Source organism: Streptomyces hokutonensis, assembly GCF_042751305.1.
GTDB lineage: Bacteria > Actinomycetota > Actinomycetes > Streptomycetales > Streptomycetaceae > Streptomyces > Streptomyces hokutonensis_A.
Genome location: NZ_JBHYWD010000001.1, coordinates 874685 through 930509 on the forward strand (window position 1 = coordinate 874685; position 55825 = coordinate 930509).

Below are 55825 nucleotides of genomic sequence, written 5' to 3' on the forward strand. Positions count from 1 at the left end.
CCCCGCCGCGGGTGCCACGCCGCTCTCCCCCCCCCCCGCGCGCCGGGGGGGGGGGGCCGGGGGGGGCGCGCCCCCCCCCCCCCCCCCCCCCCCCCCCCCCCCCCCCCCCCCGACGGGCAGCTCGCCGGTGTGACCCACCGTGCCCTGGCCCGCCGGGTGAAGACTCTGGTCGCGGCCCACCGTTCCCCGGACTCGGCCCTGCACGGCAGCGGGTACGCCGTGGCCGCCGCGCTGGCCCACCTCGGCGCCCTCCGGACCGCGCAGACCGCCACCGGTCTCTTCGCGGGCGGCGACAACGTGCAGTCACCGCCGGACTCCGCGTTCACGGTCAACGACGTGTGCGACGCGCACGTCCTCGCCGCGGGCGGAGGCCCGGAACTGCGCGACGTCACGGCCGCGCTCGCCGAGATCGCCGGCGCGGCGTCCGAGAGCCTCGTGGCGGGCGGGGTGCACACCCCCAACCACCGCTGGGAGCTGAGCGCGGCGCTCGCCCGTCTGCACCGGTCGTTCCCCGACGACCGGCTGCTGGACCGTGCAGAGGAGTGGCTCGCCGAGGGCGTCGACATCGACGCGGAGGGCCTGTACTCGGAGCGCAGCGCCGTCTACGCCTCCCACGTCTCCAACCCCTCGCTCCTGCTTCTCGCCGGCGTCCTCGACCGCCCCGAGCTGCGGGCCGCCGTCGAGCGCAACCTCACCGCGACCCTGGACCTCATCAGACCCGACGGCACGGTGGAGACCGTCCACTCGCGGCGTCAGGACCAGCATGGACGCTTCCCGCTGGCCCCCTACCTCCCGCACTACCGACTGCTCGCGATCCGTACCGGCCGGGGCGACTTCAGCCGAGCGGCGCACTCGGCGGCGGCAGGCGGCATCGACGACCCCGACCTGCTCGCCGCGACCTTCCTCACCCCCGAGCTGTGCCGCGAGCTGCCGACACCGGAGCCGGAACTACTGCCCCGCCACCGGTACTTGGCCACGGCCCGCCTCGCCTCCCGGGTCTCCACCACCGCGCACAGCGTCCTGTACGGCGGCTCGGACGTGCCCGAGCAGCGCCGGATCCGCTCGGGCCTCGCCTGCAACCCCACCTTCCTACGGCTGTTCGCGGGCGGCGCGATCCTCGACGCGGTCCGCCTCTCCCGGGGCTTCTTCGACCTGGGCCCGTTCCGCGCCGCCGACATGGAACAGCTCGCCGACAATCGGTACCGGCTCACCCAAACCCTCACCACCGCCTACTACCAGCCGCTCCCGAAGGACCTGAGGTGCGACGACGGCGCCTACCGCCTGGTGGACGAGGGCCGCTTCTCCGCGGCGATGGCCTTCCCCGACCGCCCTCAGGACGAGGTCTCCCACACCACCCGCGTCGAAGCGGACCTGCGGGAGGACGGCGCCGATCTGCGGATCGACATCAGTGGACCACGAGTGCCCTGGTCCCTCGAACTGACCTTTCGTCCAGGGGGAGTTACGAAGGGTGCCGCCCCGATCGGCGACGGACGCTGGTGCCTGACGGCCGGGCCGTTGACCTATCGGGTCGGCGACGACGAGATCCGTGTCGAGGTCGACGTCGAGGCGGGCGAACCCCTCGCCGGTCCGGACCGCGCCGACGTACTACGGTACGACCCGGGCCAGGACTACACAGTGGTGGGCGGCACCGACGCGACGACCGGCAACCGCGTCTACATCGGCGGAAACGGCCCCCAGAGACTGAGCGTCGCACTGCGCACCAGCCGTCCCGCCTCCGCCTCCTGACCCCGACGACCCACGCCACGGCCACCTCCGGCATGAAGGGCTGATCCACCCGTGCACCTCCTCCACCAGCGCGGTCCGCTGCACAACCTCCCCGACACCCCGGAGGCATACGACGCGGTCCTCGCCGACGTCGTCGAGCAGGCCCTGCGGCGCATCACACCGGAGGGCAACCTCGAACACCCCGACTGCTACGACGACATCGGGGACACGTCGCTCGGGATCACGTCGTTGTTGGCATTCGCCTGGCAGCGCGGCAAGGACCCTCGGCTGCCGGAGGCCGTGCGGCGCAGCCTCGCGTTCCACCTCCGCGAGCGCGTCTACACCGAGGACAACCCCGGCTACCCGAACCTGAGGGTGCGCAACTCCGGCCTCCCGTACGCCCGTTACGTCCTGGAGGCGGGCGCGCACCCCATCGGCGACTGGCCGAGCACGGTGTGGGCGCTGCTCCAGGCGGTCAACATCCTCGACGCGACGGACGGACTCGTCGACGACGAACAGCGCACCGCTGTCGTCGAGTTGGCGCACGGCTACTGGCGCTGGCTCACCGAGGCGACGTTCTTCAACCCGCAGGAGGCCGGCAACCAGGCGATCGGCTGTGTGGTCGGCGGCTTGATGCTGGCCCGCCATCTCCCTTCAGTAGAGGGGGAGTTGGTGCGCGAACGCGCGCTCACCGTGTACGCGGACGAGATCCGCGCCCACCGCGTGAGCGACCGCGGCGCCCTCCTCCCGCCCGAGCACGGCGGCGCGTACGACAACAACTACGGTCCGATCTCCCTCTCCTTCCTCGCGCAGGCCCACATCGTCAGCGGCGAGGACGTCTTCGCCGAGGACGGGGAGGCGCTGGCCCGCTACATCGACGCCCGCCTCACCAACGGCGGCTTCGACAACGGCGGTCCGCGCTACAGCGAGCAGCACTCCGCCTTCGAGTCGGTCCTCGGCCTGCGCTACTTCGGCGCCCGTATCGGCTCGGACATCGGCCGCTACCGTGGCGACAGCCGCTGGGCCCGGCACGCGGTCAAGCCCGACGGGGGAGTCGACGGGCACTTCGCGTGGATGCTGGTCTGGCAGATCCAGGACGCCACGCCCTGGCACCGCACCCCGTCCACGGAGCCGGTCCGCCATCAACTCCGCGCCGGCACCGTGTCCGTGGCCTTCGACAAGAAGATGACTCCGTCAGTGGTCGAGGCCGACAGCACGTACTACCTGCCCGCGGCCGTCAACCGCCAGCACGGCTTCGGCCCGGTGCTGGACGGTTTCCTGTTCTGCCGCCCGATGGGCGAGGTACGGGTTCGCGACCTCCGCGCCGACGGCCTCACCGCCAAGCTGGTCACCAAGCCGGTCGTCGGCCGCGACCACGTGCTGCGGCACATCCGTTCCCTGTACGTCACCGACGGCACGAGCCTGTGGACGACGGTCGCCGTCGAACGGCTCGACGGAGCACCGTACTTGCTCGCCGGACTGCCCTACGCGGCGGACGACGGCGACCGGGTGCGCAGGACGGCGGAGGGCGACGTCACCTCCGTGGGAACCCTGCGCCTCACCCACCCGACCGGCGACGGCGCCGACCACTTCGACGCCCGCTCCGAACTCTCCCAGCAGGAGGCGGCGTTCGCCCTCGCCGCCGACCCGCGCGGCTACGGCAACCCCGACGAGGGCTGGAGCCACCTGGTCACCTCCACGGCCCTGGAGGCCGACCCGGCACCGGGCGCGCCGGAGGACCTGAATGTGTTCCTCGTCCGGTACGGCCCCGGAACCGGGCCGCTCACGGCCGAGTTCGCCAGCGGCGAGAACGGCGAACTGACCGTCCGCACCGAGGCGTTCACGGCGGTGATCGGGGACGCCGCGGGCGACGCCCACGGGGAGCCGGAGCTGACGCTCCACGCGTGAGCCCTCAGCTGTGGGGCACGCCGTACGGCGAGGGCAGCGCGGCCGGGGGGATCACCAGATCCGCCCGGCCGCGTGTAGCGGCGACGAGGTCGGCGTTGCGCTGGTCAGTCCCCAACACCCAGGCCACGGCGGTCTCGTGGTCCTTGCCGAACTCCTCGTGCCGGGCGACGAGCCGGCGGACGCGTTCTCCTTCGTCGGCCTCGCAGAACCACACCTCGTCCAGACACGGCCGCACTCGCGCCCATGACCCCGCCTCCAGCAGCAGGTAGTTGCCCTCCGTCACCACCAGCCGGGCCGCGGGCGGTACGGGGATCGCGCCGGCGATCGGCTGCTCCAACACCCGCTCGAAACCCGGCGCGTAGACGATCTCGTCGGTCTCCTCGCGCACCCTCCGCAGCAGTGCCGCGTACCCTGCCGCGTCGAAGGTGTCGGGCGCGCCCTTGCGCTCGCGGCGGCCGAGCCGGTCCAGTTCGACGTCGGCGAGGTGGAAGCCGTCCATGGGGACGTGCGCGACCCATGGCTCCCCGGTGCCGTTGAGGTCCCGCACCAGATGCTCGGCGAGGGTCGTCTTGCCCGCGCCCGGGCTGCCGACGATGCCGAGGACGGCACGCCGGCCGGGGCGGGCGAGAGCGGTGGCACGGGTGAGGAGGTCGTCGAAGGTCAGCGGCACACGGAGAGTGTGCCATCCGTCTCGGTCGCCGGGCAGGGGCGATGATGCGCCGAAGATCGGGGATTCGGTCAACAGAGAGACCATGGAGTGGGGGACAGGAACAGGAGCCGCCCATGCCCGACGACGCGACACAGATCCGAGCCCTCATCACCGACTGGGCCGAGGCCGTCCACCGCGGCGACCTCGACGGCGTACTGGCGGACCACACGGACGACCTCGTCATGTACGACGTCCCGCCACCCCACGCCGGCATCCACGGTCTCGCCGCCTACAGCGCCAGCTGGCCGCCGATCTTCGAGTGGCAGGCACAGGGCGCCCGCTTCGACATCGACACCCTGGACATCACGGCCGGTACGGACGTCGCCTACGCCCACGCCCTGCTCCGCTGCGGCACCCCTGAGGACCTCGCCGAAGACCCCACGCTGCGGCTGCGGCTCACCTTCGGCCTGCGCAAGGAGCACGGCCGCTGGCGGGTCGCGCACGAACACCACTCGTTTCCGCACGACTGATGGGGCGGGAGTCTCAGGCGGTGCCGCGGATCAGCTCGTCGGCGACCCAACGGGCGACACCGGCGGGGTAGGGCGCCGACAGTCCGAGGACGACGTGGTGGAAGCCCGCGTCGATCGCCTCGCGGATCGCTTCCCCGGTGGCCTCCGGCTTGTCGTACGACACGGAGAGGTGGATCGAGCGCGTGACGGAGGCGGGGTCGCGGCCGATCTCGGCGCAGTAGCGGTCGAGGAGCGCGCTGCGGGCGACGGCGTCCGCGATGTCGCCGCCGGGGATGTTCCAGAGGTCGGCGTGCTCGGCGGCCACGCGGAGTGTCGCGGCCGAGCGTCCGCCGATGAGGATCGGCGGGTGGGGGCGCTGGACGGGCTTGGGGTTGCCGAACGCGCCGGTGAGGTGGTGGTGGGTGCCGTGGAAGTCGAAGGGGCGCTCCTCGGTCCACAGCCGCCGGATCACCGTGCAGGCCTCGGCGAGGCTCGTCACGGCGTGCGCGGAGTCGTGGAAGGGGAGGCCGTGGGCCGCGTACTCGCGCCGGGCCAGCGGATGGTCCGGGCGGGAGCCGACACCGATGCCGAAGTCGAGCCGGCCGCCGGAGACGAGGTCGACGGTCGTGGCGATCTTGGCCAGCAGCGCGGGCGGCCGGAAACGGTTGCTCGTCACCATCACACCGAGCCGCAGCCGGCGGGTCTGCGCGGCGAGGGCCGAGAGGAGCGTCCAGCCCTCGTAGGCCGGTCCGTCCGGGTCGCCGCCGATCGGCATGAGGTGGTCGAACAGCCAGGCGTGCTCGATCTCCGGGACGGTGTCGGCTTCCTGCCAGACGCGGAGGATGTCGTGGTAGTCGACCTGCATGGGGGCGGTCATGATTCCGAAGCGGGTTCGGGGTGTGCGGGGCATGGCGCCTTCCGTCCTTCGGCAACACGTGGTGGCAGGCATGGCTTGGTCGTCCGGCTTGTGCTCTGGCATCATAAGCAAGCGGAACGATGTTCCGGAAAACGATACGGAACCTTGTTCCGCTTAGCAAGCTCTAGTGGTGGAGGAACTGCGCGGTGAGTGACAACGAGGAAGGCGTGGGCGGCGCGGCCCAGTCCAAGCGGGCGGACGCCCGGCGGAACAAGGAGACGCTGCTCGATGCGGCGGCCAAGGTCTTCGTCGCGTCCGGTGTGGACGCGCCGGTGCGTGACATCGCCCGCGAGGCCGGCGTCGGACTCGGCACGATCTACCGCCACTTCCCGACCCGCGCGGATCTCGTCATCGCCGTCTACCGGCACCAGGTCGAGGCCTGTGCCGAAGCCGGCCCGGCGCTATTGGCGAGCAGCACCAGTCCGTACGCGGCACTACGGGAGTGGATCAATCTCTTCGTCGACTTTCTGGTCACCAAGCACGGACTCGCCTCGGTGCTGCGGTCCGACAGTGCCGGTTTCGAGTCGCTGCACTCCTACTTCCTCGACCGCCTCCTGCCCGTGTGCGCCGAACTGTTCGACGCGGCGGCCGCGGCCGGTGAGGTCCGGTCCGACCTGACCACCTACGAACTGATGCGCGGCGTCGGCAACTTGTGCGTCGGCGCGGAGGGAGACGACCGCTACGACGCCCTCCGGCTGGTCGACGTCCTCATCTCGGGACTGCGCCCGCCGGGCTGATGCCGTGCCGGTTCATCTGCGGGTGGCCGGCATGTCACCTCTCGCTCATCCGGCGCTGAGACCTTCGCTCTGTCCCAAAAGTTGGCTGTACAACTTGGTGAGAGAGTGATGGCGATGTCACAGTCCGTAGAAGACCTGCCGCTCGCGTGGCTGCGGGACAACTGTCCCTGCCCCCGATGCCGCGACCCGCGCAACGGTCAGAAGCTGTTCCAGATCACCGAGCTGCCCCCCGACCTCGCGCTGGACGCCGTTCGCCGGACCGATGACGGCGTCGAGGTCGACTGGGCGCCTGACGGCCACCGGTCCACGTACTCCGCGAGGTGGCTGACCGCCAACGCGCCCGGCGCAGGGGGCGGCCCCGGCGACCGGCGTAGCGAGAACGGCAAGACGCTGTGGACCGCCGCCGAACTGAACGGCCGTCTCCCCGAGGCGAGTTGGACGGAGTATCTGAGCGACCCGGTGGTCAAGGCGCGGGTGCTGGAGTCGGTTCTCGGGCTCGGCTTCGCCCTGCTGCGCGAGGTGCCGTGCCGCGAGGGCCAGGTGTTTGAGGTGGCCGAGACGTTTGGCTACGTCCGCGAGACCAACTACGGCCGGCTCTTCGACGTACGGGTCGAACCGGACCCCAACAACCTCGCCTTCACCGGCGCCCGGATCACTCCGCACACCGACAACCCGTACCGCGACCCGGTGCCGACCCTCCAACTGCTGCACTGCCTGACCAACGGGGCGGCCGGCGGCGACTCCGGCCTGGTGGACGGGTTCAAGGCCGCCGCACTGCTGCGTGCCGAGGATCCGGAGGCGTTCGCGTTGCTGACCCGTACGCAGGTGCCGTTCCGCTTCGGCGACGCACACACCGAACTGGCCGCCGACCGCCCGCTGATCGACGTGGACGGCCTCGGCCGGATCCGCGAGGTGCGCTTCAATAACCGTTCCATCGGCACCCTTTTGCTCCCCGCCGACGAACTCGATTCCTTCTACCGTGCCTACCGCACCTTCGCCGAAATCACCCTCCGCCCCGAACTCCAGCTGGAATTCCGGCTGTTGCCCGGAGACTGCCTCATCTTCGACAACGTACGACTGCTGCACGCACGCACCGCCTTCGAGGAGAGCGGCGCCCGACACCTCCAGGGCGCCTACGCCGACCTCGACGCACTGACCGGCACGTTGGCCGTACTGCGCCGCCAACGGGCCGTAGCGGGCGATGAGTTCGTCGACGGGCTGGCCGAACTCTTCGAGGGGGAGGGCGCGGATGCCTACCTCGGTGAGCAAGTGACCATGGCGCAGCACATGTTGCAGGCTGCCGCCCATGCCGAGGAGGCGGGCGCGCCCGACGCGCTGGTCGTCGCCGCGCTGCTGCACGACCTCGGCCACTTCCACGGACCGGTCAGCGGCGCGGAGTTGATGGAGGAGGGCATCGACAACCGGCACAGCCACACCGGGGCGGACCGGCTGGCCGAGTGGTTCGGCCCCGAGGTCACCGAGCCGGTCCGGCTGCACGTGGCGGCGAAGCGGTACCTGTGCGCGGTCGAACCGGACTACTTCGGCCGGCTCTCCCCGGCCTCGGTACACACCCTGGAGGCGCAGGGCGGTCCGATGTCACCGGCCGAGGTCGCCGAGTACGAGGCGAATCCCTACGCGGCCGACGGGGTCGCGGTGCGCCGCTGGGACGACGAGGCCAAGGACCCCGAGGCACCGGCCCCGGAGTTCGCACACTTCCGGCCGCTGCTCACGGGCCTGTTGCGAACCGGCCAATGACGTAAGGGAGTTGCTCGGCAGTTGATCGTCGGCCTTAGGGTTGCCTTCTGCGTCGAGAGGCTGGGGGACCGGTGGGGTGGGGACGGGTATGGCGTATGTCGACCTGTGCGGGGTTGGCGGGAGTTCTCGCGGCGACGGGATGCACGAGCCGTTCGCAGGGTTCGACGGACGACGACATGGCGCCCGCGGCGCGGACGTATCTGTCGAAGGCCCTGGACATCATGGAGGAGCACTCGCTTCTTCGGCACGAGGTCGACTGGACGGACCTGCGGAACAAGGCGTACACGCAGGCACACGGTGCACGGAAGCCGGCGGACACCTACGGGGCGATCAGTTCGGCACTGCGGCGTCTGGGTGACGCACACAGCAGCTTCATGGAGCCCGAGCAGGCCAAGGAGAGCGCGGAATCCGCGGCCTATCTCGATGAACTGGAGGGCCGTTCACTGAAGAACGGCGTCGGTTACCTGTCCCTTCCCGGGGTGCAGGGATCCCAGGAGGCCTACGACAAGTACGTACGGCTGGGCCGAGCGGCCGTGACGAAGGCGGGCGGGACCGGCGCCTGTGGCTGGGTGGTGGATCTGCGCTCGGACTCGGGCGGCAACATGTGGCCGATGCTGGCCGTCATAGGACCCATCCTGGGGGACGGCAACGTCGGCATGTTCGTGGATGCCGACGGCAAGAAGTACACCTGGTCGGTCAAGAACGGTGCCCCCTACGAAGATGGAAAGTCGCAGGGCTGGAGCGACGCCCCGCCCGTCGCGAGGAGCAGCCCGCCGGTTGCCGTTCTGACCGGTGGACGAACAGCCAGCGCGGGCGAGGCGATGGTGGTGGCCTTCCGCGGGCGTCCCCACACCCGCTTCTTCGGTAAACCGACCTACGGCGTCCCCACGGGCAACAATGCGTACCGTCTGTCCGACACCGCCCTGATAAACCTCACGGAAGCCAAGGACGCGGACCGAACAGGCCGTACCTACGACGAGGCGATCCCACCGGACGAGGAGATAGCCAAGGACCCGCGGGATCGTGCCCGGGACACCGTCCTGCAAGCAGCGCAGGACTGGCTCCTCAAGCAGTCCCCCTGCGCACGACCGTGATCCGCTCCGGCGTTCGCCATGTCGCCGGGGCGCCAGTCACGCCTCGCCCGCCGACCGCCGGGCCAGTGACCCGGACGTGGCCGAGCTGTGGACGGTGAAGGCCACCGTCTCCGGCAGATAGCGGTCCTCGGACCATTCGATGGGGGTGCCCGCCGGGTCGGTGCTGCAGCGCCGCTCGCGCAGCAGCGGGTCGCCGGGCCGGCAGCCGAGCAGCCGGGCGTCCTCGGTGTCGGCCGGGCACAGGTCGATGGTGTGCTGGGCGTCCGCGAACAGCACCCCCGACTCCTCCAGGGCCACGGTGTGCGACACGGTGTCCGGGGGGAGCGAGGCGATCAACTCGCCCACGGCGGACGGGTAGACGGTGCGTTCCACCATCACCGGTCGCCCCGAGAGCGTCCGCAGCCGCCGTACCGCGTGGATCTCGGCCCCGGCCGGCAGCCGCAGTCGTTCGCGCTCGGTGGCGTCGGCGGGGCGGGTCTCCGCGGTGACGATCCGGCCGCCCGGTTCCTCGCCCGTCGAGCGTGCCCAGCGGGTGAAGCTGAGGAGTTCGCCGAAGCTCTGTGGCCTCGGCGTTCCGATCACGACCCGTCGGGTGCCGCGCCGTGAGGCGATCAGGCCCTCGGTGCGCAGCAGGGCCATCGCCTGGCGGACCGTGCCGCGGGAGACGCCGTAGCGTTCGGCGAGTTCGCCCTCGGCGGGCAGCCGTCCGCCGGAGCCGTAGCGGCCCTCGCCGATCTCCCGGCCCAGGTCGGCAGCCACCTTCCGGTACAACGCGAGGGGCTTCCCCGTCCCGGCCGGGCCGTCCGTCACCGTGCGCGTCTCCGTCCTGAGCGCCTTCGCCCCGCGGCCGTCAGTCGTCGTCGGCGTTCTTCTTGTTCTTGATCCGCTCGGCTTCCTTGCGGACCTCGGCCTGCGTGGCGCGCTCCTTCTCCAGCCACTCGGGGCCGTCCTTCTTCAGCGCCTCGATCTGCTCGGTGGTGAGCGGCTCGGTGACCCCGCCACGGGCGAGACCGGCGATGGACACGCCGAGCCTGGCCGCGACGACCGGGCGCGGGTGCGGGCCGTTGGCACGCAGCTCGCGCAGCCACTCGGGCGGGTTCGCCTGCAGCTCGTTCAGTTCGGCGCGGGAGACGTCACCCTCCTGGAACTCGGCGGGTGTGGCCTCTAGGTACACACCCAGCTTCTTCGCCGCCGTGGCGGGCTTCATCGTCTGGGTGGTCTGGTGCGACTTCATACCGTCAAGAGTATCGACCGCGTCAGAGGCCCCCGACCACGGCGGTTAACCTTGCGGGGTGACTGGCTCGGAAGCATCCCCCACGTTCCGGCTCGCGTACGTCCCCGGGGTGACGCCCGCCAAGTGGGTGCGGATCTGGAACGAGCGCCGGCCCGACGTCCCCCTGACCCTCGTACCGGTTCCGGCCGCCGAGGCGTCCGACGTACTGCGGCGCGGCGAGGCAGACGCCGGACTCGTACGGCTGCCGGTCGACCGTACGGTCCTCAGCGCGATCCCCCTCTACACCGAGGCGACCGTGGTCGTGGCCCCCAAGGACCACGTCGTGACGGCGGCTGAAGAGGTGTCCCTCGACGAACTCGCCGACGAGGTGGTCCTGCACCCCCTCGACGACGTCCTCGGCTGGCAACAGCCGCCCGGGGAGCCCGCGTTCGAGCGTCCCGCGACCACCGAGGACGCCGTGGAACACGTGGCGTCGGGCATCGGCATCCTCTACGTCCCCCAGTCCCTGGCCCGGCTGCACCACCGCAAGGACCTCACCTACCGGACCGTCCTGGACGCCCCCCAGTCGGACGTCGCCCTGTCCTGGCCCGAGGAGGCGACCACCGACCTCGTCGAGGACTTCATCGGCATCGTGCGCGGCCGCACGGTCAACAGCACCCGGGGCCGCACCCCGCCACCGGCCCAGCCGAAGACGAAGGGGAAGCGCGCCGAAGCCCCGGCGCGCCGCAAGCCCGCCGCCGGAAAGACGACCGGAAAAGCGACCGGCAAGACCGGCACTACCGGGAAGAACCCGCGCGGCTCCTCCGGCGGCGCCAAAGGAACCAGGCGCGGCAAGCCCCGAGGCCGCTGAGGCCACCTCCCCCTCGCCGACTAGACGAGTACCCCCGCCAGTATCCGGAACAGATCGTCCGTCGCGTCGGCCGCGCCGAGCGCGGGCAGCGCGCCCAGTGCGAGGACAGCTGCCGCGAGGGGCCAGAGGCGTGGGGGTGGGGTCGTCTGCAGCGCCGCGATCCGCCGGGTGACCGCACGGTCCGTGAAGCCCAACGCGCAGGCGGGACGCGGGCGTTCGGCGCTCAGGGCGGCGCGGGCCAGGGCGCGGGCGGTGGTGGCACGGTCGCCGACCGCGTCCGCCGCCCGCTCGTCCGCCCACCGCTCCACCAGGAACGCGACCGTGCCCCGCACGGGCCGCAGCAGCGGGTTGGCCGCGGCGGCGAGCGTCGTCGCGGTCACCAACAGGGCATGCCGGTGGGCGAGATGGGCGCGCTCATGGGCGAGCAGGACCCGCCGCTCCGCCGGTTCGAGGGCGCTCAGCATGCCGGCGGTGACCAGGATCCGGCCGGGTGTGCCGGGAATGGCGAACGCCTGCGGCTCGGGGGAGGCGGCGACGATCAGCTCGGTGTCCGCCGGGTGCCCCTCGCACAGCCGCCGCAGCGCCCGCCGCGTACGGCGATCGGCCCGCAGCGCACCCTGGACGGACACGAGGAGCACGGCGAGGGCGACACCGGCCGCGATCCCGATCACCTCGGGCACCGGTTCCGCCAGCCGGTGCCCGTCCTGCCGGGCCTCGGCGACGACCGGCGGCGCGTCCCCGACGAGCGTCGCCGCCAGCAGGAACAGCGACCAGCAGGTGGCCGCCGCGGTCACCACGCCGGCGGCTGTGAGCACCCGTGCGGCCAGCGCCGGAGCCACCCGGCCGGCGATCGCGGGGCTGATCACGGCGAGCAGCAGCGACAGCGGCAAGGGCGTGTAGACGTCGAACCTCATCCCGCGCCCCCGGCCAGCAGGTCGCGCAGCGCCTTCTCCTCCTCCGGCCGCAGTCCGCTCACGAACTGCTGGAGCGCGGCGATCGGATCCGGGCCCCGGTCCAGCGCCTCGTGCATCGCCTCGGCGGTCAACTCGGCCGCGTTCTTCGCCGGCCGGTACGCTCCGCGCCGCCCGTCCGCGTCCCGCAGCACGAGGCCCTTGTCGTAGAGCCGTTTGAGGATGGTGTGCACGGTGTTGTAGGCGAGCGGGCCGTCGATCTCGGCCTGGATCTCCCCAGGTGTCAGCGGACGGTCGGTAGCCCAGAGCGCGGCGAGGACCTCGCTCTCCAGCTCACCGGCGCTGCGCCGTTCCGCCCGGGCCCGCGGGTCTGTGGCAGCCATGGGCGTCACCTTACAGCTTGTAGGGTGCGCCAGGCATCGCCTACCGGCGAAGGCGTTTTCCGGATCCGGCCGGCGCGACCGCGCCGGGAGAACGCGCGGGAGCGGGACAGGCGGGCCAGGGTCGTGGGGGAGGGGCGTCGGATCCCTCGGATCCCTCGGATCCCGCGGACTCCGCCGACTCCTCCGACCCCTCCGACTCCGAACCCGGCACCTCGATCAGGAACATCGCCGTCACCACCAGCGCCCCGCCGACCAGCGTGGAGACCGTGAGGCGTTCGCCGCCGACGAGTACGGCGAACAGGCCCGCGAAGACCGGCTCCATGGTCAGGACCACCGCGGCCTGTGTCGCGGTGACATGCTTCTGCGCCCACGTCTGCACCATGTAGGCGAACGCCGAAGCCAGCACCGCCGTGACGAGGACCGCGGTCCAGGTGCTGCCGTTCTGGGGCGGTCGTACGCCGTGCGGGACCGCGCCGATCAGGCACATCAGCGACGCCGTCGTCAGCTGGACCAAGGTGAGGGCGTAGGCGTCCCGGCCCGGGGACCAGCGGCCCAGCGCCAGCAGGTGCAGCGCGAAGCAGACCGAGCACAGCAGGGTGAGCGCCTCCCCCGAGCCGAACGAGACCCCGCTGAGCGTGATCAGCGCCAGGCCCGCGGTCGCCGTGGCGGCCGCTGTCCAGGCCGTCGGGGACAGGTGCTGGCGGAACAACGCCCAGGCCAGCAGTGGCGTGATCACCACGAACAGACCGGTCAGGAATCCGCTGACGGCCGCCGATGTGTGCTGTAGGCCGAGGGTCTGGAGGATGTACGACATCCCCAGCAGGGAACCCGCCCCGGCACCGCGAGCAAGCGTGCCCCGGTCGATTCGCCGTACGACCGACGGGCGGATCGCCGCCATCACCACGGCGGCGAGCGCGAACCGCCAGGTCAGGAAGTCGAAGACGGGCATACCCACGGTGGCGTCCTTGACGACCAGGAACGTGGCGCCCCAGATGGCTGTGACGAGCAACAGCCCGACCACGGCGGTCAGCCGTAACCTGCTGTGCGCCGGGTTGTCGCGCGCCGGCCGGAGCCTGTCGCTCATGACGCCGTTCATGACGGTCCTTTCGTCCGGATGTCGACCGCGCTGTCGGCCGCCGTGTCGACCGGGCACGACTGCTTGGGGCACTCGTCCAGGGCGCACATGCGGCAGATGCGCTGTCCGTGATCGGCGTCGGTCGTCAGATGGGCCAGCATCCGTTCCAGGAAGCCGGTCAGCACCGTTCTCTCGCGCGGCCCGAGCACGGACATCGCGTCATCCATCAGGCCGCCGCGCAGTTCCAGCAGCCGCCTCGCCTCGCGTGTTCCCTCCGGAGTGAGGAAGATGGCCACCTTGCGGCTGTTGGCACCCGGTTCCCGGCGTGCCTTGCCGTCGCGTTCGAGCCGGTCCACCAGGCGGGTGGCCGCGGACTGCGTCAGACCGAGCGGCCCGGAGATCCGGTCGATGCCCGCGCCGGGCTCCTGCAACAGGTACGTGAGCGCGGCCGGCGTGGCCCCGCTCTGCCCGGACGTGCTCTCGCTCGCTGCCCGCTGCGCGTCGCCCAGCGCGGTGACCAGAGCTCCCAGCAGATTGCCGGTACGACCGTCCGATGAAGTGTCCATACCATCAACCATGCATGACTCATGCATGAGTGTCAAAGGCGGTGTCCGCCCCGCGGTGACAGACGGTCCCGGTACAGGTCCTCGTAGTACGGCAACTGCCGGCGGTGGAAGTCCGCCGGTGCCGGATGGTTGTCCACGGTGATTCGCACTCCCGGGCAGCGCACGTGAAGCCGGCGCTCCGGCCCGCGTGGGAGGCCCACCCGGTCGCGGGGCGACACCGAGCGCGGGCGAGGGACCCAGCCGTGACGGCGGACGTCACGCGGCCAGGAGGCCGGTGCGGAGTTTGCTGAGGGTGCGGGTGAGAAGGCGGGAGATCTGCATCTGCGACACGTGCAGTTCGCGGCCGATCTGGGCCTGCGTCATCTCCTGGCCGAAGCGCATCTCGATGATGGTCCGCTCCCGCTCGTCGAGCCGTTGCAGCAGCGGGGCGAGCGTGTGCAGGTCCTCGAACAGTTCCATGGCGGGGTCGGCGTCACCCATCGTGTCCGCGTACTTCGGCGCGCCCTCGTCGGTCTCGGCTTCGCCGCCCGGGGTGTCGATGGAGCCGGCGATGTAACCGTTGGCGGCGACGAGACCCTCGATCACCTGGATGTCGGTCAGGTCCAGGTGGGCGGAGAGTTCCCTCACGGTGGGGGTGCGGCCCAGCGTGGCGGTGAGCGTCTCCTTGCTCTTGGCGAGGTCGACGCGGAGTTCCTGGAGGCGGCGCGGGACGTGCACGGCCCAGGTGGTGTCGCGGAAGAAGCGCTTGATCTCGCCGACGATGTAGGGGATCGCGAAGGAGGTGAACTCCACCTCGCGGGTCAGGTCGAAGCGGTCGATGGCCTTGATCAGGCCGATCGTGCCGACCTGGACGACGTCCTCCATGTCGCCGTTGCCGCGGTTGCGGAAGCGGCGCGCGGCGAAGCGCACCAGGGACAGGTTCATCTCGATCAGCGTGTTCCGCGCGTACTGGTACTCCTGAGTGCCCTCTTCCAGGACCTGGAGCCGGTCCAGGAACAGCCTGGACAGGACGCGTGCGTCCTTGGGCGCTACCTGGGCGCCGTCCTCGATCCGCGGCAGGTCACTCATGACGGCGGAGGTTTCCAGGGTGACGGCTGTGGTCGGTCGGCGGGCATTCACGGGAAGGGTCACGGTGCCGCCTCAGGTGGAAAACAGGATGCAGAGCGCCTGCCCTCTCTCACCGGATCCATGTTGACGTCTCCCGGGTATCTCGGCGGGCCGCGGCGGCAGTTACGTCTTGGGGGGCCACCTCGAGTGCCCCCGGGGTGGGCCGGGTTCGCCCGTTGACCCCGGGGTACCCGGCGGCGATGAACACACCGAGCATGGATGTGGCCGCGTCGAGCGGAGTGGCCCTTGGAGTCTTTCCGGTGGTGGCCGGCTTGGTCCTCGTCGTCGGGCTGGTCTGGGCCGTGCGGCTGGGGATGAAGGCCCGTCGGCGGGAGTCGGTGCCGCCGCGTCCGGAGGAGCAGCCCCGGCTGCCGGAGTCCGGGCCGACCGGCGAGATTCAGGAGATGCGCGAGCCGGAGGAGGTGCCGCGCGCGAAGGACGGGAGTGACCGGCTCACCCCGCATCAGCTGTCCGGTGGCGGGACGTCGGGCAGCAGGCGCAGTGAGGACCAGAAGCGCCGGCGTTGGGGCTCGGGTTCCGCCTGATCACGGGTTCCGCCCAGCAGCACCCCCGTGACCCAGACCCGGATCGGCGACACCTTCCGCGGCCAAGGGCGCCGGGCTCCCCGCAGCCCGGCAACCAGGCAGGTCAGTGAGGCCGGGCAGGTCAGGGATGCGGCAGGAGGCCGGTCAGTCCTCACCCCGGACGATGTTGCCCTCCGCGCTCGTGCGCACCGCCGCGGGGGATCCGCTGCTCTCCACCGCGCTGACGCACGTCCGTACGCCCTTGCCCCGGCGGTCACGGGCCTTCGACCAGCCGGTCCTGGCCACGTTCAGGACTTTCTGCTTCGCGTTGCGCGCGGTCACAGCGGTTCAACTTCTCTCTGCGTCGGTCGAGCTCTCGATGGGGTGTTCTCCGGGTTCCCGTGGGCAACGGGCGTGAAACGCCGTGCCGTTCGGATGCCGCGCTTGTCCAAGGGGACGCATCGCTCCGGCGGCTGTCAGTCGCGTGGCCCAATTCCAGTCCGCGACCACTCCCACGTCGGGATAGTTTGTCCATGTTTTCCCCGGCTCCCGTCTCCACTCCTACAGGCTGTAGGGTGCCGGTAACCCTACAAACTGTAGGGGGGAGGGTGGGTCATGTCCGGCAGCACGTACGCCACACTCGCCGGGACCCGGCGGCCCGGACCGCCGACCGCGTCCGGCCGCTCGGCGTTCCCCCTTGCGCTGGTGGCCGGTGCCTTCACCCTGGCCCAACTGGTGCTCGTACGGCCCGGGTTGGGCCTCGGCTGGGACGAGACCGTGTACGTCAGCCAGATCAGCGTGCACGCCCCCGCCGCCTTCTTCAGCGCACCCCGGTCCCGTGGCATCTCCCTCCTGGTCGCACCCGTCACCTCCTGGTCCTCGTCCACCACCCTGCTCCGCGTCTACCTCGCCGCCCTCTCCGGCCTCGCCCTCTTCCTCGCACTCCGCACCTGGCGCACCCTGTTCCCCGTCCGCGTCCTGGCCCTGGCGGGCACCCTCTTCGCCTCCCTCTGGGTGACCCTCTTCTACGGCCCGCAGGCCATGCCCAACTACTGGGTCGCCGTGGGCGCCCTGGCCGCGACGGGCTGCTTCCTGCGGGCCCGGACCGACGACGCCGACCGTTCGGCCCTGTGGGGACTGGCGGCGAGCGCGTCCCTCATGGCCTGGATGCGGCCGACCGACGCCGTGTGGGTGAGCCTGCCCCTCCTCGTCCTCTGCCTCTTCGCCCGACACTGGCGGCTGCTGGCCGTCCTCCTCGCCGGGCTCGCCTCCGGCGCCGTGGAATGGGTGATCGAGGCGTTCGTCAGTTACGGCGGTCTGACGCAGCGGCTGCACGACGCCTCGGCGATCGAGGGCGGACTCGGCTTTCACCTCGCGGTCACCGACCAGCTGCGCAGCCTGGGCGGACGCGCCCTGTGCCGCCCGTGCACGGGTGCCCTGCCCAACCCGGTGGTCGACGTCTGGTGGCTCGTGCTGCCCGTGCTCGCCGTCGCCGGAGTGGTCGTCGCCATCCGCGCCCGGCGCACCGCGCCCACCCTCGTCCCGTTCGCCTGCGCCGCGACCGCCGCCTTCCCGTATCTCTTCATGATCGGCTACGCGGCTCCGCGCTTCCTGCTGCCCGCCTACGCGCTGGCGGCGATCCCCGTCGCCGACGCGCTGATCCAGCTGGCCACCAGGCCGACCGGAGCGTGGCGGCCGGTCGCGGTGACCCTGCTCGCGGTGGGGCTCGCCGGGCATCTGGCGGTCCAACTCGCCGTCCTGGAACGGACGGTGAGCCGTACGAACGCCCAGCACCGCGACTGGTCCCGCACCGCCGCCGAACTCCACCGCCTCGGCGTGCGCAGACCCTGCCTGCTCACCGGCCAGGACGCCATCCCGGTCGCCTTCTACACGGGCTGCGCCTCCGCCTCGACCGCGGGACACAACGCCAACTCCAGCCGGACCGCCATCGACCGGACCGCCCGCCGTATGCCCGTCGCCGACATCACACCGGCCGGCAGCCGCCCACCCGCGTACGCCCACGACTGGACCGTCCACCACTACGGCACACTGGATCTGCGCGTCGCTCCGATCATCGAGAGGGACGGAGGCGCATGACGGCACCACCCGACCTCGCCGCGGCGACCCGCACCCGTCGCGGACGTGCCTACTGGCAGGGCGCGTTGACGCTCTGTGTGCTCGTGGCCGTGGTCTGTCTGCTCCGGCGCCACTGGCCCGTGCTCGCGAACGGCGCCGGGCGGCTCGCCGTAGCCGATCAGGGCTGGCTGCTGGTGGCGGGGACGGCCGCCTTCGGGACCTGGGTGTCCTCGGCGCTCGCCCAGCAGGGCGCTGTGCCCCAACGGCTGCCCGGCGGACGGCTGGTGGCCGCGCAGTTCGCCGCGTCGGCCGCCAACCACGTGCTGCCCGCCGGGCTCGGCGCCGGTGCCGTCAACCTGCGCTTCCTGATGCGCTGCGGGCTCCCGGTCGGACGCTCGGCCAGCGCCCTCGCCGTGAAGGCGACCGCCGGCGTGGTCGTCCGGATCGTGCTCATCGGCGTCCTCGCCACGGCCTGCCCGGGCGTGCTGCGCGTCCCGCACATCTCGGTCGGCGTGGTGGGCATCGTCCTCGCGGTCGTCGCGCTGGTCGCCGTACTGCTCAACTGCCCACTGTGGCCCCGGTGTCGGCGTGCCCTCGCGACGGTGCTGACGGACATCCGGGCCGTGCACGCCAGGCCGCAGCGGGCGGTGGCCCTGTGGGGCGGTTCACTGGCCTTCGCCGCGCTGCACTCGCTGGTACTGATCTGCGTCACGCAGGCCGTCGAACTGCCGCTGTCCCCGGCCCGGGTGGCGCTGCTGTACCTCGCCGCGAGCAGCGCCGCCGCCCTCCTGCCCACCCCGGGCGGTATCGGCTCCCTCGACGCCGCCCTGGTCTTCGCCCTCACCGCCTCGGGAACCACGGCGTCCGCCGCCGCGTCCGTCGTCCTCGGCTACCGGCTGCTCACCGTGTGGCTGCCGCTGATCCCCGGCCTGCTGGTCCTCGGGGTACTGGTCCGCCGCAAGGACCTCTGACGCCGAACGGCGTTTCCCGTTCCGCCGGTTCAGGTAGGACATCGTTGTTGACCCACGGGCGAGGGGGAGTCGCATGGCAGGGAACGAGACCGACGGCCGGCTGGCGGAGGAGTTCTTCACCCCCGGAACCTCGTCCTTCACCGACTTCCTGGCCGCCCACCGGCCCGCGCTGCTGCCCACCCGCCGCCCCTTCCCGGACGGCGTCCGCGCGAAGGACGGTCAGTTCCCGCACGGCACCACGGTGTTGGCGCTCACCTACCGCGACGGCGTGCTGATCGCCGGCGACCGCAGGGCCACCATGGGCAACGTCATCGCGCAACGCGACCTGGAGAAGGTCCACCCGGCGGACGACTACACCGCGGTCGCCTTCGCCGGCACGGTCGGACTCGCCGTCGACATGGTGAAGCTGTACCAGGTCGAACTGACCCACTTCGAGAAGATCGAGGGCATCCCGATGACCCTCAACGCCAAGGCCACCCGCCTCGCCGGCCTGATCCGGCAGAACCTCGGCCAGGCCATGCAGGGCCTCGCCGTAGTACCGCTCCTCGTCGGCTACGACCCCGCCGCCCCCGAGGGCGCCAAGGGCCGTATCTTCACCTTCGACGTCGTCGGCGGCACCTACGAGAAGCCGGACTTCCACGCCGAGGGCTCGGGTTCCCCGTACGCCAGGGGCTCCTTGAAGAAGCTGTTCCAGCAGGGCATGTCCCGGCGCGACGCGGCCCTGGCCGCGCTGCAGGCGCTGTACGACGCGGCCGACGACGACTCGGCCACCGGCGGCCCCGACATCAACCGCCGTATCTTCCCCATCGTGTCGGTCATCACCGAGGACGGCTTCGAGCGACTGCCGGAGCCGGAGACCGAGGCGCTGACCCGCGAGATGGTCGAACAGCGCCGGAGCCACCCGGACGGACCGACCGTCGCACCCTGAGCGGGACTGTCCGGGTGGAAGCGGAGAACGCGTTGACCAGTACACCGGACAGCCCGTCAGGACGACGAGCTTCGTCGGCCGACGCCAGGATCCCGCCGAGGTCAGAGGCCTGGTCGCCGCCCATCGGCTGGTGACCCTGAGCTGAGCGCATCCTCGTCGACCACCTCCAGGACCGGGAGTCGCTGCTCGTCCTCGACAACTGCGAACACCTGGCGCACGCGTGCGCCAGGCTCGTCGAGACGCTCCTCGCGAAGACGACGAGGGTGCGCGTACTGGCCACCAGCAGTCGTCCGCTGCACGTCCGTGCCCAACACGTCCTGGAAGTAAAGCCGTTGCCGACCCCGTCCGACTCGTCGAGGAGGGCAGGGAAGTCTGGTTCGAGCGCGAACTCGACGCGCCGGACGGCCCGGAGGACACGGAGGAGTCGAGGGCGCACCGCCCGGCCCCGGTCCGGCCCCGGCTGGAGACGGCCACCGGCTACGACGCGGAACCCCGGGACGCGTGTTCTTCCCGTGGCGGTGCGGCTCCGTCGGGCGGGTCCGTGAGCAGCCACGAGGGCAGCCACCAGGCCGCCGCGCACAGGCACACGCCGAGCCAGCCGACGGCGAACAGCCAGCCGCCGAGCACATCGGTGAACCAGTGCACGCCCAGATACACCCGGGTCAGCCCGACCAGCGCGCCCCAGCAGCCGACGGCCAGGCAGAGCGTGGTCCGTCCGTGCGGGTTGCGCACGCCTATCGCGAGGATCACCAGCCCGGCGGTGACCGCCGCCGTGGTGGTGTGGCCCGAGGGGAACGACCAGCCCGAGGCGTGTCCGGCCCAGTCGGCCAGCGGCGGGCGGGGCCGCGCGACCCACGTCATCACGCCGTAGCGCAGTCCTTGTCCGGCGGCCAGGCAGGCCGCCGCCAGGGCCGCGGCGAGCAGCCGCCGGCGCACGGTGCGGCCGGTGAGGAGTCCGGCGAGGACGACGAGGGCGTACGGGACGAAACCCGTGCCGGTCGCGCTCACACCGCGTGCCACCGCAACCGCCACGTCCGGGCGGTGGGCGACGGACCACGACAGCAGATCCTCGTCGGTGAACAGCGGAACGCCGTCGCGCCCGATCACGACCATGCTCAGCACACCGAACGCGGTCCAGGCGCCGACGCCCACGCTGCCGGCCAGCTCGGCGACGTCCTTGCGGTTCATGACACCACCAGCGGTCGCAGCCGGCCTGACGTGATCCGCCGTGCCAGGGACTTCGGCCGGCGCCGCACCAGGACCATCGCGCCGAACGCGAGCGTTGTGCCGACCAGGACGCCCGCCACGACGTCGTGCGGATAGTGGACCCCGACCCACACGCGCGACACCGCCATCGCGAGCGCGGCCACCGCCGCGAGCGCGCCGAGCCGGCGGGAGACGAAGAACAGGGCGACCGCCGCAGCCGCCGCGATCGTCGCGTGATTGCTGGGGAAGGACCAGTCGCCCCGCGCCGGACACGCCTCCAGCGTGACCACCCGCAGGGTCTGGCAGGGGCGGTTCTCGTGCACCAGCGACTTCAGCAGGGTGTCGATCCCGTACACGGCCACCACGACCAGCGGCACGGCCAGCGCCGTGAGCGCGGCCTCGGCGCCCACCCGGCGCGCCCGCCACCAGCCCACGACCATCAGGAGGGCGAACACCGCGAGCCCGTACGCCGACCAGGCCGAGACCGTGTTGTCCAGCCAACCGGGCGCCTGCTGAGCCGAGTTGACCACGTCCTCGTAGGCCGAGCCGTCGATCGAGGACCCCTGGAAGGCGACGAGGATCATCCGTGCGCCTCCCCGGCCTTCGCCGCCCGGGCCGCCCGGCGGGAGCGGCGGACCTCGACGGCGAGGGGGAGCAGGGACACGACCACGATCACCGCGACCATGGGCAGCAGGTACTTGTCGACGTTCGGGACCGAGGAACCGAGCGCGTAACCGGCCAGCGTCAGTCCCAGGCTCCACACCAGACCGCCGACCACCTGCCACACGGTGAACGTCCGGACGGGCACCCCGAGCGCGCCCGCCATCGGGTTCAGCACCGTCCGCACCACGGGCACGAAACGGGCCAGCACGACCGCCTTCGCGTGGCCGTACCGGTCGAGCAACTCCTCGGCGCGCCGGGCGCCTTCGTGCAGGCGGGTCGACCGGCTGCGGGTGAGCAGCGCGCCGCCCGCCTTCCGGCCGAGCAGATAGCCGCACTGCGCTCCGGCGAGCGCGCCCACCGCCGCCGCGACCAGGAGCGGCGGGAGCGACAGCTTCACGGCTCTGTCCGCGCCGCCCGTGCAGAGCAGGCCCGCCGTGAACAGCAGGGAGTCGCCGGGCAGGAAGAACCCGATCAGCAGCCCCGTCTCGGCGAACATCACCACGCCGACTCCCAGCACACCGAAGGCGGCCAGCAGCGACTTGGCGTCCAGCACGTTCACGGCGAGCTGGGACGCCAGGTCCAAGGGTGTGGTCATCGTCGTGGGCCCCTTCGCCGGTATGACTACAAATCTGTAGACGGTCTACTCAACTGTAGACGATCGCGGCACGCGAGGAGTTCCGCACTTTTGCCCGGTCGTTGCCGATTCATGACCGACGGACTACACGCATGTAGTCATGATGGTCCGCGAAGTAAGGCATGCCTTCACTAACCCAGGAGGAGTCGCACCCAATGTGGGACGACGCGTTTCCCAGCTTTCTGATCGGGCTGCGGGAGGGGCTGGAAGCGGGACTCATCGTCTCGATCCTGGTCGCCACCCTCGTCCGCGCCGATGCCAAGTCCCGTCTGCCGCAGGTGTGGACCGGCGTGCTGGCCGCGATCGCCCTCGCGCTGAGCTTCGGCGCCGTGCTCACGTTCACCGCGGCCAACCTCTCCGCCACCGCCCAGGAAGCGTTCGGCGGTGTCCTCAGCGTGATCGCCGTCGCGTTCGTCACCGCGATGGTGTTCTGGATGCGCCGCTCGGCCCGCACCTTCTCCGGCGAGATCAAGGAGAAGGTGACCGGCGCGCTCGGCATGGGCGCGGGCGTCCTGATGCTCACCTCCTTCCTCGCGGTGGGGCGCGAGGGCCTGGAGACGGCCCTCTTCCTGTGGACCACCGCCCGCGCGGCCGGCGAGTCCTCCGGCCCCCTGGCCGGCGCCGCCATCGGCCTCGTCCTCGCGGCGGGCCTTTGCTGGGGCCTGTACCGCCGGGTCCTCAGGATCAACCTGACGAGGTTCTTCACCGTAACCGGCGCCGTCCTCGTCGTCATCGCCGCCGGCGTCCTCGGCTGCGGCCTGCGCGACCTCCAGGAGGGCGGTGTCCTGCCCGGTCTGACGACGTACGCCTTCGACCTCAGCGGCAGCGTCGACGCCGGCTCCTGGTACAGCACCCTCATCCAGGGCGTGTTCAACCTGATGCCCACGATGACCTGGCTCCAGGTGGTCGCCTACGTCGGCTATCTCGCCGTGGTCCTGCCGCTGTTCGTGCGCGGCGTACGGACCAGGACGCCCGCGCCCGAACCCGCCGAAGCGCGCGCACCCGAGGCGTCCCCGAGCCGCCGCCCGGTCTGGGTCGTCCCCGTCGCCGTGGTCGCCGTACCCGCCGTCGTGGCCGGGCTCGTCGTCGCCTTCGCCCGCCCCAAGCCCGCGAGTTCCGAGACGGTCGCCGTCTCCGAGACGGAGTGCGGCAAGGGCTTCACCGCGCCCGACACCGGACGCCAGACCTTCCAGATGCACAACACCGGCGACAAGACGTCCGAGGTGTACCTCATCGACCCGGCCACCGGCGCGGTGTACGGCGAGGTCGAGGGCCTGGCACCGGGCACCACCCGGGACCTGGTCGCCACCGTCGCGGGCGGCTCGTACGCCTGGCGCTGCGTCCCCACCGGCGCGAAGGCTGTCACCTCGGCCACCGTGCACGTCAGCGGCGGGGGAGGGACGGTGAAGGCGGTCGTCCCCGTCTCCGAGAACGACCTCGCCGCGCCCCTCAAGGCCTACAAGGTCTACGTCGACCAGGGCCTGGCCACCCTCGAGACCCAGACCCGGCAGCTCAGCGCCGACATCGCGGGCAACCACCTCGGCAAGGCGCGCACCGACTGGCTGACCGCGCACCGCACCTACTCCTCGCTCGGTGCCGCCTACGGAACCTTCGAGGATTTCGACCAGAAGATCAACGGCCGGGCCGACGGGCTGGCCGGGGGAGTCGACGACAAGGACTTCGCCGGCTTCCACCGCATCGAGTACGGGCTGTGGCACGGGCAGCCGGCAAGCGAGTTGAAGGTGCCCGCGCAGCAACTCGCCACCGCCGTCGTGGGGTTGCGGAAGGCGTTCCCCACGCAGGACTTCGACCCGGGCGACCTGCCGCTGCGGGCCCACGAAATCCTGGAGAACGCCCTGCAGTTCGAGCTCACCGGCGATACCGACGGGGGCAGCGGCACCAACCTCGCGACCGTCGACAGCAACCTCGCCGGCACCCGTGAACTCCTCACCGTACTCAGGCCGTTGCTGACCAAGGAGTCCTCGACGCTGCTTTCGACCGTCGACACTGCCGTGGCCCGGCTGCAGAAGCTGCTCGACTCGGCGCACCACGGCGGCAGTTGGACGCCCATCGAGCAGCTCGACCCGGCGACCCGAGCCCATCTCAACGGTGCCACCGGGCAGTTGCTGGAGGATCTGGCCCCGGTGCCGGACCTGCTGGAGATCAGGAAGTCCGCGTGATGAGCGCCGAGAACACGAACAGCACTGGCCGTAGTGAAGGGAACCGTCCGATGTCCACTGCCGAAACCCCGGGCTGCCCGGCCGGAGCCGGCCGCCGCTCCTTCGTCCGGACGGCGCTCGGCGCCGGGGCCGCTGGCGCGGTGCTGGCCGGCGGGGCGTTCGCGCTCGCGGAGACCGGCGGCACGGCCCAGGCGCAGGCCGCGGACACCACGAACGCGGCGAAGGTGCCGTTCCACGGCACCCATCAGGCGGGCATCCTCACCCCGGCGCCGGCCGCCGCGACCTTCGTCTCCCTCGACGTGATCGCCGACAACCGCGCCGAACTGGCCGATCTCCTGCGCACGATCACAGAGCGGGCTCGCCTCCTCACCTCCGGCGGCACCCCCGCCGACCTCGGCGTCGGCGCGCCGCCCGCCGACAACGGCATCCTCGGACCGGAGGTCCCCGCCGACGCCCTCACGGTGACCGTCGGCGTGGGCGCGTCCCTCTTCGACGACCGCTACGGCCTCGCCAAGGCCAAGCCGAGCCGGCTGACCCCGATGAGGACCTTCCCGAACGACAACCTGCGCGCCGCCGAGTGCCACGGCGACCTGTCGCTCCAGGTGTGCGCCGCCCGGCAGGACACGGTGCTGCACGCCCTGCGCGACATCGCCCGGCACACCCGGGGCGGCATGCAGATCAAGTGGCGTATCGACGGCTTCCAGAACACCCCGCGTCCCACCGGCGCCCAGCGCAATCTGCTCGGCTTCAAGGACGGCATAGCGAACCCGGACGTGAAGTCGGCGCGCGAGACCGACCGGCTGATCTGGGTCGGCGACGGACAGGGCGAGCCCGCCTGGGCGAGCGGCGGCAGCTACCAGGTGATCCGGATCATCCGCATGCTCGTCGAGTTCTGGGACCGGGTCTCGCTCAGCGAGCAGGAGCTGATGTTCGGCCGCCGCAAGGACACCGGCGCCCCGCTGGACGGTGCCAAGGAGACGGACGTCCCGCAGTACGCCAAGGACCCCAAGGGCACCGCGATCCCGCTCGACGCCCATATACGTCTCGCCAACCCGCGCACCACGGCCACCGACACCTCGCGCATCCTGCGCCGCGGCTACAACTACGACCGGGGCATCGACACCGTCGGCAACCTCGACATGGGCCTGGTCTTCTGCTGCTACCAGCAGGACGTGAAGCGGCAGTTCGAGGCGACCCAGACCAGGCTGATCGATGAACCCCTGGTCGACTACATCTCCCCGACGGGGGGCGGCTACTTCTACGCGCTGCCCGGGGTGAAGGACGCCAAGGACTGGCTGGGGCGGGGTCTGCTGGCGACCTGACCAGGAACTTTTCCTTCCCTTGGGCAAGACCTGCCGTGGGCTTTGCCGACCGTTACTGCGAATGGGTTGCAGGTACGGGAGGATGGCGCGTGGTTGCATGCCGCAACCGCGTACCCGGAAGAAAGACCCTCCTTGATGACGGCCGTCCCCGACACCACTTCGCCCCGCGCCGCCAGGGCATCGGTCTGGTACCGCGTCCGTACGTCCATGACGCGGCAGGAGTGGACCAGGGTCGGGGGCATGGCCGGCTTCATCCTGGCGCTGCATGTGATCGGCTGGTTCACGCTCGTGTGGATCGTCGCACCGGGGCACTACAGCGTCGGCCAGAAGTCGTTCGGCATCGGCATGGGCGTCACCGCGTACACCCTCGGCATGCGGCACGCGTTCGACGCGGACCACATCGCGGCCATCGACAACACGACCCGCAAGCTGATGAGCGAGGGGAAGCGGCCGCTGTCGGTGGGCTTCTGGTTCTCGCTCGGCCACTCCAGCATCGTCTTCGGCCTGACCCTCCTGCTCTCCCTCGGCGTCAAGGCACTCGCGGGCCCGGTCCAGGACGACAACTCCCAGCTCCACGACGTCACCGGCCTCATCGGCACGACCGTCTCGGGCACCTTCCTCTACGTCATCGCCGGCATCAACCTCGTCATCCTGGCGGGCATCTGGAAGGTGTTCCGCCAGATGCGCTCGGGCGACTTCGACGAGGCCGCGCTGGAGGAGCACCTGAACAACCGCGGCTTCATGAACCGCATCCTGGGCCGCTTCATGAAGTCCATCACCAAGTCCTGGCAGATGTACCCGCTGGGCCTGCTCTTCGGCCTGGGCTTCGACACCGCGACCGAGATCGCGCTGCTGGTCCTCGCGGGCTCGGGCGCCGCCTCCGGCCTGCCCTGGTACGCGATCCTGTGCCTGCCGGTCCTGTTCGCCGCGGGCATGTCGCTGCTCGACACGATCGACGGCACCTTCATGAACTTCGCCTACGGCTGGGCCTTCTCCAAGCCGGTCCGCAAGGTCTACTACAACCTCACGATCACCGGTCTGTCCGTCGCCGTCGCCCTGATCATCGGCACGGTCGAACTCCTGGGGCTGTTCGCCGAGAAGCTCGACCTGCACGGCTTCTTCTGGGACTGGATCGCGGGCCTCGACCTCAACATCATCGGCTTCGTCATCGTCGGCCTCTTCTTCGCGACCTGGGCCGTGGCCCTGCTGGTGTGGAAGTTCGGCCGGATCGAGGACAAGTGGACGGCGGGCCTCGCCCAGCCGGCGGAGCAGCCCGCCGAGTAGGCCGTCAGGAACGGACCCCCAGCTCCTTGCGCGACTTGACGATCTGCTTCTCCGCGTCCCCGGTGTACGACCAGGGCGTCGGCGTCGCCCGGCGCCCCATCATGCCGAGCACGGCCGCCGCCACGTCCTTGGTCCCCGCGTAACAGGCCGCGTGCGCAAGGTAGTTGAGGTCGCGGAGTTCGCCGGGCTGGATCATGCCCTCCTCGCGGGCCGCGATCCAGCGCTGCCAGGTCCGCCGTACGTCGCTGACGGCGCCGTCGTGCGTCCAGTGCTGGCCGAGGCCCACGGCGGCCTGCTGGCCCAGGGCAGAGTTGAGGGCGAAGCGGTACTCCTCGACCCGCGCGTACTGCACCAGCACCGGCAGCGCGCACCCGGGCGGTGCCACGCCCGCCGCGTCCCGGGCGAAGTCGTACATCAGGCCGTGGCTCCCGTGCCAGCGGGAGGAGTAGTAGTGCAGGACCTGGAGGTGGCCCTCGACGCTGTAGGGGTCGCGCCGGTGCAACTCGTCCCACCAGCGCGCGAGTTCCTGCCGCCGTACGCCCGCCGGGTACAGACGGGCGACGGAGATCAGGGAGATCCACGGCGTGGGGTCGTCCGGATAGGTCTCCGCGGCCTGGAGGCAGGCCATGACGGCGGCGTCGATGCGGTTGCGGTCGACGGGTACGCCCCGGCCCGCCGCGATGGCCAGGTTGAAGGCCCGGGCGGTCTCCGTGGCCGCCCGCAGGGTGAGCGCGTCGCCGCTGCCGGGCTCGGCGGCGAGCCACGACTCCACCGTCGAACTGCTCGCACAGGCCTGCGCGAGCATCCGGACGCGGTGGCCGCGGGCGAGCCAGTGAGCGCCGGTGTTCCGCAGCAGGTCCCGCAGCCCCTGCCAGCGGCCGATCACGATGTCCTGCCGGGCGGAGCTGAGGGGCGCGTCCCCGCAGTCGGGGTCGAAGTCGGGGGTGTAGCGGTCTCGCGCCATCGGGTGCCCCTCAGAAGTCCGTCGGGAGACCCTGGTGGACCCGGGACTGTTCGGGCGCGAAGTCGTCGGGGACGTAGTCCGTCTCCACGGTGCGTGTGGCGTCGAGCCGCGAGGGCCGGTAGTACTCGCTGCCCTGCCTCCAGTACCAGAACATCGGGATCAGGCCCGCGGCAAGGCCGCCGATACCGATGGAGATCGCGGCGGTGCTCAGGCTGCTCAGCGACTCGACGAAGATCCAGAACATGAACAGGGCGCCGAACAGCGGCCACAGCCCGCCGAAGAGGAAGTTCCCCGCCGACTTGAACAGCATCTTGCGGTAGGCGACGACCACCGCGAGGCCCGCAAGCCCGTAGTACACGGCGATCTGCAGACCGATCGCCGAGATCGCGTCGGCGAGGATCTCGCCCACCGAACCGAGCGCGTTGGAGGCGATGAACATCGCCAGCGCCACCCCGCCCACCACGACGATCGCCACCCAGGGCGTGTTCCAGGTGCGGTGCACCCGGCCCAGCGCGGATGGCATCGTACGGTCGCGGCCCATCGCGAACAGCGACCGCGTGACCTGGATGAGCGTGGTCTCCAGGGTGGCGATGGTGGACAGCATCACCGACACGATCAGCAGCTTGCCGCCCCAGCCCGGCCAGATCTCGTCGCCGAGCACGGCCAGCACATTGGCGTCGTTGCTCTCGATCTGTCGCGAGGACAGGATGACGTTCACCGCGATGGTGAACACCTCGAACAGCAGGAACACGATGCCGACGCCGATCAGGCCCGCGAGTCCGGTCGTACGGCGGCTGTTGCGGGTCTCCTCGCTGAGGTTGCTGGTGACGTCCCAGCCCCAGTAGTAGAACGCGGCGATGAGCGCGCCCGACGCGAAGCCGGACACCCCGTCGAAGTGGCTGAAGCCCAGCCAGGACCAGTCGAAGACACGGGCGTTGCCGGTGTGGACGACGGCCAGGGCCGCGAACAGCGCCAGAATCCCCAGCTCCACACCGGACATGACGAGCTGGGCCCGGACCGTGAGCCGGGCGCCGCCGAGCACCACGAGCAGCATGATCACGAACCAGGCGGCGCCGACGACCGTCGACAACGCCGTGTTGTCCGCGAGACTTTGATCGAACAGTGACAGGGTCATCGACCCGGCGGGCAGTGACCCGGCGACCATGAAGATGGTGGCGGAGATCACCAGCGCCCAGCCGCTGATGAAGCCCAGAAAGGGGTGCAGGGTGCGCCCCACCCAGGAGTAACTGGCGCCCGCGTTCACGTCGATACGGCCGAGGTAGCTGAAGGCCAGCGCGATGCCCAGCATGGGTATCGCGCAGTACAGGAGGGCGGCCGGACTGGCCAGCCCCACCGCGCCGACGAGGACCGCGGTGGTCGCCGCGATCGAGTACGCCGGGGCGCTGCCCGCCACGGCCATCACGACGGTGTCGAACGTTCCGAGGGCGTTGGCCTGTAGCCCTCTGCCCCTGTTGTTGCTCATGGTTGCGCTGCTTTCCGTCTTGCACGACGTGCGGAGTTGAGCGGACCGGCCCCGGACCCGGAGAGGGGTGGCCTCGGGTCCTTGGCCGGTCGGAACAACGAAAGGGAATGGTGGATACCGCTTAACCGCTGCGTCGGCGGACGGTCACACCGTGTGTGGGTGTGATGATAGCCGTAGCTCTTGACCTTTCAAGATTGACCAGCGAGTAATCTCCTGTGAACGATCAGTCGCCGAGTCGGTCGATCTGCCGCAGTTTGTTCGTCGCGTCGAGGGCGGCGACCTTGTAGGACTCCGCCAGCGTCGGGTAGTTGAAGACCGCGTCCACGAGATAGTCGACCGTTCCGCCACAGCCCATCACCGACTGGCCGATGTGAATGAGCTCCGTCGCGCCGGTACCGAAACAGTGCACGCCGAGCAGGGTGCGGTCGGTGGGGGAGACCAGCAGCTTCAGCATGCCGTGCGAGTCGCCGATGATCTGGCCGCGCGCGAGTTCGCGGTAGCGGGAGATCCCGACCTCGAACGGCACGCACTCCTCGGTGAGTTGGTCCTCGGTCTTCCCGATGAAGCTGATCTCCGGAATGGTGTAGATGCCGATCGGCTGCCGGTCGTCGATCCGGTGCACGGGCTCACCGCAGGCGTGGTAAGCGGCCGTACGGCCCTGCTCCATCGAGGTCGCCGCGAGCGCCGGGAAGCCGATGACGTCACCGACGGCGTAGATGTGCGGGACCGCGGTGCGGTAGTTCTCGTCGACATCGATCCGGCCGCGCCTGTCGGCGGACAACCCGGCCTTGTCCAGGTCGAGTTCGTCGGTCAGACCCTGCCGTCCGGCGGAGTACATCACCGCGTCGGCCGGGATCTTCTTGCCGCTCTCCAGGACCGTCAGCGTGCCGTTCGAGTGCCGCTCGACGGCGGCCACCGTCTCCCCGAAACGGAAGGTCACGGCGAGGTCCCGCAGGTGGTACTTGAGCGACTCGATGACCTCCAGGTCACAGAAGTCGAGCATCCCCGCGCGCTTCTCCACCACCGTGATCTTGCTGCCGAGCGCGGCGAACATGGAGGCGTACTCCATGCCGATGACCCCGGCCCCGACGATGACCATGGACCGGGGGACCTTGGGCAGGTCAAGGACGTTGTCCGAGTCCATGATGGTCTGCCCGTCGAACTCGACGGTGTCCGGCCGCGCGGGACGCGTACCGGTGGCGATGATGATGTTCTCCGCGGTCAACAGCCGTTCGTGGCCCGTGACATCGGTCAGGGCGATGGTGTGCGGATCGACGAAGCGGCCCGTGCCGGCGAACAGCGAGACCTGGTTGCGGGACAACTGGTTGCGGATGACGTCCACTTCACGGCTGACCACGTGCTGCGTGCGCGCGGTCAGGTCGCCGACGGTGATGTCGTCCTTCAGGCGGTAACTCTGCCCGTACAGATCGCGCTGGGTGAGACCGGTGAGATACAGCACCGCCTCGCGCAGCGTCTTGGAGGGGATGGTGCCGGTATGGATGGAGACCCCGCCGACCATGTCGGGGCGGTCGACGACGGCGACCCGGCGGCCGAGCTTGGCCGCGGCGATGGCGGCCTTCTGGCCGCCCGGTCCTGAACCGATGACAAGCATGTCGAAGTCGGGCACCTCCGGAGTCTGTCAGCCGGAGCGCCCTCTCCGAAAGGGTGAACGGGTAACCAGGTGCGCACAGGACGGCTAAGGGAGCAGTTTGTCCAGCGCGGCCGCCCCCTCCGTCTCGATCTTCCGCTTGGCCCACTCCAGATTCTTCGGGGTGACGTCCCGGCCGGCCGCCAGGACCACGTCCTCCGGGGCCACCTCGGTACCGGTGCGCGTGTGCAGCAGCGCGTCCGGGGTGGCGCGGTCAGCGTCTTCATCGGGTTGTGCTGTGGACATGGTGCCTCCTCGACTGGGACCGGACACGTGCCGTAGATCCCATTTCCCACGATTCCCTGCCCACCCCCAGTGTGCATCCGGAAGAGTGGCCGAACGAGAACGTGAACCTAAGCTGGAACCGGCCCGCGCGGGCCCGAACCAGGGAGGCTGCCGCGATGGTCGAGACCCCGCCCGAACAGGACACCCCCACCGGACCCGGATATCTGCCCATCGCCGAGCACGGACTGATCGGCGATCTGCGGAGCGTGGCCCTGGTGGGCACCAACGGCACGATCGACTGGTACTGCTGCCCGTCCTTCGACGCCCCCAGCGTCTTCGCCGCGATCCTGGACGCGGAGCGCGGCGGCTCCTTCGAACTCGCCGCGGCCGTGCCCGCCCGCACCAAGCAGTTCTACTTCCCCGACACCAACGTCCTGATCACCCGGTTCTTCACCGAGGACGGTGTCGGCGAGGTCCAGGACTTCATGCCGGTGACCAGCGAGACGGACGAGTCCGCCCGGCACCGCCTGATCCGGCGGGTGCTGTGCGTGCGCGGCACCGTCCCGTTCCGCACCCGCGTCGCCCCCAGGTTCGACTACGGCGCCAGCCCGCACACCGCGCGGATGGTCGGCGACGTGGCTCTCTTCGAGTCCGCCGAGAAGTCCCTCGCGCTCACCGCAACCGTCCCCCTGGAGTGCGACGAGGCCGACGTGTGGGCCGACTTCAAACTCGACGAGGGCGAGTCCGAGGTGTTCGCCCTCGACCAGGTCGACGGCGAGGTCACCCCCCGGAACTGCGCGCGCATGGAGGCCGAGGAGGAGTTCAACACGACCGTCGCCTACTGGCGCCGCTGGCTGTCCCAGTCCCGCTACCGGGGCCGCTGGCGCGAGATGGTCCACCGCTCCGCCCTCACCCTCAAGCTGCTGACCTACGCCCCCACCGGCGCGATCGTCGCCGCCCCCACCACCAGCCTTCCCGAACAGCTCGGCGGCGAGCGCAACTGGGACTACCGCTACGTCTGGATCCGCGACGCCGCCTTCTGCGTCTACGCGCTGCTGCGCCTCGGCTTCACCGGCGAGGCCAAGGCGTTCATGCAGTTCGTGTCCCGCTACATCAGCCCCGGCGACGGCAACCCGTCGGGCCCGCTCCAGATCATGTACGGCATCGACGGCCGCACCGAACTCACCGAACGCGAACTCCCCCACCTCGAAGGCCACCAGAAGTCCGCCCCGGTCCGCGTCGGCAACGCCGCCGCCGACCAGCTCCAACTCGACATCTACGGCGCCCTGATCGACTCCATCTACCTCTACGACAAGTGGGCCGAGCCCATCTCCAGCGCCCAGTGGGACGACGTGTGCGCCCTGGTCGACTGGGTCTGCGTCAACTGGGACCAGCCCGACGAGGGCGTCTGGGAGACCCGCGGCGGCCGCAAGAACTTCCTCTACTCACGTCTGATGTGCTGGGTGGCGATCGAGCGCGCGATCCGCCTCGCCGGCCGCCGCGGCCTGCCCGCCAACCTGCCGTACTGGGGCGGCTGTCGCGACACCATCTACCGCCGCATCATGGACCGCGGCTGGTCCGAGACCCGCCAGGCCTTCGTCCAGTACGAGGGCAGCGACGTCCTCGACGCCGCGCTGCTGATGATGCCTCTGGCGAAGTTCATCGCCCCCACCGACCGCAAGTGGCTCTCCACACTGGACGCGTTGACCGAGGAACTGGTCTCCGACTCCCTCGTCTACCGCTACAACCCGCAGGCCAGCCCCGACGGACTCCGCGGCGACGAGGGCACGTTCTCGATCTGCTCCTTCTGGTACGTCGAGGCCCTGGTCCGGGCCGGCCGCGTCGACGAGGCCCGCCTCGCCTTCGAGAAGATGCTCACCTACGCCAACCACCTCGGCCTGTACGCCGAGGAGATCGGCCGCACCGGCGAGCAACAGGGCAACTTCCCCCAGGCGTTCACCCATCTCGCCCTGATCAGCGCCGCGTTCAACCTGGACAAGGCGCTCGGCTGACCTCGTCTGTGCCACGCAACAGTTGTCACCGAGGTGTCACAGCACACCGAGGCACCACAACTCCCGCGTCATGTCCCGTGTCGAACCCCCTGACCGCAACAGATTTGACCCACGGGGGAACACATCATGACGAACGTGTCACGCAAGAAGGTCTCCGCCGCAGTCGCGTCCGCGACCTTCCTGCTCCTGGCCGGCGCCGGCATCGTCGCCGCCCCGGCCAGCTACGCGGGCGTCCCGGGCGGCACCAGCGCCGTCGACCGCAACAGCGACTTCAACGGGGACGGCTACGACGACGTCCTGATCGGCGCGCCGGGCGGCACCGTCGACGGCAAGGAGGGCGCCGGCTACGTCACCGTCCAGTACGGCGCCCCGAACGGCATCGCCACCAACAACACGGTCCCCAAGGGCCGTACGGCCGTCATCAGCCAGTCCACGCCCGGCGTCCCCGGCACCTCGGAGACCTACGACTCCTTCGGCCAGGCGATCGCCACCGGCGACCTGGACGGCGACGGCTGCGACGACGCGATCATCGGGGCGCCCGGCGAGGACGAGGGCACCATCGAGAACGCGGGCCGCGTCACCGTCCTCTACGGCTCCAAGGCGGGCCTCGGAGCCGAGACGAACGACTCCTTCACCTCCGCCACCCCGAAGGCGGGCGCCCGCTTCGGCCAGTCCGTGGCGGCGGCCCGCTTCACCGGGGCGACCGACACCGACGAGATGGCCGTACTCGACGACAACGGTGCCCAGATCTTCACCTACCACACCGGCATCCTGCACACGATGGGCGTCCTGAACACGACCACCCACCCCGGCGGCCACCGCCTCCAGCCCGCCTACCTCACCACCGGCGACTACGACCGCAACGGCTTCGCCGACCTCGTCATCTCCGGCTACAGCCCCGACGACGACTACCAGCAGGGCTGGTCGGCCCTCTACACGGGCGGGGAAACCTCGCTGACGTACCGTCAGGACCTCAACGGCGGCCTCGGCACCGCCTCCGGCGACATCAACCACGACGGCTACGACGACCTGGTGCTCGGCCAGCTCAGCAGCGCCGACGACAAGGCCGAGGGCGACGACGGAGGCAAGATCGCTGTCTACTACGGCAGTTCGGCAGGCCCCACCGGCCCCGCCGACTGGTGGTCGCAGAACTCCCCGGGCGTGCCCGGCACTTCGGAGCACGGCGACGCCTGGGGCAACGACCTCTCCGTCGGTGACGTGGACGGCGACGGCTACGCGGACGTGGCCGTCGGCGCGCCCGGCGAGGACATCGGCACCGTCCAGGACGCGGGCGCCGTCTGGCTGTTGCGCGGTTCGCGCGACGGCGTGACCGCGACCGGAGCCCAGTCCTTCGACCAGAACACCGCGAACATCCCCGGCACCGCAGAGGCCGACGACGCCTGGGGCTCCCAGGTCCGCCTGGCCGACACGAACCGCGACGGCCGTGCCGAACTCGTAGCCTCCGCACCGGGCGAGAACTCCGGTGACGGCTATGTGTGGTTGCTGCCTGCGGGTCCGGGCGGCCTGCTCGCGGAGGGCTCTTCGCTGTACGGCGCGGCGGACCTCGGCGGCGCGGCGAAGGCGGCCCGGTTCGGGGCGGCGATCGACGAGTAGGGGAGTGTGGCGGCGCCCGTGGTCGGTGCGGGCGCCGCGTGCGACCTGGTTTGATGTGCGCATGGTGGTAGCACTGGTGGTCCTCGTGCTGGGCGGTTTCGTCACCGACCGGATCACGCGCAGTGTGCGACTGCGCCGGGCCCTGACGTCCGGACGAGGACCCGTCTGCATGCTGAAGTGGCCCGAGCGGGAGGGCCGTTGGCGACCCGGACGGCTCGCGAGGGACGCGGACGGTCTGTTGACCTGGACGCCCGCGCGGCGCGGAACCGAGGTCGCCCTGCCGGCCGAGCTGCGGCGCACCGGGACACGCAAACCGACCTGGTGGCGCGAGGCGCTGGCCGTCAACCCCTCGTCCCGGATCCTGGAGTACGTCGCGGCGGGCGAGCCTCTGTTCATCGCCGTCTTCGCGAACGACTTCGACGTGATGGTGCCGATTCTCGGCGAAGTCTAGGACTCACAACGCCTGTTCGGCCCAGATGACCTTTCCGGCCGGGGTGTACCGCGTACCCCACCGCTCGGAGAGCTGGGCCACCAGGAACAGGCCCCGGCCGCCCTCGTCCGTCATCGCCGCGTACCGCAGATGCGGTGACGTGGTGCTGCCGTCGTAGACCTCGCAGATCAGGGTGCGGTCGCGCAACAGGCGGACGCGGACGGGGTCGTTGCCGTAGCGGATGGCGTTGGTGACCAGTTCGCTGAGGATGAGTTCGGTGGTGAAGGTCAGCTCGTCCAGGCCCCAGTGGGTCAGCTGGCGGGTGACCGAGGCGCGCATGTCGGCGACGGCGGCGGGGTCGGACGGTACGCGCCATTCGGCGATCCGGTCGGCGCCGAGGGCGCGGGTGCGGGCGACGATGAGGGCGATGTCGTCGCTCGGGCGTACCGACAACTCCGAGTCCAGGACGGCCCGGCAGGTGTCCTCGGGGGAGTCGCCGGCCCGGGCGAGTGCCGTGCGGAGCATCTCCAGGCCCACGTCGATGTCGCGTTCCCGGTCCTCGACCAGTCCGTCCGTGTAGAGGACCAGCCGGCTGCCCTCGTCGAGCTTCAACTCGGCGGTCTCGAAAGGGAGTCCGCCGAGACCGAGCGGGGGGCCGGCGGGGACGTCGGGGAACTCGACGGTGCCGTCCGGGCGGATCAGCGCCGGCGGCGGATGCCCGGCGCGGGCGACGGTGCAGCGCAGGGACACCGGGTCGTAGATGGCGTAGAGGCAGGTCGCTCCGGTGACCGCGGCGCCGCTGTCCTCGGTCGTCTCGTCCTGGTCGATCCGGCCGACCAACTCGTCCAGCAGGCCGAGGAGTTCGTCCGGCGGCAGGTCCAGCGCGGAGAAGTTGAGGACCGCGGTGCGCAGCCGTCCCATGGTGGCCGCCGCGTGCAGACCGTGGCCGACGACATCGCCCACGACCAGCGCGACCCGGGCACCGGACAGGGGCAGGACGTCGAACCAGTCGCCGCCGACCCCGGCCTTCGCGGGCAGATAACGGTAGGCGACGTCGAGGGCGGTCTGCTCGGGGAGGCGGCGGGGCAGCAGGCTGCGCTGGAGGGTCACCGCCATGCCGTGCTCGCGGGTGTAGCGGCGGGAGTTGTCGATGGAGACGGCGGCGCGGGCGACCAGCTCCTCGGCGAGGGCCAGCTCCTCCGAGTCGAAGGGCTCGGGCTTGTCGGAGCGCCAGAAGTTGACCACGCCGAGGATCAGGGCACCGGCCCGCAGCGGCACGGTGATCAGCGAGTGGATGCCGTACTCCACGACCTGCGCTGTGCGCTCCGGGTCCTGGGTGAGCCAGCCGGGGGCCTCGCCGAGCCGGGGTTCGACGACGGCGTCACCGGTGTCGAGGCTGCGTGCCTGCGGGGCGGACTCCACGAACTGGATCTGTTTCCCGACCGGGTAGAGCGGCGCGTCGTCCCGGACCCCGCTGTAGGCCGTGCGCCGCAGCTCGGTGCCGGGCTGGGGTTCCTCGCCGCTCAGGACGGCGTCGTAGAGGTCGACCGTGACGAAGTCGGCGAAGCGGGGGACGGCGAGTTCGGCGAGTTCCTCCGCGGTGCGGGTGACGTCCAGGCTGGTGCCGATGCCCACTCCGGCGTCGTAGAGCATGTTGAGGCGTTCGCGGGCGATCTCGGCGCGGCCGGAGAGGGCGCGCAGTTCGGTGGAGTCCCGGAGGGTGGTGACGCTGCCGGGCGGGCCGCCCTCCAGGTCGGTGGGGCGCTGGTTGACGGCGAGGAGCCGGCCGCCGACCCGGTGCACCTCGTCCGTCGCGACCCGCGCGGAGGCCAGCAGGGCGGTCATCTCGGCGTCGAGTCCGAGGTCGAGGACCAGGCGTCCCTCGCCGTTCTCGGGGAGGTCGAGCAGCTGGCGTGCCTCGTCGTTGGCGAGCAGTAGCCGGCCCTCGCCGCTGACGATGATCACGCCCTCCCGCACGGCGTGCAGCACCGCGTCGTGGTGCTCGTACATCCGGGTCATCTCGTGCGGGCCCAGGCCGTGCGTCTGGTGCTGCAGGCGTCTGCTGACCAGGGCGGTGCCCCCGGTGGCGAGGATCAGGGCCGCTCCGGCCGCGGCCAGCAGGAGCGGCAGCTGCTGGTCGGCGGTGCCGCCGACGTTCGCCTTCGTCACCCCGGCCGACACCAGGCCCACGACCTTGCCGCCGGGGCCCTTGACCGGCACCACGGCCTGCACCAGGGGCCCGATGGTGCCGGTGATCTCCTCGGTGACGACGTGCCCGGCCAGCGCGGGGGCGATGTTCCCGACGAACTTCTTGCCGATGCGGTCCGGCTTGGGGTGGGTGTAGCGGATCCCGTCGGTGTTCATGACGACGATGAAGTCGACCTTGGACGTCTTGCGGGCGGCCTCGGCGCTCGGCTGGAGGATCGCCGTGGGGTGGGCGCTCTTCAGGGCCGCGACCGTGCCCGGCGCGTTGGCGAAGGTCTCGGCGACGGCCACCGACCGGTTGCGGGCCTCCTGCGTGCTGTCGTGCCGCACCTGGAGGACCTGCGCCACCACCGCCGACACGACCAGCAGCAGCACGATCACCACCTGCAGCACGAACACCTGCCCGGCGACGCTGCGGCCGGCCAGACCGGTCCGCCGGTGCCGGTGTTCGCGCGCCCGACGGGCACGGTCGTACGGGCGCTGCGCGCGCAGACCGTCGGGGCGGTGGGTCGACCGGGCCCTTGGCCGACCCGTCAGGCGGACCATGAGCCCATGTCTACACTGCCCGACCTCAGGAGGCGAGGGGCGTCACGCCCGGTGACAGGCCGGGGCCGAACCGGGATCAAGGGTGCCTGCCGGGCTTGGCGCGCCGGGCCGCGAGCAGCAGCGCGATGTCGTCGGGGCGGTCCGCCGTGTGCCGGGCCGCTGTGGTGAGCCGGTCGGCGACACCGGCCAGCGAGCGCCCGCCCGGCCGTGCGGCGGGACCGCCCGCCTTCGCGAGGGCGACCCGCAGGGCGGCGATGCCGTCGTCGATGTCGACGCCGGGCCGCTCGACGAGGCCGTCGGTGTAGAGCGCCAGGATGGAGTCGGGCTCCAGCTGGAGTTCCGTCACGGGGTACTGCGCGTGCGGGTCCACCCCGAGTACTACGCCTCCGGGAATGTCCCAGACCCGGGTACGGCCGTCCGGGGTACGGATCAACGGCGGCGGATGCCCGGCCCTGGCGACCTGGACCAGCCCGCTCGCCGGGTCGAGACGGAGGTAGCAGCAGCTGGCGAACTGGCCCGGGTCGAGGTCGATGAGGAGATGGTTGGTGCCGCTCATCACCTCGTCGGGCGGCCGGTCGCCGAGCGCGAACGCCCTTACCGCGCTGCGGAGTTGACCCATGGTGGCGGCGGCCTGGACACCGTGCCCCTGGACGTCGCCGATCACCAGCGCCAGACCGTCGCCGGACTCCACGACGTCGTACCAGTCGCCGCCCACCTCCATGCCCTGGGTGCCCGGCAGATAGCGGCCGGCGGTCTCCACCTGCGGGTGGACGGACAGCCGGCGGGGGAGCAGGGCCTGCTGGAGGCCGCGGGCGAGGGCGGCCTCCGAGTCGTAGCGCTGGGCCTTCTCCATCGCGTGGGCGATCAGTCCGGCGAGGGCGGTGAGCACCGCGCGCTCCTCGGAGCTGAAGCTGCGGGACCGGTCGAAGCCCAGGATCGCCGAGCCGACCGGGCGCCCGGACGCGATCAGCGGCAGGAACGCGCGGGCCCCCACCTCCGCGTCCAGCGCAATGCCCGGGTAGGCCTCGGCGAGCTGCTGCATGGAGTCGAAGAAGAGCGGCCGGCCGGTGGTGAGGGTCTCGACACCGGGCAGCCGGGTGTCGAGCCCGACCCCGTCGAACGGGGCGAGGAAGCCCTGCGGGAAACCGGTCTCCCACGCCAGGTACAGATGCCGTTCCTGGAGCAGGTAGATCGCGAGGCGCCGGCCGCCGAACGCGGGCAGCAGCTCCTTCATGACCACCGCCGACACCTGGCGTGCGGTGACCGCCTCCGTCAGTGCGATGGCGAGCACGATCGGCCGGTACAGCGGAGCGAGCGAGGTGACACCGTTTCCCGGGGCGTCGGCCCCCTCCGGGTGCACCGGCACCAGCGGTATCGGCGGACCCGACACCCGGGTCGACGGCGCGACCGTGCAGGTCAGCTGGTCGTGGCCCGGATGGACCGCCATCGCGAGCCAGTCGCCCTCGTACGGCTCCGGCGGCTGCTTCTGCCCCTCCGGACGCCGGACGTGGAAGTGCACCGACCCCAGCGACAGCAGGGCGCCGCGCAGCTGGTCCTCGCAGCCGATCTGGTTCAGCCAGGGCACTCCCTCCCACAGCGGGCGGCCGAGCAGCTCCTCGCGCGGGCTGCCCAGCAGCTGGGCGGCGCGCTGATTGGCGTAGGTGACCAGCCCCAGCCGGTCCAGGCAGAACACACCGTCCGGCAGCAGATCGGCCGCGCTGTCGGCGACCGGGGCGGGGCCCGGGTCCAGGACGACACCGCTGACCGGGTGCCCACCGCCCGGCGGGACGGGGCCGGTGGCGGGCGTCCACAGGTCCAGCAGCCGGACCGAGCCGTCCGCCGCCCGCACCCGCAGGGGCAGCGGCGGCGGCTTCCCGGCGGCGGCCGCCCGCAGCGCCGCCATGACCTGGTACGTGTCGCCCGGCGCCAGGGCGTCCGCGATGGCCTGCGCGGTGCCGGGGGACTCGCCCGGTTCGACGCCCAGCAGGGTGTGCAAGGCGCTGTCCCCGGTGACGACGGCCGTCGCCGGGTCCCACACGAAGCGAGCCATCCGGCCCTCGGGGCGGTGCGTGGCCGCCGTCCGGACGCAGACCGGCTCGCCGTCCCAGGCGACGAAAGGCCCCTCCTCGTCCTTGTGCTCGTCCTCCAGGTCCCGCAGCGCCGCGCCCAGCTCCTCGGCCAGCCGCGTCATGCGGTCGAGGCCGGCCAGCACCTCGGTGGTGTCGGCGGCGGACGGCCGGAGCACGGTGAGGACGCCGTACGTCGTCGACCCGCTCATGACCGGCACGTACTGCGAGCCGAACTGGAAGGGCAGACTCGCGGCGAACTGGGGGTAGCGGCGCATGCACTCCGTGGCGTTCGGCAGGACCACCTGGACGCCGAGCCGGAAGGCGTCCGCGACGGGGAACTTGTTGTCGACGCTCAGCCGGTTCCAGGGGCGGAACAGTGGCCCGGGCAGTCCTGCCAGCACCGCGAGGCGCAGCAGTCCGGGCGTGCTCGACCGCAGGTAGACGCCCCCGGAGTGGCCGCCGGCCGCGTCGATCGCCTCCGTCGAGGCGTCGATGAGCAGCTCGGCGAGCCGTCCGGGCGTCCCCTTCTCGCGCTGGGCACTCCCAGTCATCGGGGCTCTACCTCGTCCCTGTGGCGCCGGGTGGGTGACACAGCAAGAATGCGCCAGGACGCGGCCGGGGTCACCTGGGCGGACGGGATGGGCTGGAGGGGCACGGGTATCGCCGGTCCGTCGGTGTCTGATGAAGTGATCAAGAGTGACTCAAGTGTCGGTGTCGGTTGCGGTGCCGTCTGGTCGGGCCGAGAGTGCCGGATCGGCACGTTGAGCGGGCGGTCGGAACGAGGGAGTTGAGGCCCGGTGTGCTTCTGTGACCGGGTCCGCGTCTCGTGGCGTTCAGGATGGCGCAAACTCCGCCTCGCGCGGGGCGAATTCGATCTGTTGCCCGTATTCGTCGGCGGTGACCGAGAGTCGCCGGGACACAGGGCGACCGAGGGGTGGCAGGTGGTGACGGCCGTCTCGCCGTACGGTCCCACCCGCGGTGGTCCGCGCCTGAATTGTTAGCCTCGGCCATGGCCAGTTTCCCTCTGCCCCGACCTGGAACTCGATGAGTACGGTCGCCGCCCACCCGCTCGGCGCCGGGACCACGCTCGCCGAACTCGCCCAGGACCCGCATCCACGGCTGGCGCGGCTCCGCGAGAGCGAACCCGTGTCCTGGCTGCCGGAGTTGGACGGCTGGCTGGTGACCCGGCGCGACCTCGCGCTCACCGTGATGCGGGACGCGGCCACGTTCACGGTGGACGACCCGCGCTTCTCCACCGCCCAGGTCGTCGGCCCGAGCATGCTCTCCCTCGACGGGGAGCGGCACGCCCGCCACCGCGAACCCTTCACCGCGCCGTTCCGCCCGCGCGAAGTACGGGACGGCTTCGCCTCGTTCATCGAGCGGGAGACCGACCGGCTCGTCACCGCGCTGCGACCGACAGGCGCCGCCGAACTGCGACGCACCTTCGCGGGCCCCCTCGCGGTCGCCGTCGTCACCGAGGCACTCGGGCTGACCGGCACCACTCCGGACACGGTCCTCTCCTGGTACGACGCGATCGTGCGGTCCGTCTCGGACATCACCGCAGGACACACGGCGGGAGCCGCCGGTACGGCCGCCTACGCGGAACTGCGGGCGGCCGTCGAGGCAACCGTCGCCGACCGGGGCGAAGCCTCACTCCTGGTCTCCGCCGCCGGACAGCTGACCGTGCCCGAAGTCGCCTCCAACGCCGCCGTGTTGATGTTCGGCGGCATCGAGACCACCGAAGCGATGATCACCAACGCGCTGCTGCACCTGCTCCAACACCCCGACCAACTCGCCCTCGTCCGCGCCGACATGGGCCTGCTGGACGGCGCGATCGAGGAATCGCTGCGCCTCGAACCCGGCGCCGCCGTCGTGGACCGCTACGCCACCCGCGACACCGTCCTCGGCCCGGCCGCGATCCGTGAGGGCGACCTGGTCACCGTCTCCCTCACCGGTGCCAACCGCGACCCGGCGGTCTTCCCCGACCCCGACCGCTTCGACGTCCGCCGCGAGAACGCCCGCCTCCAACTCGCCTTCGCCCACGGCCCGCACTACTGCCTCGCCGCGCACCTCGCCCGCCTGGAGACCCGTATCGCCCTCCACCACCTGCTCGAACGGCTCCCGTCCCTGCGCCTCGACCCGGACCACCCGACGGCTCCACAGGGGCTGGTCTTCCGCAAACCGCCGACGCTTCATGTGCGGTGGGACGCCGCGTTCTGACGGTTCGTCAGGATCCTTCACTCGCGTCCGACTTGGCGCTCCATGGCCTCCACGAGGCGCTCCAGCGCGTTCAGCACCCGGTCCCGGTCCTTGCCCAGGCCCGCCAACAGGTTCACTTCGGCGGCCAGTTGGCGGGGGAACAGCTCGTCCACTGCCTTGGCTCCGGCCGGGGTGATGGTCACCAGCGCGGCCCGCCGGTCGGCCGGATTCGGAGTGCGGGCGATGAAACCCCGCTTCTCCAGCTTGCCCAGGGCCTTGCTGACCCCCGCACGGGACAGGCCCAGCCACTCGGCGAGCCGGCGGGCGATCACCGGTTCGGTGGCGTGGCGCAGCGGGATCAGCATGTCGACCTCGGGAGCGGTGAGCACGGCGCCCGCGTAGAGGGGTTCGACCGCCCGGTTCAGGAGCCCGGTGGCGTGCTTGAGCAGGCCGATCAGCTCCATGGGGGACGCGCTCGGCGCGAGCAGCTCGGCCGTACAGCTGACGATGACCGCGTTCCTGGCCGGACTCGTCGTCGGACAGCTGCTCATCGGCCCGATCAGCGACAGCCTCGGCCGTCGCGGACTGCTGCTGTCCGGGACGGCCGCTTTCACGGTCTTCTCCGTCGCCTGCGCCCTCGCGCCCAATGCCGGTCTGCTCGCCGGCGCCCGGTTCCTCCAGGGCCTGGCGGGCGCGGCCGGCATGGTGCTGGCCCGCGCCGTGCTCACCGACCGCTTCCACGGCGCGGAACTGCCGCGCTACTTCGCGGTGCTCTCCCAGATCATGGGCGTCGCGCCGGTCGCCGCACCGGTGCTCGGCGGGGCGATCCTGGCCGTGTCGACCTGGCGCGCGGTGTTCGTCGTACTGACCGTGATGGGCGGCCTGTTGCTGCTGGGGGTGCTCCGCAAGGTCCCGGAGTCCCTGCCGCCGGAGCGACGGCACGCGGGCGGGATCGCGAACACCTTCCGCGCGATGGGCCCACTGCTCGGCCGCCGTACGTTCATGGGGTACGTCCTCGTCCTCGCGTTCACCTCGGCGGCGCTGTTCGCCTACACCAGCGGCTCCAGCTTCGTCTTCGAGGACCTGCACGGGGTCTCGGCCACGACGTACTCCCTCATCTTCGCGAGCAACGCCGTCGCCATGCTGATCGCCGGCGCGGCCTTCTCCCAACTCGCCGGACGGGTACGGCTGAACGCCCTTCTCGTGGCAGCGGTCGGCGTCGCCGCGCTCGGTGCCCTCACGCAGGTCGTGCTGGTGCTGGCCGTGGGGGAGACACTCGTCGGCACCTGGATCAGCCTGTTCGTCACCGCCGGCGGCATCGGCATGGTCTTCCCGTCGACCCTCAGCATCGGCCAGACCCTCGGCCGCGGTGCCCCCGGCGCGGCCTCCGCCCTCCTCGGTGGCCTGCAGTTCCTGTTCGGCGCCCTCGCCGCGCCCCTGGTCGGGCTGTTCGGGGAGGGCAGCTCCCTGCCGATGGCGGTGATCATGCTGATCGCGGTGGCGGCCGCGGGAGTTGCGCTGGGCGTGCTGGCCAGGCCCTGGGAGGGGCGGGGGGGGGGAGCCGACGGCGTCGGCGTAGCGACGGCCGGCGCGGCCGGACGTCGCCGGCTCCGTGGGCAACAGATTCACCGGGGCGGCCTGAAATGCTTTGTCGGGGGCACTCGGGTTTCTGCGGTGCCGGTTGGTGCCGCTCCCCGACGGAAAGAGAAAACCGTGTACATAGGCCTGGGTACTGTCGTCCTCATCATTGTCATCGTCGCTGTCGTCATGATGCTGCGCCGCCGCTGACCCGTGCCTTTTGTACCGCACGGTCGGCCATGACCACAGCCCGCCCCGGATCGCTTTTCTCGGATCCCGGGCGGGCATGGTCATGACCGGTGGGTGAATTCAGATGGTGAAGTGGTCGGGGTCGGCGGCCTTCCAGTCGGCCGCCCAGTCGGCGGGCGGCTCGACCAGCAGCTGGCCGGGGGAGAGCCACTCGTACAGCACGTCGTAGGAGCGCACGGTCTGCGGGTCGACGCGCCGTCGCAGCATGTGCGGGTGGAGCTGGGCGGGGTCGGTGACTCCCATGGAAGCCATGATCTGGAGGGCGCTGCCGACGGTGGCCTCCTGGAGGCGGCGTACGCGCGCGGCCTTGTCGCCGACGTCCAGCGCGCGGGCCCGGCGCGGGTCCTGGGTGGTGACGCCGACGGGGCAGGTGTTGGTGTGGCAGCGCTGGGCCTGGATGCACCCGACCGCGAACATCATGGCGCGGGCCGCGTTGCCGTAGTCGGCGCCCTGGATCAGACGTTTGACCAGGTCGGCCCCGGTGGCGATCTTGCCGCTCGCGCCGATCCGGATCCGGTCCCGCAGGCCCGCGCCGACCAGCGCGTTGTGCACGGTCATCAGGCCCTCGGTGAGCGGTGTGCCGATGTGGTCGGCGAATTCGAGCGGCGCCGCACCCGTGCCGCCCTCCGCGCCGTCGACGATGATGAAGTCCGGCGCGGTGCCCTCCTCGACCATCGCCTTGCACACGGCCAGGAACTGGCGCCGCGACCCGGCGCACAGCTTGAAACCGGCCGGCTTGCCGCCGGACAGCTCCCGCATCCGCGCGATGAAACGGACGAGTTCGCGGGGCGTGGAGAAGACCCGGTGGTACGGCGGTGAGACGACCGTCTCTCCCTCGGGGACGTCCCGCACCCGGGCGATCTCCGCGTTGACCTTGGCGCCGGGCAGTACACCCCCGATGCCGGGTTTGGCCCCCTGCGACAGCTTCAGTGACACGCACTTGACGCTCTCGCCCGCTGCCTTCTCGGCGAACTCCCCGGCATCGAAGTCACCGTCGCGGGTCCGGCAGCCGAAGTAGCCGGTACCGATCTCCCAGACCAGGTCACCGCCCGGGCGCAGGTGGTACTCCGACAGCCCGCCCTCACCGGTGTCGTGCGCGAAACCCCCCGCCGCGGCACCCCGGTTGAGCGCCAGGACGGCATTCGCGGACAGTGAGCCGAAGCTCATCGCGGAGACGTTCAGCAGTGCCATGTCGTACGGCCGGGTGCAGTCCGGACCCCCGATCCGTACCCGGGGCGGCTGTTCGGGCACCGGGCGCGGCGCCATCGAGGGCACCAGGAACTCGTGTCCCGCCTGGTACACGTCGCGTTCGGTACCGAACGGCTCCTCCGCGGCGGTGCCCTTGGCCCGTTCGTAGACGATGCTGCGGATGTCCCGGTCGAAGGGGCGCCCGTCGAAGTTCCGCTCGACGAAGTACTGCTGGAGCTCGGGACGGATGCGCTCCAGCAGGAAGCGGGCGTGCCCGATCACCGGGTAGTTGCGCAGCACCGAGTGCCGCCGCTGGGCCAGGTCCCACACACCGATCACGCCGAGCGCGGCCAGCGGTACGGCCGCCGACCACCACCAGGGCGACACCACTACGGCCACACCGGCCACTGCGAGGGCGGCGGCCACGACCACCGCGACGATTCCGGTTCTCAGCACGCCCCCCGGGTAACCCGCTCGGGCCGTCTCATGCGGACCGACCGCGCGGACCGGGCGTTCCTGGCCGTCAAAACGGTTGTGTTGATTCTTGTACTTTTCCAGTCCTGATATTCGGTGGCGCGGGGTTCGCCATTAATAAATGAATAGGGGTGTGGGACGGAAAACGATGGGCACCCGACCTGCCGAGGGTCGCCCACCGAAATACTGGACGGGCTTCCTCGGTATTCACGCACAGCAAGGGGAGGTTTTGTATGACGGACAACATGTGGGGTTATCAGGCCGAGTCCGGCCACCAGACCGGGATGGACCTGACCGGGTTCAAGGTCGAGGCGAGCGACGGCTCGATCGGCAAGGTCGACAAGCACTCCGAGGATGTCGGGGCCGCGTACATCGTCGTCGACACCGGAGTGTGGATCTTCGGCAAGCAGGTGCTGCTCCCTGCCGGTGTCGTCTCGTCCGTCGACGTGGCGGAGCGGACGATCCACGTCGGCCGCACCAAGGACGAGATCAAGAACTCCCCCGAGTTCGACAAGGACAAGCACGTCGGTGACGCCGGCTACCACGAGCAGGTCGGCGGCTACTACGGGGACCACCGAGCCTGACCGGCGCTCCGTGGCACACAAGGGCGGGCACCGGCGTACTGCCGGTGCCCGCCCTTCGCCCTGTCCGGTCCGGGACCCCGGGGTCCGGAACGCCTGGGTCCGCATCATCGTCGGCCGTCGGGGTACCCGCGTCTGACACCCATCCCGTGCGAGGAAGCGAGAACGCCGTGAGCGAGCGTCGCCCGGAGGCCCCCGCGAACAGAGGGGGGCCGAAGCCGAAGCCGATACCGAGGGACATGCCCGATCAGCAGGCCGGCGCCGAGGACGAGCACGAGCCTGAGGGCCGTGCTCCGCAGAACCCCGACCCGGGGATTCCCGGCACGGACGAGGCCGGCACCGGGCGGAGGGGCGCCGCGCAGTCCGGCAGCGCACGTCCGGGGCATCCCGTGCCCGACGAATCGACGGATTGACGCCCCGAGCGCGCCGGGAAGCCGAGGCGGGCTCCGCTCGGCGGTGTGCCGTGGCCACCCGTGGACGGATGCCGCTGATCCCTCATGTCCCGCCGTATTCAAGTTTCAGGAGAGTGAGTCCAATGGCCACCGTGTCCCTCACGGGAGCGTCCAAGGAGGACGCCGCCACTGTTTTCGAAGTCCTGCGCATGGCGTTCCCGACCGACCGTTCCTCCCACGACATGCCCCAGGAGCAGCCGGGCGACCACTCCCCGGTGTGGAGCGCGGAGTTCGAGCCGGCGAGGGAGCGGATCCCGACCGATTCCGTTCCGCTGGAGGGCTCGGTCTCCGCCACACTCCAGGGCGGCTATGTCGCCGTGGACCAACTGTTCGAGGCCCTGAGCACGGCGTTCGCTGTGGACCACTGGGGTGCCGCGTCGGGAGACCAGGAGAAGGAGGTCGACCTGCGGCTCACGACGAAGCGGTGACGGGACAGGAATCCGTCCTCGCGCGACTCCGACCCACGAGGAGATGAGCGACATGGTGCAGATCGGCTACACGATGATGACCGAGCAGGCCGGCCCGCGAGAACTCGTCGACCACGTGGTCGGCGCCGAGCGCGCCGGCTTCGACTTCTCGGTCACGTCCGACCACTACTTCCCCTGGCTCGAGTCCCAGGGCCACGCCTCCTACGCGTGGAGCGTGCTGGGTGCCGCCGCGCAGGCCACCGAACGCATCCCCCTCATGACCTACGTGACATGCCCGACGACCCGCTACCACCCGGCCGTCGTCGCCCAGAAGGCCGCCACCCTGCAACTCCTCTCCCAGGGACGGTTCCGACTGGGCCTGGGTTCCGGCGAGAACCTCAACGAGCATGTGGTGGGCGGTGGTTGGCCCGCCGCGCACATCCGGCTGGAGAAGCTGGAAGAGGCGGTGGAGATCATCCGTGCGCTCTTCACCGGGCAGAACGTCAACCACCACGGCGCCCATTTCGACGTGGAGAACGCCAAGTTGTGGGATCTGCCCGACGCACCCCCGCCGATCGGTGTCGCCGTCTCGGGCGACCGCTCGTGCGAACTCGCGGGCCGCATGGCCGACTTGCTGATCGCGACGGAACCCCGGCCGGAACTGATCTCCGCGTTCGAGGAGCACGGCGGCACGGGCAAGCCCAAGGTCGGTCAGCTGCCGATCTGTTACGACACCGACCGTGACGCGGCGATCGCCCGCGCCCACGACCAGTTCCGCTGGTTCGGCGGCGGCTGGCCGGTCAACTCCGAACTCCCCGGGCCCGCCTCGTTCGAGGGCGCCACGCAGTTCGTACGACCGGAGGACGTGGCCGAGTCGATTCCCTGCGGCGACGACGTGGAAGCGGTGGTCGAGGCCGTACGCCCTTACGCCGACGCCGGGTTCACGGAGGTCGCGCTCGTCCAGATCGGTGGCGAGCACCAGGAGCCGTACCTGGAATGGGCCGAGCAGAAACTGCTCCCCGCCCTCCGGGAGTTGTGAGCGCGCGATGACCACGAAACGTGCCGCGATCTTCGATGTCGACGGAACGCTCGTCGACACCAACCACCTGCACGTCGTGACCTGGTGGGAGGCGTTCCGGCAGGCGGGCCACCGGGTCCCCACGCGGGACATCCACCGGGCCGTGGGCCTCAGCGGCGGCGACCTGCTGGACCACCTCCTCGGCGACGACCGCGATCCCGACGAGGACGAGCAGCTCATCGCGGCCCATCACGCCCTGTACGCCACGTACTTCGAGCGGCTCCCGGCGCTGGACGCGGCGGGCGACCTGCTGCGCGCCCTGGCCGGGCGGGGCTGGACGATCGTCCTGGCGACCTCGGCGAGCGGCGCGGAACTCTCCGCCCTGCGGCATGCCATCGACGCGGACGACGTCATCCTCGGAGCGGCCAGCGCGGACGACGTCGCCGACGGCAAACCCGCACCCGACCCCGTCCGACAGGCGAGAGAACTCGCGGGAGCAGCGAGCGAACGGGCCGTGTTCGTCGGTGACACCGTCTGGGACATGAAGGCGGCGGAACGGGACGGAGTGCTCCCGGTGGCGCTGCTGTCCGGCGGCATCCCGCGCGCCGACCTGGAGAGTGCCGGTGCCCGCGCGGTGTACCGGGACCCGGCCGACCTCCTTGGGCAACTGGACTCCAGCGTCTTCGCCGACATGGAGTGACCCGGTCCTTCGGGGTCTTGCTGGAAGTCCTCGCCTCGCTGGGGCGGGCGCGCTCCTTGTTCACTACGCCCGTCCTACGCCGGGCGTGAGACCTCGGCGACGGCTGTGGAGATCCGCTGCTTCACATGGTCGGCCAGCGGTGGCCCGCTGACCGAGTCGACGAGTTCCTCGGCAAGCCGGTGGAGTTTGGTGTTCGTGTGCTGCGAGACGTCGACCAGGACACTCCAGGCGTCCTCGGCGCTGAGGCCGAAAGAGGCCATCAGTACTCCGCGGGCCAGGTCGATGACCGGCCGGGTCACCATGGCGCGCTTGAGCTGGACGACTTCGAGGCGCAGTTCCTCGGCCTCGTCGGACACCTCGTTCTCCTCCGTACGGTCGTGCGTCGTCGCGGAATGGTCGTGCCGGTCGTGGACGATCACCCCGTTGGCAGGGGCAGGGGCAGGGGCAGGGGCGGGTGCGAACAGCGATGACGTGTCGGTCACGGCGAACAGTCGCTCGACCCCCGGGCTCGCGGTCCGGACAGTCACCGTCTTGCCGTCCGCCAGGGCGATGCGGCGTACGCGGAGCAGGGCGTTGAGACCGGAACAGTCGCAGAAACCGACCCCGGCCAGGTCGAGGTCCACGCCGTGGGACGACCGGGCCAGTGCCAGACGCAGGGCGCGTTGCATCGTCTGTTCCGTGTCGATGTCGATCTCTCCGGAGACCGCCACGACTGTCCGGCCCCCGGCCGGACGCGTCACGATCTGCAGGAAAGCCGACGGGTCAACCCCGGAAGGCTCGTGTTCCGGCATGGCAGTCGCTCCCGAAGCGTTCGTCTGTCCTCTGCCGGTACAAGTTTCATCCGGCCCCTGAAACGCGTCAAGAGATACATGAAATCTGTTTCGCGTCTTTGGATGCGTGAACATCACGCCCTATGCTGGGCTGCATGGGTGGAGTAACCGAAACGCACACAGGATGGACGTTCCTCACCAGCCATGCCCGGGTGCTTGCCGCGATCGCCGAGGACCACCGCACCCGCATCCGGGACATCGCCGCACGGTGCCGGCTCACCGAGAGAGCGGTCCAGAAGATCATTTCCGATCTGGAGGAGGCCGGCTATCTCTCCCACACCCGGGAGGGGCGGACCAATGCGTACCGCATCGTCCCGGGGACCATCCTGCGGCACCCGGCCGAAGCCGGGATGACCGTCGAAGCGCTGCTTTCCGTGCTCGCGCAGCACGACGCGCAGCGTGACGGACAGCCACGGTCGACCGGCTCGGTGCCGTCGTAGGCACGCGCCTGTTTCGGCACGCGCGGTGCGGGAAGGCGCAGAGTCGAGTGCTTCGGACAGGAGGCACGTCCGTGGGAGCCGGCGTACGCCGGATCGCGGGTGTGTTCCGCCTGCTCAGTGTGTGCTCGCTCCCATGGGGACCGTCCGGTCGACGACCCCTGGAGGGCGTTGTGAGCACCACGGACACAGTCACCAGGAAGCGCCATCCGCACGACGACGCACCGCGCACCGCCACGGCCTTCGCACGCCTTTCGCACCTGCCGGACGGACCGGAACGGGACGCCCTGCGCGACGAACTCGTCCGGGCCTGGCTGCCCATGGCGGACCGTATCGCCGGCCGCTACCGGGGGAAGGGCGAGCCCTTCGAGGACCTGCGCCAGGTGGCCGCGCTCGGCCTCGTCAAGGCCGTCGACGGCTACGACCCCGATCGCGGTCACGCTTTCGAGAGCTATGCCGTCCCGACCGTCACCGGCGAGATCAAGCGCCACTTCCGCGACCACATGTGGGCCCTGCACGTCCCACGGCGCGTCCAGGAACTCCGCAACAGGGTGCGGGGCGCCCTCCAGGACCTGTCCGCGACGGGTGCGGAGCGGCGCCCGTGCATCGCCGAGATCGCCGCGTGCGCGCAGCTGAACGAGGAGGACGTACGCGCCGGTCTGGAGGCGCTGGACAGCTACGCCGCCCTCTCGCTCGACGCCGAGTCGCCGGGCGAGGACGCCGCGGTGACGCTCGCCGACCTGCTGGGGGAGTGGGACGCCGGATTCGACCTGGTCGTCGACCGGGAGGCGGTCAAGCCGGCCCTGTGCACCCTGCCCGAGCGCGAACGCACCATCCTCTACCTGCGCTTCTTCCGCGGTATGACGCAGAGCCGCATAGCGGAACAGCTCGGTGTCTCCCAGATGCACGTCTCCCGGCTGATCAGCAACTCCTGCGCCACCGTGCGCGAGAAGGTACTCGCCGATGCCGCCCAGCGTGCCGGGAGCAACAGTTCGAGGGGCAACGCCGGATCAGTCGGGGTGCCGATGCCGATGCGTGGCCGGTGACGTACCCGACCGCTGGATCGCGGAGCGTGTCGCGAACGACCGCGGCTGCGCGCCCCGGGGCCACGCGTTCCTCGGCTGAACATCATCTCCGTAGCCCGTCTCGACGGAGAGGGTCCGGCCGGCGAGCCCGTCCACGCATGCTCACGCCGCGGTTCGGCGCCTGTCGCGGTCGGTTCGGGCCGCGGTGATCAGGTTGTCGAGTGAGTCGCGGGTGTGCAGCAACTCCGTGATGTGGGCGGAGAGTCGGTCGCGCTCCTGGGCCATGCGTTCCAGCGCGGCGTCGGAGTTCTCGTCGCTGGGCGCGTAGCGGCACGGCATCAGTTCGAGGATGGTGCGACTGGACAGCCCGGCCACGTACAGGCGCTGGATGAAGTCGACCCGCTCGATGGCGTCCTCCGTGAAGTGCCGCTGCCCGCCGCCGCTACGGACGCTGACGAGCAGCCCCTGCTCCTCGTAGTAGCGCAGTGAACGGACACTCACTCCGGTGCGCGCCGCGAGTTCGCCGATCCGCATCTCAACTCTCCTGATGGTGACGTGGGTTCAGGACTTGCATCTCACATTGATGTCAGGTTTTAGCGTACCGGTCGGGCCCGTTCTCCCCGGGTCTTCGGTACGGAACGTACGAAGGAGTTGCCGCATGACCACGCTGTTCGACCGTCACCGCCTCGGCGGTCTGGAGCTGCCCAACCGACTGGTGATGGCTCCCATGACCCGGGGCCGGGCCGCGGCCGGGGGCCTCGCCACCCCGTCCATGGCGGTCTACTACGCCCAGCGGGCCAGCGCCGGACTGATCGTCACCGAGGGAGTGCAACCCAGTCTGGTCGGGCAGTCCAACCCGGGCACCCCGGGGCTGTACGCCGACGACCAGGTGGCCTCCTGGCGGCCCGTCACCGACGCCGTGCACACCAACGGCGGGCGGATCTTCGCCCAGATCATGCACGGCGGCCGGGTCTCGCACCCCGACACCACCGGCCTCCAGCCGGTCGGACCGTCCGCCGTCCCCGCGACCGGCGAGGTGTTCACCCCGACGGGGCCGCAGCCGGCGCCGCTCCCGCGCGCCCTGGACCTCTCCGAGGTGCCCGAACAGGCTCGCTCGTACGCCGAGGCCGCCCGCCGCGCCGTCGACGCCGGCTTCGACGGAGTCGAACTGCACGGCGCGAACGGCTACTTGATCTCACAGTTCCTGTCGTCCAACGCCAACCTGCGCACCGATTCCTACGGCGGCCCCATCGCCCACCGCATCCGCTTCGCCGTAGAGGCGGTCGCCGCCACGGTCGACGCGGTGGGCGCGGCCCGCACCGCGATCAGGCTTTCCCCCGGCGGCACCTTCTGGGGCGTCGAGGAGAGGGAAGTGCCGGAACTGTACGCGGCTCTGCTCGCCGAACTCGCCCGCTTCGACCTCGCCTACGTCCACCTGGAGGCGACCGCCGAGGAGGAGGTGCTGGTCGGGCTGCGCCACGCGTGGCCGGGCAATCTGGTCGTCAACCCGGTGCTCCCGATGGGCCCCAAGCAGACCGACCGGGCCGCCGCCGACCACTGGCTCGGCCTGGGCGCGGACCTGATCAGCTTCGGCCGCGCCTTCCTCGCCAACCCCGACCTGGTGGAACGGCTCCGCACCGGCCTGCCGCTCGCACCCGCCGACCAGGCCACGTACTACCAGGGCGGCGACACGGGCTATCTCACCTACTCCGCCTACCAGTACGCCGCCTGACCGCGCACGAGGGACGGGGAACGGCGAGGCACACCGATGAACACGCCGAACACGCTTCAGGACGAAGCCCGGACGACCGTCATCATCGTCGGCCGGGTCCACGTCCCCGCCGAGGACGTCTGGACGTTCATCGCCGAGGCGCGGGCGACGTCGTACCCACTCGCCGCCGCGAACCCGGGGAACGTGATGATCTCGTTCAGCGTCGAGGACGCGGCGACCGGAAGCGTCACCGTGCTCGAACAGTGGGCGTCCCAGGAGGCCCTCGACCGGCATGTGGCCACGCCGGAGATCACGGCCCTCCTCACCTAGTGGGGCCCGCGCATCCGCAGTGAGGTACGCAGATTCGAGGTCGACGAGAAGGATGCCCGGGCCTGAGCCGACTTCGTCAACGGACGCAAGGCGCCCCAGCCGGAGCTTGGGCCCCGCCCCCCACCCACGCAGGGGCGGTGGCCTCATCGGCCGCCCCGCGTCCGCGACCTCCTCGCCGTCAGGAACACGAGCGCGCCGCCCGCCACCAGCAGGGCGGCGCTGCCCGCCCGCAGCAGGACTCCGTCCGCGCCCGTGGCGGCGAGCCCGCCGCCGGTCGTCGTCCCGCCGCTGGTTCCCGCCCCGGAGCCGGACGGGCTCGCGGTGGCCGTGGCCGACGGGGAGGCGGAGGCGCTGGGCGAGGGGCTGGACGTCGCCGAGCCGGTGGCCTTCACCGCGATCGCCGCGGTGTCGTTGGCCGTGTCGTCGTCACGGTTGGGGTACTCGGGGTTCCCCACCGCCCGCACGCTGCCGGTCGCGCCGGGGACGACCTTGTCGATCCGCACCGTGAACTCCTGGGTCACGGAGGCGCCCGGCTTGAAGTCCGTGCTGGCGATGTCGCAGGTGTAGCTCTTCGCGCCGGCCTTGCGCGGTGTGCAGTTCCACAGCGGACCGGGGTCGCCCTGTTCGCCGGGACTGGGCGCGCCGGTGATGGTGGTGCCGGCGGGCGGGGTCACCACGAACGTGCCGGAGTTGTCGGCGTCCATCCACCGGAAGTTCATCCAGCCCGGCCCGTTGTTCCGCACGCCCAGGGTGATGCTCACCGTCTCGCCGACCTTGCCCTCGACCGTGTCACCGAGCGCCTGGAAGTCGGCGTGCTGGGTGGTGGCGAAGGTGCCGTACCCGGAGCCGGTGAATCCGGAGCCGGAGGCGACGGGCTTCAGGCCGAGCGGCGTACCGGTGCCGGTCCCGGGGAAGTCGGACGGGTCGAAGGAGCCGGGCGCGGTGCCGCCGACCGGCCACACGACGTAGGAGTTGTAGCCGTACATCGTGTCCGGGGAGGCGGTGTAGCGCAGCGGCACGTCCGTCTCGTAGGCCGCGCCGGGCGCGACCGGGGTGTCGAACCGGCACCAGGCGCCTACGTCGGGGCGGTCCGAGTAGTGGCAGTTGGAGTGGTCATGGGCGAGAGAGACGCCTTCGGAGTCCTGCACCAGCAGGATGACGCCCTTGTCGGTGGGGGCTGTACCGGTGTTGGCGAAGGCCGGGGTGCGCTCGAAGACGGCGCCGGGCGCGATGCCCTTCAGCGCCGGGTAGGGCCGGGCGGCGAGCTTCGGCCCGCCGACCAGGACGTCCGTCTTCCCCGTCACGGTGGCCGCGTCGGAGGCGGTGGCGGTGTAGGTGATGGCGCCGGTGTCGCCCGCCTTGGCGGCCGCGGTGGGCTTCAGGAGGAACGGATCGATCGACTCCTTGCCCGACAGCGGGCCCACGTCGCACCTCACCTTCAGGGTGCCGGTGCTCACGCAGTCCCCCGTGACCACCATCGTCGCCTTCCCGGCGAGGGACGACGCGTCGACCGCGACCGAGACGTCATGGGCGTCCCCGCCCGAGGCGGTGATGCCGAGGCCCAGGTTCGGGCCCTCGCCCCCGGCGGGGAGGTAGTAGTTCTCCTGGGCGTCCAGGACGAGCGTCGTTGCGGCGGCGTGCGCGGCCGGGGTCGCGACCGCCATGGCGGCGGTCGCGAAAGCGGCGGCTGCCGCTGTTCGCCATGTTCTGCGTATCGTCAGCACGCTACGTGGACACGTCAGAACACCGGAAGGTTGCGCCAAGGCGTCTGCCAGTTGACGTTCAGGTGCTCTGGACGCGGCAGTAGCTTGAAATGTGGTGCAGCGTCCCAGCGGAGGACCCGCATCGAGACGGCCCGTACGGCCGGCTCAGGGAAGTGATCCCGGTGACCGGTGATTGGGGCGGCCCGGACGATCGTCCTTCCACGGCGCCGGCGACGACTGGCGGGAACAGGCCGGGAAGAGCCTGCCCATGGGCCGCCTGGGCCGGGCGGACGAGATCGCCGACTTCGTCGTCTTCCTGCTCTCCGAGCGCAGCGGAGTGGTCACCGGGTCCGTCATCGACTGGGACCAGAACGTCATCGGCGCCATCGACTGAAGGCACGCACACGCCATCCCGGCGTGAACACCGCCCGGTCCGCGTGGCGGAAGTGCACCCGTGACGGTCGGAGGTCGTGGAGGAAGCAGTTCCTCAAGGACACGGCCCGGTGCGCCGCGCGAAAGTCACTCAGCCACCCGCTCTCC

51 protein-coding genes and 2 pseudogenes are annotated in these 55825 nt (G+C 71.0%); 29 read left to right on the forward strand and 24 right to left on the reverse strand.

All coding sequences use genetic code 11. From position 1 onward, the window contains the following. Nucleotides 1–108: 108 nt before the first annotated feature. Together ACFXC1_RS04045 and ACFXC1_RS04050 are read left to right on the forward strand one after the other, a co-directional pair. Nucleotides 109–1746: pseudogene (locus tag ACFXC1_RS04045) on the forward strand (hypothetical protein); the annotation flags it as partial. Between the two features lie 51 nt (nt 1747–1797). Then, nucleotides 1798–3633 carry a hypothetical protein gene (locus ACFXC1_RS04050; RefSeq protein ID WP_381238408.1) on the forward strand — a complete coding sequence of 612 codons (1836 nt, stop codon included), beginning with the start codon at nt 1798–1800 and terminating at the stop codon, nt 3631–3633. Between the two features lie 4 nt (nt 3634–3637). Here ACFXC1_RS04050 and ACFXC1_RS04055 read toward each other — a convergent pair whose 3' ends face one another. Beyond that, entirely contained in the window at nt 3638–4303 is a 666-nt protein-coding gene (locus tag ACFXC1_RS04055; RefSeq protein ID WP_381238410.1) for a nucleoside/nucleotide kinase family protein, read from the reverse strand. Nucleotides 4304–4416: 113 nt separating this feature from the next. On the opposite strand from ACFXC1_RS04055, the gene ACFXC1_RS04060 reads away from it, so the two are divergent. Continuing rightward, nucleotides 4417–4812, forward strand: a complete 396-nt coding sequence (locus ACFXC1_RS04060; RefSeq protein ID WP_381238413.1) for a nuclear transport factor 2 family protein — start codon at nt 4417–4419, stop codon at nt 4810–4812. A 13-nt stretch (nt 4813–4825) separates the two neighbouring features. On the opposite strand, the gene ACFXC1_RS04065 is transcribed toward ACFXC1_RS04060, so the two are convergent. After that, nucleotides 4826–5701, reverse strand: coding sequence for an LLM class flavin-dependent oxidoreductase (locus ACFXC1_RS04065; RefSeq protein WP_381238416.1), 876 nt, complete (start codon nt 5699–5701; stop codon nt 4826–4828). A 152-nt stretch (nt 5702–5853) separates the two neighbouring features. On the opposite strand from ACFXC1_RS04065, the gene ACFXC1_RS04070 reads away from it, so the two are divergent. From ACFXC1_RS04070 to ACFXC1_RS04080, 3 genes are all read left to right on the forward strand, one after another. Next, a complete protein-coding gene (locus tag ACFXC1_RS04070) occupies nt 5854–6444 on the forward strand; it encodes a TetR/AcrR family transcriptional regulator (protein ID WP_381238419.1) in 591 nt (196 codons plus the stop codon). Between the two features lie 114 nt (nt 6445–6558). After that, complete coding sequence (tmpA, locus tag ACFXC1_RS04075) at nt 6559–8199, forward strand: 2-trimethylaminoethylphosphonate dioxygenase (RefSeq protein ID WP_381238421.1); 1641 nt, start codon at nt 6559–6561, stop codon at nt 8197–8199. Nucleotides 8200–8375: 176 nt separating this feature from the next. Further along, nucleotides 8376–9293 (forward strand): S41 family peptidase, encoded by a 918-nt coding sequence (locus tag ACFXC1_RS04080; protein WP_381238423.1) that lies wholly within the window; start codon nt 8376–8378, stop codon nt 9291–9293. Nucleotides 9294–9329: 36 nt separating this feature from the next. On the opposite strand, the gene ACFXC1_RS04085 is transcribed toward ACFXC1_RS04080, so the two are convergent. Together ACFXC1_RS04085 and ACFXC1_RS04090 are read right to left on the reverse strand one after the other, a co-directional pair. Further along, nucleotides 9330–10103, reverse strand: coding sequence for a GntR family transcriptional regulator (locus ACFXC1_RS04085; RefSeq protein ID WP_381238425.1), 774 nt, complete (start codon nt 10101–10103; stop codon nt 9330–9332). A gap of 40 nt (nt 10104–10143) precedes the next feature. Further along, nucleotides 10144–10527 carry a DUF5997 family protein gene (locus ACFXC1_RS04090; protein ID WP_381238427.1) on the reverse strand — a complete coding sequence of 128 codons (384 nt, stop codon included), beginning with the start codon at nt 10525–10527 and terminating at the stop codon, nt 10144–10146. Nucleotides 10528–10585: 58 nt separating this feature from the next. Here ACFXC1_RS04090 and ACFXC1_RS04095 point away from each other — a divergent pair, with 58 nt between their 5' ends. Next, a complete protein-coding gene (locus tag ACFXC1_RS04095) occupies nt 10586–11377 on the forward strand; it encodes a LysR family transcriptional regulator substrate-binding protein (RefSeq protein WP_381238429.1) in 792 nt (263 codons plus the stop codon). Between the two features lie 20 nt (nt 11378–11397). On the opposite strand, the gene ACFXC1_RS04100 is transcribed toward ACFXC1_RS04095, so the two are convergent. The 5 genes from ACFXC1_RS04100 to ACFXC1_RS04120 form a co-directional block, all read right to left on the reverse strand. Continuing rightward, on the reverse strand, nt 11398–12291 hold the full coding sequence (locus tag ACFXC1_RS04100) for a M56 family metallopeptidase (RefSeq protein ID WP_381238432.1): 894 nt from the start codon (nt 12289–12291) through the stop codon (nt 11398–11400). Next, nucleotides 12288–12671, reverse strand: coding sequence for a BlaI/MecI/CopY family transcriptional regulator (locus ACFXC1_RS04105; RefSeq protein ID WP_381238434.1), 384 nt, complete (start codon nt 12669–12671; stop codon nt 12288–12290). The genes ACFXC1_RS04100 and ACFXC1_RS04105 overlap by 4 nt, the downstream gene beginning before the upstream one ends. Before the next feature lie 40 nt (nt 12672–12711). Continuing rightward, on the reverse strand, nt 12712–13755 hold the full coding sequence (locus tag ACFXC1_RS04110) for a DMT family transporter (RefSeq protein WP_381238437.1): 1044 nt from the start codon (nt 13753–13755) through the stop codon (nt 12712–12714). An 8-nt stretch (nt 13756–13763) separates the two neighbouring features. After that, the gene (locus tag ACFXC1_RS04115) at nt 13764–14312 is read right to left on the reverse strand and encodes a MarR family winged helix-turn-helix transcriptional regulator (RefSeq protein WP_381238439.1); all 549 of its coding nucleotides are present in this window, start codon (nt 14310–14312) and stop codon (nt 13764–13766) included. A 255-nt stretch (nt 14313–14567) separates the two neighbouring features. Next, nucleotides 14568–15380, reverse strand: coding sequence for a SigB/SigF/SigG family RNA polymerase sigma factor (locus tag ACFXC1_RS04120; RefSeq protein WP_381238441.1), 813 nt, complete (start codon nt 15378–15380; stop codon nt 14568–14570). A 239-nt stretch (nt 15381–15619) separates the two neighbouring features. On the opposite strand from ACFXC1_RS04120, the gene ACFXC1_RS04125 reads away from it, so the two are divergent. After that, nucleotides 15620–15964 carry a DUF6479 family protein gene (locus ACFXC1_RS04125; RefSeq protein WP_381238444.1) on the forward strand — a complete coding sequence of 115 codons (345 nt, stop codon included), beginning with the start codon at nt 15620–15622 and terminating at the stop codon, nt 15962–15964. Between the two features lie 144 nt (nt 15965–16108). Here the strand turns inward: ACFXC1_RS04125 and ACFXC1_RS04130 are convergent, their stop codons facing one another. After that, nucleotides 16109–16285, reverse strand: coding sequence for a hypothetical protein (locus ACFXC1_RS04130; RefSeq protein ID WP_381238446.1), 177 nt, complete (start codon nt 16283–16285; stop codon nt 16109–16111). Nucleotides 16286–16558: 273 nt separating this feature from the next. On the opposite strand from ACFXC1_RS04130, the gene ACFXC1_RS04135 reads away from it, so the two are divergent. From ACFXC1_RS04135 to prcB, 3 genes are all read left to right on the forward strand, one after another. After that, nucleotides 16559–18040: a hypothetical protein gene (locus ACFXC1_RS04135; RefSeq protein WP_381238448.1), complete on the forward strand. Its 1482-nt coding sequence runs from the start codon at nt 16559–16561 to the stop codon at nt 18038–18040. Then, nucleotides 18037–18990 carry a lysylphosphatidylglycerol synthase transmembrane domain-containing protein gene (locus ACFXC1_RS04140; protein WP_381238451.1) on the forward strand — a complete coding sequence of 318 codons (954 nt, stop codon included), beginning with the start codon at nt 18037–18039 and terminating at the stop codon, nt 18988–18990. Before ACFXC1_RS04135 ends, ACFXC1_RS04140 begins: the two co-directional genes overlap by 4 nt. A gap of 73 nt (nt 18991–19063) precedes the next feature. Next, nucleotides 19064–19918: a proteasome subunit beta gene (gene prcB / locus ACFXC1_RS04145; RefSeq protein ID WP_381238453.1), complete on the forward strand. Its 855-nt coding sequence runs from the start codon at nt 19064–19066 to the stop codon at nt 19916–19918. A 477-nt stretch (nt 19919–20395) separates the two neighbouring features. Here the strand turns inward: prcB and ACFXC1_RS04150 are convergent, their stop codons facing one another. From ACFXC1_RS04150 to ACFXC1_RS04160, 3 genes are read right to left on the reverse strand one after another with little or no spacing between them, the layout of a single operon-like run. Then, the gene (locus ACFXC1_RS04150; RefSeq protein ID WP_381238456.1) at nt 20396–21106 is read right to left on the reverse strand and encodes a phosphatase PAP2 family protein; all 711 of its coding nucleotides are present in this window, start codon (nt 21104–21106) and stop codon (nt 20396–20398) included. Then, nucleotides 21103–21708: a phosphatase PAP2 family protein gene (locus ACFXC1_RS04155; protein ID WP_381238459.1), complete on the reverse strand. Its 606-nt coding sequence runs from the start codon at nt 21706–21708 to the stop codon at nt 21103–21105. Before ACFXC1_RS04155 ends, ACFXC1_RS04150 begins: the two co-directional genes overlap by 4 nt. Next, nucleotides 21705–22382 carry a DedA family protein gene (locus ACFXC1_RS04160; RefSeq protein ID WP_381238462.1) on the reverse strand — a complete coding sequence of 226 codons (678 nt, stop codon included), beginning with the start codon at nt 22380–22382 and terminating at the stop codon, nt 21705–21707. Before ACFXC1_RS04160 ends, ACFXC1_RS04155 begins: the two co-directional genes overlap by 4 nt. A 194-nt stretch (nt 22383–22576) precedes the next feature. On the opposite strand from ACFXC1_RS04160, the gene efeU reads away from it, so the two are divergent. From efeU to nicT, 3 genes are all read left to right on the forward strand, one after another. Then, complete coding sequence (efeU, locus tag ACFXC1_RS04165) at nt 22577–24601, forward strand: iron uptake transporter permease EfeU (RefSeq protein ID WP_381238465.1); 2025 nt, start codon at nt 22577–22579, stop codon at nt 24599–24601. Nucleotides 24602–24651: 50 nt separating this feature from the next. Next, a complete protein-coding gene (efeB, locus tag ACFXC1_RS04170) occupies nt 24652–25923 on the forward strand; it encodes an iron uptake transporter deferrochelatase/peroxidase subunit (protein WP_381238467.1) in 1272 nt (423 codons plus the stop codon). Between the two features lie 135 nt (nt 25924–26058). Next, complete coding sequence (gene nicT / locus ACFXC1_RS04175) at nt 26059–27207, forward strand: Nickel transporter NicT (RefSeq protein ID WP_381238469.1); 1149 nt, start codon at nt 26059–26061, stop codon at nt 27205–27207. Between the two features lie 4 nt (nt 27208–27211). On the opposite strand, the gene ACFXC1_RS04180 is transcribed toward nicT, so the two are convergent. The 4 genes from ACFXC1_RS04180 to ACFXC1_RS04195 all read right to left on the reverse strand — a co-directional run bounded on the left by ACFXC1_RS04180 (nt 27212) and on the right by ACFXC1_RS04195 (nt 31548). Then, entirely contained in the window at nt 27212–28171 is a 960-nt protein-coding gene (locus ACFXC1_RS04180; RefSeq protein ID WP_381238472.1) for a hypothetical protein, read from the reverse strand. 10 nt (nt 28172–28181) lie between these two features. Next, nucleotides 28182–29654: an APC family permease gene (locus ACFXC1_RS04185; protein WP_381238474.1), complete on the reverse strand. Its 1473-nt coding sequence runs from the start codon at nt 29652–29654 to the stop codon at nt 28182–28184. A 223-nt stretch (nt 29655–29877) separates the two neighbouring features. Next, nucleotides 29878–31281, reverse strand: a complete 1404-nt coding sequence (gene sthA, locus ACFXC1_RS04190; protein WP_381238477.1) for a Si-specific NAD(P)(+) transhydrogenase — start codon at nt 31279–31281, stop codon at nt 29878–29880. 69 nt (nt 31282–31350) lie between these two features. After that, complete coding sequence (locus ACFXC1_RS04195) at nt 31351–31548, reverse strand: hypothetical protein (protein WP_381238479.1); 198 nt, start codon at nt 31546–31548, stop codon at nt 31351–31353. Between the two features lie 155 nt (nt 31549–31703). Here ACFXC1_RS04195 and ACFXC1_RS04200 point away from each other — a divergent pair, with 155 nt between their 5' ends. The 3 genes from ACFXC1_RS04200 to ACFXC1_RS04210 all read left to right on the forward strand — a co-directional run bounded on the left by ACFXC1_RS04200 (nt 31704) and on the right by ACFXC1_RS04210 (nt 35604). Further along, the gene (locus ACFXC1_RS04200) at nt 31704–33539 is read left to right on the forward strand and encodes a glycoside hydrolase family 15 protein (protein ID WP_381238481.1); all 1836 of its coding nucleotides are present in this window, start codon (nt 31704–31706) and stop codon (nt 33537–33539) included. Nucleotides 33540–33665: 126 nt separating this feature from the next. Continuing rightward, complete coding sequence (locus ACFXC1_RS04205; RefSeq protein WP_381238484.1) at nt 33666–35153, forward strand: esterase; 1488 nt, start codon at nt 33666–33668, stop codon at nt 35151–35153. Nucleotides 35154–35214: 61 nt separating this feature from the next. Beyond that, a complete protein-coding gene (locus tag ACFXC1_RS04210; protein WP_381238486.1) occupies nt 35215–35604 on the forward strand; it encodes a hypothetical protein in 390 nt (129 codons plus the stop codon). A 3-nt stretch (nt 35605–35607) separates the two neighbouring features. Here the strand turns inward: ACFXC1_RS04210 and ACFXC1_RS04215 are convergent, their stop codons facing one another. Together ACFXC1_RS04215 and ACFXC1_RS04220 are read right to left on the reverse strand one after the other, a co-directional pair. Further along, a complete protein-coding gene (locus ACFXC1_RS04215; RefSeq protein ID WP_381238488.1) occupies nt 35608–38334 on the reverse strand; it encodes a SpoIIE family protein phosphatase in 2727 nt (908 codons plus the stop codon). Between the two features lie 76 nt (nt 38335–38410). Further along, entirely contained in the window at nt 38411–40954 is a 2544-nt protein-coding gene (locus ACFXC1_RS04220) for a SpoIIE family protein phosphatase (protein WP_381238490.1), read from the reverse strand. A gap of 493 nt (nt 40955–41447) precedes the next feature. On the opposite strand from ACFXC1_RS04220, the gene ACFXC1_RS04225 reads away from it, so the two are divergent. Next, complete coding sequence (locus ACFXC1_RS04225) at nt 41448–42623, forward strand: cytochrome P450 (protein ID WP_381238493.1); 1176 nt, start codon at nt 41448–41450, stop codon at nt 42621–42623. Nucleotides 42624–42640: 17 nt separating this feature from the next. Here the strand turns inward: ACFXC1_RS04225 and ACFXC1_RS04230 are convergent, their stop codons facing one another. Continuing rightward, nucleotides 42641–43066 carry a MarR family winged helix-turn-helix transcriptional regulator gene (locus ACFXC1_RS04230; protein WP_381238495.1) on the reverse strand — a complete coding sequence of 142 codons (426 nt, stop codon included), beginning with the start codon at nt 43064–43066 and terminating at the stop codon, nt 42641–42643. Between ACFXC1_RS04230 and ACFXC1_RS04235 the strand changes: the two genes are divergently transcribed. Beyond that, a complete protein-coding gene (locus tag ACFXC1_RS04235) occupies nt 43044–44390 on the forward strand; it encodes a multidrug effflux MFS transporter (protein ID WP_381238498.1) in 1347 nt (448 codons plus the stop codon). The genes ACFXC1_RS04230 and ACFXC1_RS04235 overlap by 23 nt on opposite strands. Before the next feature lie 99 nt (nt 44391–44489). On the opposite strand, the gene ACFXC1_RS04240 is transcribed toward ACFXC1_RS04235, so the two are convergent. Beyond that, nucleotides 44490–46073, reverse strand: coding sequence for an FMN-binding glutamate synthase family protein (locus ACFXC1_RS04240; RefSeq protein WP_381238500.1), 1584 nt, complete (start codon nt 46071–46073; stop codon nt 44490–44492). Nucleotides 46074–46324: 251 nt separating this feature from the next. On the opposite strand from ACFXC1_RS04240, the gene ACFXC1_RS04245 reads away from it, so the two are divergent. The 5 genes from ACFXC1_RS04245 (at nt 46325) to ACFXC1_RS04265 (ending at nt 49249) form a co-directional block, all read left to right on the forward strand. Further along, a complete protein-coding gene (locus ACFXC1_RS04245) occupies nt 46325–46675 on the forward strand; it encodes a ribosome maturation factor RimM (RefSeq protein ID WP_381238503.1) in 351 nt (116 codons plus the stop codon). A gap of 236 nt (nt 46676–46911) precedes the next feature. After that, nucleotides 46912–47085: a hypothetical protein gene (locus ACFXC1_RS04250; RefSeq protein ID WP_381238505.1), complete on the forward strand. Its 174-nt coding sequence runs from the start codon at nt 46912–46914 to the stop codon at nt 47083–47085. Between the two features lie 122 nt (nt 47086–47207). Further along, on the forward strand, nt 47208–47552 hold the full coding sequence (locus ACFXC1_RS04255) for a hypothetical protein (protein ID WP_381238507.1): 345 nt from the start codon (nt 47208–47210) through the stop codon (nt 47550–47552). Between the two features lie 52 nt (nt 47553–47604). Beyond that, complete coding sequence (locus ACFXC1_RS04260; RefSeq protein ID WP_381239436.1) at nt 47605–48570, forward strand: LLM class F420-dependent oxidoreductase; 966 nt, start codon at nt 47605–47607, stop codon at nt 48568–48570. A gap of 7 nt (nt 48571–48577) precedes the next feature. Beyond that, nucleotides 48578–49249 carry an HAD family hydrolase gene (locus tag ACFXC1_RS04265; RefSeq protein WP_381238509.1) on the forward strand — a complete coding sequence of 224 codons (672 nt, stop codon included), beginning with the start codon at nt 48578–48580 and terminating at the stop codon, nt 49247–49249. 74 nt (nt 49250–49323) lie between these two features. On the opposite strand, the gene ACFXC1_RS04270 is transcribed toward ACFXC1_RS04265, so the two are convergent. Then, nucleotides 49324–50040 carry an ANTAR domain-containing protein gene (locus tag ACFXC1_RS04270; RefSeq protein ID WP_381238511.1) on the reverse strand — a complete coding sequence of 239 codons (717 nt, stop codon included), beginning with the start codon at nt 50038–50040 and terminating at the stop codon, nt 49324–49326. 134 nt (nt 50041–50174) lie between these two features. On the opposite strand from ACFXC1_RS04270, the gene ACFXC1_RS04275 reads away from it, so the two are divergent. Both ACFXC1_RS04275 and ACFXC1_RS04280 read left to right on the forward strand, forming a co-directional pair. Further along, complete coding sequence (locus tag ACFXC1_RS04275; RefSeq protein ID WP_381238514.1) at nt 50175–50519, forward strand: helix-turn-helix transcriptional regulator; 345 nt, start codon at nt 50175–50177, stop codon at nt 50517–50519. Nucleotides 50520–50689: 170 nt separating this feature from the next. Next, on the forward strand, nt 50690–51562 hold the full coding sequence (locus ACFXC1_RS04280; protein ID WP_381238517.1) for a SigB/SigF/SigG family RNA polymerase sigma factor: 873 nt from the start codon (nt 50690–50692) through the stop codon (nt 51560–51562). Between the two features lie 141 nt (nt 51563–51703). Here the strand turns inward: ACFXC1_RS04280 and ACFXC1_RS04285 are convergent, their stop codons facing one another. After that, nucleotides 51704–52075: a MerR family transcriptional regulator gene (locus ACFXC1_RS04285; RefSeq protein ID WP_381238519.1), complete on the reverse strand. Its 372-nt coding sequence runs from the start codon at nt 52073–52075 to the stop codon at nt 51704–51706. Between the two features lie 124 nt (nt 52076–52199). On the opposite strand from ACFXC1_RS04285, the gene ACFXC1_RS04290 reads away from it, so the two are divergent. Together ACFXC1_RS04290 and ACFXC1_RS04295 are read left to right on the forward strand one after the other, a co-directional pair. Further along, a complete protein-coding gene (locus ACFXC1_RS04290; RefSeq protein ID WP_381238521.1) occupies nt 52200–53273 on the forward strand; it encodes an alkene reductase in 1074 nt (357 codons plus the stop codon). Between the two features lie 36 nt (nt 53274–53309). Then, a complete protein-coding gene (locus ACFXC1_RS04295; RefSeq protein ID WP_381238523.1) occupies nt 53310–53582 on the forward strand; it encodes a putative quinol monooxygenase in 273 nt (90 codons plus the stop codon). Nucleotides 53583–53725: 143 nt separating this feature from the next. Here the strand turns inward: ACFXC1_RS04295 and ACFXC1_RS04300 are convergent, their stop codons facing one another. Continuing rightward, on the reverse strand, nt 53726–55246 hold the full coding sequence (locus tag ACFXC1_RS04300; RefSeq protein WP_381238525.1) for a hypothetical protein: 1521 nt from the start codon (nt 55244–55246) through the stop codon (nt 53726–53728). Between the two features lie 253 nt (nt 55247–55499). On the opposite strand from ACFXC1_RS04300, the pseudogene ACFXC1_RS04305 reads away from it, so the two are divergent. Further along, a pseudogene (locus tag ACFXC1_RS04305) lies at nt 55500–55679 on the forward strand (SDR family oxidoreductase); the annotation flags it as partial. Nucleotides 55680–55825: the final 146 nt, after the last annotated feature.

Coding starts and splice junctions, on each gene's coding strand:
- ACFXC1_RS04060 (WP_381238413.1), top strand. CDS start 4,417: ATGCCCGACGACGCGACACAGATCCGAGCCCTCATCACCGACTGGGCC.
- ACFXC1_RS04065 (WP_381238416.1), bottom strand. CDS start 5,701: ATGCCCCGCACACCCCGAACCCGCTTCGGAATCATGACCGCCCCCATG.
- tmpA (WP_381238421.1), top strand. CDS start 6,559: ATGTCACAGTCCGTAGAAGACCTGCCGCTCGCGTGGCTGCGGGACAAC.
- ACFXC1_RS04080 (WP_381238423.1), top strand. CDS start 8,376: ATGGCGCCCGCGGCGCGGACGTATCTGTCGAAGGCCCTGGACATCATG.
- ACFXC1_RS04090 (WP_381238427.1), bottom strand. CDS start 10,527: ATGAAGTCGCACCAGACCACCCAGACGATGAAGCCCGCCACGGCGGCG.
- ACFXC1_RS04100 (WP_381238432.1), bottom strand. CDS start 12,291: ATGAGGTTCGACGTCTACACGCCCTTGCCGCTGTCGCTGCTGCTCGCC.
- ACFXC1_RS04105 (WP_381238434.1), bottom strand. CDS start 12,671: ATGGCTGCCACAGACCCGCGGGCCCGGGCGGAACGGCGCAGCGCCGGT.
- ACFXC1_RS04110 (WP_381238437.1), bottom strand. CDS start 13,755: ATGAGCGACAGGCTCCGGCCGGCGCGCGACAACCCGGCGCACAGCAGG.
- ACFXC1_RS04115 (WP_381238439.1), bottom strand. CDS start 14,312: ATGGACACTTCATCGGACGGTCGTACCGGCAATCTGCTGGGAGCTCTG.
- ACFXC1_RS04120 (WP_381238441.1), bottom strand. CDS start 15,380: ATGAGTGACCTGCCGCGGATCGAGGACGGCGCCCAGGTAGCGCCCAAG.
- ACFXC1_RS04125 (WP_381238444.1), top strand. CDS start 15,620: ATGAACACACCGAGCATGGATGTGGCCGCGTCGAGCGGAGTGGCCCTT.
- ACFXC1_RS04135 (WP_381238448.1), top strand. CDS start 16,559: ATGTCCGGCAGCACGTACGCCACACTCGCCGGGACCCGGCGGCCCGGA.
- ACFXC1_RS04140 (WP_381238451.1), top strand. CDS start 18,037: ATGACGGCACCACCCGACCTCGCCGCGGCGACCCGCACCCGTCGCGGA.
- prcB (WP_381238453.1), top strand. CDS start 19,064: ATGGCAGGGAACGAGACCGACGGCCGGCTGGCGGAGGAGTTCTTCACC.
- ACFXC1_RS04150 (WP_381238456.1), bottom strand. CDS start 21,106: ATGAACCGCAAGGACGTCGCCGAGCTGGCCGGCAGCGTGGGCGTCGGC.
- ACFXC1_RS04155 (WP_381238459.1), bottom strand. CDS start 21,708: ATGATCCTCGTCGCCTTCCAGGGGTCCTCGATCGACGGCTCGGCCTAC.
- ACFXC1_RS04160 (WP_381238462.1), bottom strand. CDS start 22,382: ATGACCACACCCTTGGACCTGGCGTCCCAGCTCGCCGTGAACGTGCTG.
- efeU (WP_381238465.1), top strand. CDS start 22,577: ATGTGGGACGACGCGTTTCCCAGCTTTCTGATCGGGCTGCGGGAGGGG.
- efeB (WP_381238467.1), top strand. CDS start 24,652: ATGTCCACTGCCGAAACCCCGGGCTGCCCGGCCGGAGCCGGCCGCCGC.
- nicT (WP_381238469.1), top strand. CDS start 26,059: ATGACGGCCGTCCCCGACACCACTTCGCCCCGCGCCGCCAGGGCATCG.
- ACFXC1_RS04180 (WP_381238472.1), bottom strand. CDS start 28,171: ATGGCGCGAGACCGCTACACCCCCGACTTCGACCCCGACTGCGGGGAC.
- ACFXC1_RS04185 (WP_381238474.1), bottom strand. CDS start 29,654: ATGAGCAACAACAGGGGCAGAGGGCTACAGGCCAACGCCCTCGGAACG.
- ACFXC1_RS04195 (WP_381238479.1), bottom strand. CDS start 31,548: ATGTCCACAGCACAACCCGATGAAGACGCTGACCGCGCCACCCCGGAC.
- ACFXC1_RS04200 (WP_381238481.1), top strand. CDS start 31,704: ATGGTCGAGACCCCGCCCGAACAGGACACCCCCACCGGACCCGGATAT.
- ACFXC1_RS04205 (WP_381238484.1), top strand. CDS start 33,666: ATGACGAACGTGTCACGCAAGAAGGTCTCCGCCGCAGTCGCGTCCGCG.
- ACFXC1_RS04210 (WP_381238486.1), top strand. CDS start 35,215: ATGGTGGTAGCACTGGTGGTCCTCGTGCTGGGCGGTTTCGTCACCGAC.
- ACFXC1_RS04215 (WP_381238488.1), bottom strand. CDS start 38,334: ATGGTCCGCCTGACGGGTCGGCCAAGGGCCCGGTCGACCCACCGCCCC.
- ACFXC1_RS04220 (WP_381238490.1), bottom strand. CDS start 40,954: ATGACTGGGAGTGCCCAGCGCGAGAAGGGGACGCCCGGACGGCTCGCC.
- ACFXC1_RS04225 (WP_381238493.1), top strand. CDS start 41,448: ATGAGTACGGTCGCCGCCCACCCGCTCGGCGCCGGGACCACGCTCGCC.
- ACFXC1_RS04230 (WP_381238495.1), bottom strand. CDS start 43,066: ATGGAGCTGATCGGCCTGCTCAAGCACGCCACCGGGCTCCTGAACCGG.
- ACFXC1_RS04245 (WP_381238503.1), top strand. CDS start 46,325: ATGACGGACAACATGTGGGGTTATCAGGCCGAGTCCGGCCACCAGACC.
- ACFXC1_RS04250 (WP_381238505.1), top strand. CDS start 46,912: ATGCCCGATCAGCAGGCCGGCGCCGAGGACGAGCACGAGCCTGAGGGC.
- ACFXC1_RS04255 (WP_381238507.1), top strand. CDS start 47,208: ATGGCCACCGTGTCCCTCACGGGAGCGTCCAAGGAGGACGCCGCCACT.
- ACFXC1_RS04260 (WP_381239436.1), top strand. CDS start 47,605: ATGGTGCAGATCGGCTACACGATGATGACCGAGCAGGCCGGCCCGCGA.
- ACFXC1_RS04265 (WP_381238509.1), top strand. CDS start 48,578: ATGACCACGAAACGTGCCGCGATCTTCGATGTCGACGGAACGCTCGTC.
- ACFXC1_RS04270 (WP_381238511.1), bottom strand. CDS start 50,040: ATGCCGGAACACGAGCCTTCCGGGGTTGACCCGTCGGCTTTCCTGCAG.
- ACFXC1_RS04275 (WP_381238514.1), top strand. CDS start 50,175: ATGGGTGGAGTAACCGAAACGCACACAGGATGGACGTTCCTCACCAGC.
- ACFXC1_RS04285 (WP_381238519.1), bottom strand. CDS start 52,075: ATGCGGATCGGCGAACTCGCGGCGCGCACCGGAGTGAGTGTCCGTTCA.
- ACFXC1_RS04290 (WP_381238521.1), top strand. CDS start 52,200: ATGACCACGCTGTTCGACCGTCACCGCCTCGGCGGTCTGGAGCTGCCC.
- ACFXC1_RS04295 (WP_381238523.1), top strand. CDS start 53,310: ATGAACACGCCGAACACGCTTCAGGACGAAGCCCGGACGACCGTCATC.
- ACFXC1_RS04300 (WP_381238525.1), bottom strand. CDS start 55,246: ATGGCGGTCGCGACCCCGGCCGCGCACGCCGCCGCAACGACGCTCGTC.